57 protein-coding genes (1 of these 57 running past the window's edge) are annotated in these 56,060 nt (G+C 60.3%); 25 read left to right on the top strand and 32 right to left on the bottom strand.

Annotation, left to right across the window (positions count from 1 at the left end):
* Together BSP75_RS10855 and BSP75_RS10850 are read right to left on the bottom strand one after the other, a co-directional pair.
* Positions 1–1,064: the 5' portion of a putative transporter gene (locus BSP75_RS10855; RefSeq protein WP_042062119.1), read on the bottom strand. Its footprint begins 598 nt before the window's first position; 1,064 of the gene's 1,662 nt are visible here — the first part of the coding sequence; it begins with the start codon at positions 1,062–1,064; the stop codon falls past the left edge of the window.
* A 127-nt stretch (positions 1,065–1,191) separates the two neighbouring features.
* Positions 1,192–1,827, bottom strand: coding sequence for a hemolysin III family protein (locus BSP75_RS10850; protein ID WP_005335337.1), 636 nt, complete (start codon positions 1,825–1,827; stop codon positions 1,192–1,194).
* A 175-nt stretch (positions 1,828–2,002) separates the two neighbouring features.
* On the opposite strand from BSP75_RS10850, the gene BSP75_RS10845 reads away from it, so the two are divergent.
* The 3 genes from BSP75_RS10845 to BSP75_RS10835 all read left to right on the top strand — a co-directional run bounded on the left by BSP75_RS10845 (position 2,003) and on the right by BSP75_RS10835 (position 4,489).
* Positions 2,003–3,526 carry an aminotransferase class V-fold PLP-dependent enzyme gene (locus BSP75_RS10845; RefSeq protein WP_075113173.1) on the top strand — a complete coding sequence of 508 codons (1,524 nt, stop codon included), beginning with the start codon at positions 2,003–2,005 and terminating at the stop codon, positions 3,524–3,526.
* A gap of 90 nt (positions 3,527–3,616) precedes the next feature.
* Positions 3,617–4,168, top strand: coding sequence for a septation protein A (locus BSP75_RS10840; protein WP_042062113.1), 552 nt, complete (start codon positions 3,617–3,619; stop codon positions 4,166–4,168).
* Positions 4,169–4,192: 24 nt separating this feature from the next.
* Positions 4,193–4,489 carry a YciI family protein gene (locus BSP75_RS10835; protein ID WP_064341351.1) on the top strand — a complete coding sequence of 99 codons (297 nt, stop codon included), beginning with the start codon at positions 4,193–4,195 and terminating at the stop codon, positions 4,487–4,489.
* 96 nt (positions 4,490–4,585) lie between these two features.
* On the opposite strand, the gene cysQ is transcribed toward BSP75_RS10835, so the two are convergent.
* Positions 4,586–5,341 (bottom strand): 3'(2'),5'-bisphosphate nucleotidase CysQ, encoded by a 756-nt coding sequence (cysQ, locus tag BSP75_RS10830; protein WP_075113176.1) that lies wholly within the window; start codon positions 5,339–5,341, stop codon positions 4,586–4,588.
* Between the two features lie 116 nt (positions 5,342–5,457).
* Complete coding sequence (locus BSP75_RS10825) at positions 5,458–6,258, bottom strand: DeoR family transcriptional regulator (protein ID WP_058053253.1); 801 nt, start codon at positions 6,256–6,258, stop codon at positions 5,458–5,460.
* Between the two features lie 275 nt (positions 6,259–6,533).
* Between BSP75_RS10825 and kbaZ the strand changes: the two genes are divergently transcribed.
* The 8 genes from kbaZ to BSP75_RS10785 are packed head-to-tail and all read left to right on the top strand — an operon-like array spanning position 6,534 to position 13,693.
* Positions 6,534–7,847, top strand: a complete 1,314-nt coding sequence (kbaZ, locus tag BSP75_RS10820; protein ID WP_058053252.1) for a tagatose-bisphosphate aldolase subunit KbaZ — start codon at positions 6,534–6,536, stop codon at positions 7,845–7,847.
* A gap of 12 nt (positions 7,848–7,859) precedes the next feature.
* Positions 7,860–9,029 carry an SIS domain-containing protein gene (locus BSP75_RS10815; RefSeq protein WP_075113172.1) on the top strand — a complete coding sequence of 390 codons (1,170 nt, stop codon included), beginning with the start codon at positions 7,860–7,862 and terminating at the stop codon, positions 9,027–9,029.
* Positions 9,029–9,502, top strand: a complete 474-nt coding sequence (gene agaV / locus BSP75_RS10810) for a PTS N-acetylgalactosamine transporter subunit IIB (protein ID WP_075113171.1) — start codon at positions 9,029–9,031, stop codon at positions 9,500–9,502. Before BSP75_RS10815 ends, agaV begins: the two co-directional genes overlap by 1 nt.
* A 15-nt stretch (positions 9,503–9,517) precedes the next feature.
* A complete protein-coding gene (agaW, locus tag BSP75_RS10805) occupies positions 9,518–10,291 on the top strand; it encodes a PTS N-acetylgalactosamine transporter subunit IIC (protein WP_075113170.1) in 774 nt (257 codons plus the stop codon).
* Positions 10,281–11,159 carry a PTS N-acetylgalactosamine transporter subunit IID gene (gene agaE / locus BSP75_RS10800; protein WP_075113169.1) on the top strand — a complete coding sequence of 293 codons (879 nt, stop codon included), beginning with the start codon at positions 10,281–10,283 and terminating at the stop codon, positions 11,157–11,159. The genes agaW and agaE overlap by 11 nt, the downstream gene beginning before the upstream one ends.
* A 48-nt stretch (positions 11,160–11,207) precedes the next feature.
* The gene (gene agaF / locus BSP75_RS10795) at positions 11,208–11,648 is read left to right on the top strand and encodes a PTS galactosamine/N-acetylgalactosamine transporter subunit IIA (protein WP_075113168.1); all 441 of its coding nucleotides are present in this window, start codon (positions 11,208–11,210) and stop codon (positions 11,646–11,648) included.
* Positions 11,649–12,848: an N-acetylglucosamine-6-phosphate deacetylase gene (nagA, locus tag BSP75_RS10790; RefSeq protein WP_075113167.1), complete on the top strand. Its 1,200-nt coding sequence runs from the start codon at positions 11,649–11,651 to the stop codon at positions 12,846–12,848.
* On the top strand, positions 12,839–13,693 hold the full coding sequence (locus BSP75_RS10785) for a tagatose bisphosphate family class II aldolase (RefSeq protein WP_058053246.1): 855 nt from the start codon (positions 12,839–12,841) through the stop codon (positions 13,691–13,693). Before nagA ends, BSP75_RS10785 begins: the two co-directional genes overlap by 10 nt.
* Positions 13,694–13,812: 119 nt before the next feature.
* On the opposite strand, the gene pdxJ is transcribed toward BSP75_RS10785, so the two are convergent.
* The 10 genes from pdxJ to rpoE form a co-directional block, all read right to left on the bottom strand.
* On the bottom strand, positions 13,813–14,550 hold the full coding sequence (gene pdxJ / locus BSP75_RS10780; RefSeq protein ID WP_075113166.1) for a pyridoxine 5'-phosphate synthase: 738 nt from the start codon (positions 14,548–14,550) through the stop codon (positions 13,813–13,815).
* A 140-nt stretch (positions 14,551–14,690) separates the two neighbouring features.
* Positions 14,691–15,398, bottom strand: a complete 708-nt coding sequence (recO, locus tag BSP75_RS10775) for a DNA repair protein RecO (RefSeq protein WP_033136291.1) — start codon at positions 15,396–15,398, stop codon at positions 14,691–14,693.
* Positions 15,399–16,298 (bottom strand): GTPase Era, encoded by a 900-nt coding sequence (era, locus tag BSP75_RS10770; RefSeq protein WP_075113165.1) that lies wholly within the window; start codon positions 16,296–16,298, stop codon positions 15,399–15,401.
* Positions 16,295–16,966, bottom strand: coding sequence for a ribonuclease III (rnc, locus tag BSP75_RS10765; RefSeq protein WP_042062103.1), 672 nt, complete (start codon positions 16,964–16,966; stop codon positions 16,295–16,297). Before rnc ends, era begins: the two co-directional genes overlap by 4 nt.
* A complete protein-coding gene (gene lepB, locus BSP75_RS10760) occupies positions 16,967–17,890 on the bottom strand; it encodes a signal peptidase I (protein ID WP_042062102.1) in 924 nt (307 codons plus the stop codon).
* Positions 17,891–17,896: 6 nt separating this feature from the next.
* On the bottom strand, positions 17,897–19,690 hold the full coding sequence (lepA, locus tag BSP75_RS10755; RefSeq protein WP_042062101.1) for a translation elongation factor 4: 1,794 nt from the start codon (positions 19,688–19,690) through the stop codon (positions 17,897–17,899).
* A 116-nt stretch (positions 19,691–19,806) separates the two neighbouring features.
* Positions 19,807–20,268, bottom strand: coding sequence for a SoxR reducing system RseC family protein (locus BSP75_RS10750; protein ID WP_075113175.1), 462 nt, complete (start codon positions 20,266–20,268; stop codon positions 19,807–19,809).
* Positions 20,269–20,364: 96 nt separating this feature from the next.
* The gene (locus tag BSP75_RS10745) at positions 20,365–21,345 is read right to left on the bottom strand and encodes a MucB/RseB C-terminal domain-containing protein (protein WP_042657248.1); all 981 of its coding nucleotides are present in this window, start codon (positions 21,343–21,345) and stop codon (positions 20,365–20,367) included.
* A 21-nt stretch (positions 21,346–21,366) separates the two neighbouring features.
* On the bottom strand, positions 21,367–21,969 hold the full coding sequence (locus BSP75_RS10740; protein WP_042657249.1) for an RseA family anti-sigma factor: 603 nt from the start codon (positions 21,967–21,969) through the stop codon (positions 21,367–21,369).
* 22 nt (positions 21,970–21,991) lie between these two features.
* Positions 21,992–22,573 (bottom strand): RNA polymerase sigma factor RpoE, encoded by a 582-nt coding sequence (gene rpoE / locus BSP75_RS10735; protein WP_042062096.1) that lies wholly within the window; start codon positions 22,571–22,573, stop codon positions 21,992–21,994.
* Between the two features lie 182 nt (positions 22,574–22,755).
* Between rpoE and nadB the strand changes: the two genes are divergently transcribed.
* Positions 22,756–24,363: an L-aspartate oxidase gene (nadB, locus tag BSP75_RS10730; protein WP_042062095.1), complete on the top strand. Its 1,608-nt coding sequence runs from the start codon at positions 22,756–22,758 to the stop codon at positions 24,361–24,363.
* A 154-nt stretch (positions 24,364–24,517) separates the two neighbouring features.
* Here nadB and BSP75_RS10725 read toward each other — a convergent pair whose 3' ends face one another.
* The gene (locus BSP75_RS10725) at positions 24,518–24,910 is read right to left on the bottom strand and encodes a protein YgfX (RefSeq protein WP_075113174.1); all 393 of its coding nucleotides are present in this window, start codon (positions 24,908–24,910) and stop codon (positions 24,518–24,520) included.
* 19 nt (positions 24,911–24,929) lie between these two features.
* The gene (gene sdhE / locus BSP75_RS10720; RefSeq protein ID WP_075113164.1) at positions 24,930–25,199 is read right to left on the bottom strand and encodes an FAD assembly factor SdhE; all 270 of its coding nucleotides are present in this window, start codon (positions 25,197–25,199) and stop codon (positions 24,930–24,932) included.
* Positions 25,200–25,310: 111 nt separating this feature from the next.
* Between sdhE and ygfZ the strand changes: the two genes are divergently transcribed.
* Complete coding sequence (gene ygfZ, locus BSP75_RS10715) at positions 25,311–26,219, top strand: tRNA-modifying protein YgfZ (RefSeq protein ID WP_075113163.1); 909 nt, start codon at positions 25,311–25,313, stop codon at positions 26,217–26,219.
* Between the two features lie 6 nt (positions 26,220–26,225).
* Here the strand turns inward: ygfZ and BSP75_RS10710 are convergent, their stop codons facing one another.
* Positions 26,226–27,107: a LysR family transcriptional regulator gene (locus BSP75_RS10710; RefSeq protein ID WP_075113162.1), complete on the bottom strand. Its 882-nt coding sequence runs from the start codon at positions 27,105–27,107 to the stop codon at positions 26,226–26,228.
* Between the two features lie 128 nt (positions 27,108–27,235).
* Here BSP75_RS10710 and BSP75_RS10705 point away from each other — a divergent pair, with 128 nt between their 5' ends.
* Positions 27,236–27,682: a PACE efflux transporter gene (locus BSP75_RS10705; protein WP_075113161.1), complete on the top strand. Its 447-nt coding sequence runs from the start codon at positions 27,236–27,238 to the stop codon at positions 27,680–27,682.
* Positions 27,683–27,844: 162 nt separating this feature from the next.
* On the opposite strand, the gene BSP75_RS10700 is transcribed toward BSP75_RS10705, so the two are convergent.
* Complete coding sequence (locus BSP75_RS10700; RefSeq protein WP_075113160.1) at positions 27,845–28,201, bottom strand: hypothetical protein; 357 nt, start codon at positions 28,199–28,201, stop codon at positions 27,845–27,847.
* Positions 28,202–28,444: 243 nt separating this feature from the next.
* On the opposite strand from BSP75_RS10700, the gene cutA reads away from it, so the two are divergent.
* From cutA to BSP75_RS10685, 3 genes are all read left to right on the top strand, one after another.
* Positions 28,445–28,762, top strand: a complete 318-nt coding sequence (gene cutA / locus BSP75_RS10695) for a divalent-cation tolerance protein CutA (RefSeq protein ID WP_075113159.1) — start codon at positions 28,445–28,447, stop codon at positions 28,760–28,762.
* Complete coding sequence (locus BSP75_RS10690) at positions 28,759–30,549, top strand: protein-disulfide reductase DsbD (protein ID WP_075113158.1); 1,791 nt, start codon at positions 28,759–28,761, stop codon at positions 30,547–30,549. The genes cutA and BSP75_RS10690 overlap by 4 nt, the downstream gene beginning before the upstream one ends.
* A gap of 131 nt (positions 30,550–30,680) precedes the next feature.
* Positions 30,681–31,094 carry a hypothetical protein gene (locus tag BSP75_RS10685; RefSeq protein ID WP_040068021.1) on the top strand — a complete coding sequence of 138 codons (414 nt, stop codon included), beginning with the start codon at positions 30,681–30,683 and terminating at the stop codon, positions 31,092–31,094.
* Between the two features lie 54 nt (positions 31,095–31,148).
* Here BSP75_RS10685 and BSP75_RS10680 read toward each other — a convergent pair whose 3' ends face one another.
* The 11 genes from BSP75_RS10680 to BSP75_RS10630 all read right to left on the bottom strand — a co-directional run bounded on the left by BSP75_RS10680 (position 31,149) and on the right by BSP75_RS10630 (position 45,220).
* Positions 31,149–31,739, bottom strand: coding sequence for a hypothetical protein (locus tag BSP75_RS10680; RefSeq protein ID WP_075113157.1), 591 nt, complete (start codon positions 31,737–31,739; stop codon positions 31,149–31,151).
* Between the two features lie 240 nt (positions 31,740–31,979).
* The gene (locus BSP75_RS10675; protein WP_148140687.1) at positions 31,980–33,284 is read right to left on the bottom strand and encodes an FAD-binding oxidoreductase; all 1,305 of its coding nucleotides are present in this window, start codon (positions 33,282–33,284) and stop codon (positions 31,980–31,982) included.
* A 159-nt stretch (positions 33,285–33,443) separates the two neighbouring features.
* Positions 33,444–34,523, bottom strand: coding sequence for a class II fructose-bisphosphate aldolase (gene fbaA / locus BSP75_RS10670; protein WP_042062080.1), 1,080 nt, complete (start codon positions 34,521–34,523; stop codon positions 33,444–33,446).
* Positions 34,524–34,638: 115 nt separating this feature from the next.
* The gene (locus BSP75_RS10665; protein ID WP_075113155.1) at positions 34,639–35,802 is read right to left on the bottom strand and encodes a phosphoglycerate kinase; all 1,164 of its coding nucleotides are present in this window, start codon (positions 35,800–35,802) and stop codon (positions 34,639–34,641) included.
* A gap of 61 nt (positions 35,803–35,863) precedes the next feature.
* Positions 35,864–36,874: an erythrose-4-phosphate dehydrogenase gene (gene epd, locus BSP75_RS10660; protein ID WP_075113154.1), complete on the bottom strand. Its 1,011-nt coding sequence runs from the start codon at positions 36,872–36,874 to the stop codon at positions 35,864–35,866.
* A gap of 60 nt (positions 36,875–36,934) precedes the next feature.
* On the bottom strand, positions 36,935–37,864 hold the full coding sequence (locus tag BSP75_RS10655; RefSeq protein WP_075113153.1) for an ROK family protein: 930 nt from the start codon (positions 37,862–37,864) through the stop codon (positions 36,935–36,937).
* Positions 37,865–37,974: 110 nt separating this feature from the next.
* Positions 37,975–39,042, bottom strand: coding sequence for a uroporphyrinogen decarboxylase (gene hemE, locus BSP75_RS10650; RefSeq protein WP_075113152.1), 1,068 nt, complete (start codon positions 39,040–39,042; stop codon positions 37,975–37,977).
* Between the two features lie 182 nt (positions 39,043–39,224).
* A complete protein-coding gene (gene nudC / locus BSP75_RS10645) occupies positions 39,225–40,004 on the bottom strand; it encodes an NAD(+) diphosphatase (RefSeq protein ID WP_075113151.1) in 780 nt (259 codons plus the stop codon).
* 222 nt (positions 40,005–40,226) lie between these two features.
* The gene (putA, locus tag BSP75_RS10640; RefSeq protein ID WP_075113150.1) at positions 40,227–43,391 is read right to left on the bottom strand and encodes a bifunctional proline dehydrogenase/L-glutamate gamma-semialdehyde dehydrogenase PutA; all 3,165 of its coding nucleotides are present in this window, start codon (positions 43,389–43,391) and stop codon (positions 40,227–40,229) included.
* A gap of 324 nt (positions 43,392–43,715) precedes the next feature.
* A complete protein-coding gene (locus BSP75_RS10635) occupies positions 43,716–44,321 on the bottom strand; it encodes a TIGR04211 family SH3 domain-containing protein (protein ID WP_042657265.1) in 606 nt (201 codons plus the stop codon).
* Between the two features lie 146 nt (positions 44,322–44,467).
* Positions 44,468–45,220, bottom strand: a complete 753-nt coding sequence (locus BSP75_RS10630; RefSeq protein WP_042062067.1) for a potassium channel family protein — start codon at positions 45,218–45,220, stop codon at positions 44,468–44,470.
* Between the two features lie 100 nt (positions 45,221–45,320).
* Here BSP75_RS10630 and BSP75_RS10625 point away from each other — a divergent pair, with 100 nt between their 5' ends.
* Complete coding sequence (locus BSP75_RS10625) at positions 45,321–46,571, top strand: methyl-accepting chemotaxis protein (RefSeq protein ID WP_075113149.1); 1,251 nt, start codon at positions 45,321–45,323, stop codon at positions 46,569–46,571.
* Between the two features lie 98 nt (positions 46,572–46,669).
* Here the strand turns inward: BSP75_RS10625 and BSP75_RS10620 are convergent, their stop codons facing one another.
* Positions 46,670–47,281, bottom strand: a complete 612-nt coding sequence (locus tag BSP75_RS10620; protein ID WP_005349421.1) for a YitT family protein — start codon at positions 47,279–47,281, stop codon at positions 46,670–46,672.
* Positions 47,282–47,524: 243 nt separating this feature from the next.
* Between BSP75_RS10620 and BSP75_RS10615 the strand changes: the two genes are divergently transcribed.
* From BSP75_RS10615 to mtnN, 5 genes are all read left to right on the top strand, one after another.
* A complete protein-coding gene (locus BSP75_RS10615) occupies positions 47,525–48,904 on the top strand; it encodes a UDP-glucose/GDP-mannose dehydrogenase family protein (protein ID WP_075113148.1) in 1,380 nt (459 codons plus the stop codon).
* On the top strand, positions 48,901–49,914 hold the full coding sequence (locus BSP75_RS10610) for an NAD-dependent epimerase (protein ID WP_075113147.1): 1,014 nt from the start codon (positions 48,901–48,903) through the stop codon (positions 49,912–49,914). Before BSP75_RS10615 ends, BSP75_RS10610 begins: the two co-directional genes overlap by 4 nt.
* Positions 49,915–50,246: 332 nt before the next feature.
* Positions 50,247–50,435 (top strand): hypothetical protein, encoded by a 189-nt coding sequence (locus BSP75_RS10605; RefSeq protein WP_075113146.1) that lies wholly within the window; start codon positions 50,247–50,249, stop codon positions 50,433–50,435.
* Between the two features lie 155 nt (positions 50,436–50,590).
* Positions 50,591–51,448: a lytic transglycosylase domain-containing protein gene (locus BSP75_RS10600; protein WP_075113145.1), complete on the top strand. Its 858-nt coding sequence runs from the start codon at positions 50,591–50,593 to the stop codon at positions 51,446–51,448.
* A 120-nt stretch (positions 51,449–51,568) separates the two neighbouring features.
* On the top strand, positions 51,569–52,399 hold the full coding sequence (gene mtnN / locus BSP75_RS10595) for a 5'-methylthioadenosine/S-adenosylhomocysteine nucleosidase (protein WP_075113144.1): 831 nt from the start codon (positions 51,569–51,571) through the stop codon (positions 52,397–52,399).
* Positions 52,400–52,505: 106 nt separating this feature from the next.
* On the opposite strand, the gene BSP75_RS10590 is transcribed toward mtnN, so the two are convergent.
* Both BSP75_RS10590 and BSP75_RS10585 read right to left on the bottom strand, forming a co-directional pair.
* Positions 52,506–53,012 (bottom strand): YgjV family protein, encoded by a 507-nt coding sequence (locus tag BSP75_RS10590; protein WP_075113143.1) that lies wholly within the window; start codon positions 53,010–53,012, stop codon positions 52,506–52,508.
* 57 nt (positions 53,013–53,069) lie between these two features.
* Positions 53,070–53,645 carry a Crp/Fnr family transcriptional regulator gene (locus tag BSP75_RS10585; protein ID WP_075113142.1) on the bottom strand — a complete coding sequence of 192 codons (576 nt, stop codon included), beginning with the start codon at positions 53,643–53,645 and terminating at the stop codon, positions 53,070–53,072.
* Positions 53,646–53,887: 242 nt separating this feature from the next.
* Here BSP75_RS10585 and ettA point away from each other — a divergent pair, with 242 nt between their 5' ends.
* Positions 53,888–55,555 (top strand): energy-dependent translational throttle protein EttA, encoded by a 1,668-nt coding sequence (gene ettA / locus BSP75_RS10580; protein ID WP_042059996.1) that lies wholly within the window; start codon positions 53,888–53,890, stop codon positions 55,553–55,555.
* Positions 55,556–55,648: 93 nt separating this feature from the next.
* Entirely contained in the window at positions 55,649–55,978 is a 330-nt protein-coding gene (locus BSP75_RS10575) for a hypothetical protein (RefSeq protein WP_075113141.1), read from the top strand.
* Positions 55,979–56,060: the final 82 nt, after the last annotated feature.

Raw genomic sequence — 56,060 nt, 5'->3', positions numbered from 1 at the left:
ACCGCTTCGATGGCGTCGAGGCGCCCCACCAGGTTGAGGATGTCACCAAACTGCAGGCTGGTCTGACTGGTCGGCACCAGCTCGATACCGGCGCGGTTGAGACGGGAGATCACCACGTCATAGCGCTGTTTGATGTCAAGATCGCGGATCTTCTTGCCAAGAACCTGCTCGTTGGTTACCACCACCCGCTCTACTCGCAGATCGGTGCCCCGGGTCGAGAGCGAGGTCTCCACCTCCTCCCCCAGCACCAGCAACACCTTGTGCAGCGCGTGACGCTCACCGACCAGGTGCAGCAAGTCACCCAGTTCGATACGGGACTCCGGCCGCGGCACCATCAACTCGTCGCCACGCTTGAGACGGGAGCAGATCACATCCGACTCGTCGAGACTCGGGATCTCGCTCAGCATCAGGCCGTGCATATTGGGGTTGCGCACCGCGATGTTGATGGTCTGCAAGCTCTCCTTGGTTTTACCGGTCTGCAGCTCGAATTGGGCGGCTTCATCGTCGATCTTGATGCGAAAGAACACCCGAACCAGCCACATGGTGAGCAAAATGCCACAGATGCCGAATGGATAGGCAACTGCATAGCCCATCCCCATCAAACCGGTCGAACCGGGCGCAGCGCCCAGCTCGGCCAGGATCTGCTGGCCCGCACCGAGTGACGGTGTATTGGTAACCGCACCGGAAAATACGCCGAGGATCACCGGTAGCGGTACATCAAACAGTTGGTGCAGCGCAGCCGCCACCACGCAACCAAGGATGACCAGCAAGGCGGCAAACGCATTGAGCTTGAGACCCGAACTGCGCAGTGACGAGAAGAAACCCGGACCGACCTGGATGCCGATGGTATAGACAAACAGGATCAGGCCAAATTCTTGAATAAAGTGAAGAGTGTGCTCATCCAGAGCGAGATCCGACACCCCGGCAAAGTGACCCACTATGATGCCGCCGAACAGCACCCCCCCTATCCCTAACCCAACGCCATAGACTCGCCAGTTTCCCAGCCAGAGTCCTAGCACTGCCACCAGCGACAACATGCTGATGGAAAGCGCGATTTCACTCATTTCGTGCATCCTTTGCGAATTGAACTGGTCCTAGCTTGTCAGCAAACGCAGTTGCCAACTGTGTGATACCGCACGAATTTATCCTTTTACGCGCTAAAAATACCAATTAAGGGCTAGTTGCACGACGTTAGGCGACGTAGCCGTAAATAGCCATAAAGTGACAAACGCTGCCACCCAGCACAAAGAGATGCCAGATGGCATGGTTATAGGGGATCTGCTTGGCCACATAGAAGATGACCCCGAGGCTGTAGATAAGGCCGCCAAGCCCGAGCAGCAACAGCCCCTCACCGGCCAGATGGATGTAGAGCTGGTAGATGACCACCAGCGACAGCCAACCCAGCATCAGGTAGGTAAAGAGCGACAACTTCTTGAAGCGGTTGATAAATACCAGCTTGAACACCACGCCAGCCAGCGCCAGGGCCCAGATCACCACCATCAATCCCTTCGCCAGCGGCGTATCGAGCGCCACCAGCAGAAAGGGGGTATAGGTGCCGGCAATCAGCAGATAGATGGCGCAGTGATCAAACACCTTGCACCAGCGTCTGGCTCGCCCTTCCGCCATGCTGTGATAGAGGGTCGAGGCGAGATAGAGCAGCACCAGACTACCGCCATAGAGGCTGTAGCTCACCAGCGCCTGCGTGCCCTGTCCCCATCCCTTGATGAGCAACAGCACCAGCCCGACAATCCCCAGCAACAATCCCGCACCGTGACTCAGCCGGTTTGCCAGCTCCTCCCGGGGGGAGTAATCCATCACACCACTCATAACATCGACTCCACAATAACTGTGGCTCACTCTACCCAGCACCATTTCAGAGTACAAGTGTTCGCTTAAAAAATGGAGTGGCTGCCACCTGCCAACCTTTGGTGTATGCTCTGCCGCCGATGCCCGAGACAAGCGGCATAAACACCTACCCCGGTGACCTGGTCTGGAGAACCTGATGAAGTTGACTGAGCTGTTTACACAACCGGATGCAGCCTTTGGCGACGCAATGAGCGCCATGCTGGCACATTTTCACCACTCGGATGACAGTCAGGCCCCCTACCAGCGCGACCAGTTCACCCATCAGCTCGATCAATCCCGCATGCCTGCGGTCGGCCTCTCCATCGAGGAGTATCTGGCGCGGCTGGCCACTCTGGTGCCCGGCGCCTCTCACCTCACCTCGCCACGCTACATGGGCCACATGACGGCCCCACTGCCGGCCTATACCGCCGAGCTGTCGCGCCTGCTGGTGATGCTCAACCAGAATCCGATGAAGATGGAGTCCTCCCGTCTGCTCAGCTTTCTGGAGCGGGAGGTGCTGGCCAAGCTGCACCGCCTCATCTACGGCATGGACGATGCCTTCTACGGCGAACAGATGCATGCCAAGGATGCCGCCCTCGGCGTCATGACCAGCGGCGGCACCATCGCCAACGTCACCGCCCTCTGGCTGGCGCGCAACCGCGCCTGCGGCGACAACCTGTTCGCCCTCTATGAGCAGGGCTATCGCGGCGCCGTCATTCTCGGCTCCCGGCTGATGCACTACTCCTTCGACAAGGGCATGGATCTGCTGGGGCTGGGCGCCCGCAGCGTCTGGCGCCTCGAGACCGACGAGCAGAACCGGCTCAGTCTGGCTGCGCTGGAGCAGGCGCTGCTCCAGTGCAAAGAACAGAAATTGAAAGTGCTGGCGCTGGTCGGCGTGGCGGGCAGTACCGACTTTGGCTCCATCGACCCACTGCCGGAGCTGGCGGCCATCGCCGAGCGCGAGCAGATCCACTTCCACGTGGATGCGGCCTGGGGCGGCCCGACCCTCTTCTCCCCCCGTTATCAAAACCTGCTGACCGGCATTGAGCGGGCTGATACCGTCACCCTCGATGGCCACAAGCAACTGCTGGTGCCGCTTGGTACCGGCATGCTGCTCTGCCGCCAGCCGGACCTGATGATGGCGGTCAAGCGCGAAGCCCCCTACGCCATCCGAGCCACCTCGTTTGATCAGGGCCGCTTTACGCTGGAGGGCACCCGCCCGGCCAATGCCCTCTATCTGGATGCCGCCTTCCAGCTGTTCGGCCAGCAGGGCTATGCCGACCTTATCGAGGCCAACTACGACCGGGCCAGACTGATGGCTGAGCTTATCACCAGCAATCAGGCCTTCGAGCTGATGTCTGCTCCGGTGATGAACCTGCTCTCCTACCGCTGCATTCCGCCCCACCTGCAGGGCAAGCCGCTGGACGAGACGGCCAACGAGCAGATCAATGCCTTCAACGTGGCGCTACAAAAAGCCCAGCGCGCCGAAGGGCACAGCTTTGTCTCCCGCACCCAGCGGGCGGTAGTGCGCTACGGTGCCCAACAGCTCACTCTGCTGCGGGCCGTGCTGCTCAACCCCTTGATTGAAGAGCGCCATATCCGCGACCTGCTGGCCGATCAGCAGCGACTGGGGCTATCTATTGCTCGCCAACTGTTTGGCGACAGCGCGGAACCGGCTTAAAAATGAGCGGTCTTATTCATTTGCCGTTGTCCACCTTGCAGGTAGACTGGGCAAAATTTGCAGGCCATCTTTGAGGACTAGGCGCCAACAATGAAGCAATTTATTGAATTTATTCCACTTATCGTTTTCTTTGCGGTCTACAAGTTCTACGACATCTACATGGCCACTGGCGCACTGGTGGCCGTTACTGGTCTGCAGCTCGCCTATAGCTGGATCCGCTACCGCAAGGTCGAGAAAATGCAGCTCTTTACCTTCCTGCTGGTCGGCTTCTTCGGCGGCCTCACCGTCTTCTTCCACGATGACACCTTCATCAAGTGGAAAGTGACTGTCATCAACGTGCTGTTCGCACTGGGTCTGCTCATCAGCCGCTACGGCTTTGGCAAGAATCTGATCAAACAGATGCTGGCCAAGGAGCTGCAGGCACCCGATGCAGTCTGGGACAAGGTCAATCTCGGCTGGGTCGGCTTCTTTACCGTCTGTGGCCTGCTCAACCTCTACGTGGCGTTCAACATGCCGCAAGAGATGTGGGTCAACTTCAAGGTGTTCGGCCTGCTGGGAATGACACTGGTCTTTACCCTGCTGAGCGGCGTCTATCTCTACCGCCACATTCCGGCTGAACAAAAAGAACAGCTGAAAAAATAACCCTCATCAGAAAAGGATCCTCTCATGTGGTATCTCATCTACTCCGAAGATGTCCCCGATAGCCTGCCACTGCGCAAGCAGGTTCGCCCTGCCCATCTGGCCCGGCTGCAAGCGCTGCAGGATGAAGGTCGCCTGCTGACCGCTGGTCCCAACCCGGCTATCGATGCCGAGGATCCGGCCGATGCGGGCTTTACCGGCAGCACTGTCATCGCCGAGTTTGCCTCGCTGGCTGACGCCAAAGCCTGGGCCGATGCCGACCCTTATGTAACCGCCGGTGTCTACGCCAAGGTCACCATCAAGCCGTTCAAGAAAGTCTTTTAAAACTGCGCCAGATGCAAAGAGGCCGGAACGGGTATGCAACCCGCTCCGGCCTCTTTTTATTGCGCGATATGCGCGATGCTCAGCGCACCAACAGGGTCACGCTCTGGCGACAAACCAGGGGTTGAGGATGTCGGGCTTGTTGTAGGCAAGGGGTGAGCCATCGAGTTGGGTGACGCGGCCACCCGCCCCCTCCAGCACCGCCTGCGCCGCGCCGGTATCCCACTCGCAGGTCGGTGCGAGGCGTGGATAGAGCTCGGCGCCCCCTTCGGCAATGATGCAGAACTTGAGGGAGCTGCCCATGGAGACCAGCTCGATTTCACCAAAAGGAGCCAGAAAATCGAGGGTCTCCTGCGACAGGTGGTTGCGACTCCCCACCACGCGCCACGCCTCGCCTTCGCGATGAGGCCGGGTCTGGATGGACTCGCGTTTGCCATCGGCGATGCGCCAGGCGCCAAACCCCTTGCCGCCATACCAGAGCGTATCCAAGACCGGCGCATAGACCAGCCCCCAACGCGGCGCCCCCGCTTCAATCAGCGCGATATTGACGGTGAACTCACCGTTGCGGGAGACAAACTCCTTGGTGCCGTCGAGAGGATCCACCAGCCAGTATCGTGACCAGCCGTGGCGCGCGGCCATCACCTCGGGCCCTGACTCCTCCGACAGCACAGGGATATCGGGGGTCAGCCGCGCCAACGCCTGCACAATCACCTCATGCGCTCCCTTGTCGGCAGCCGTGAGCGGACTCTCGTCGCTCTTGTACTCCACCGCAAAAGGCTCGCGGTAGATCGCCATGATGGCCGCCCCCGCCGCACGGGCGACAGGTTCCAGGTCGGTGATATCGGGGTGGTACAGGGGGTGCTCCATAACAATCTCGTCCAGCTCACAGGGTCAACCAGTGTAACCCTTTTGGCATCAACTGCTTATAGCCGATTGTGCTGGGTTATATCTCGCGCTCAGGCTCTCCATATTCAGCCTGAGGGTACCAGCATCACCTCAATTCCTGCATGGCGTAATCCTGCAAGCATATCGGCAGGCACGGCATCATCGGTGATCAGGGTATGAATACGCGGGGTATCGATAATCTTGTGCAAGCTGCGTCGGCCAAATTTGCTGGAGTCGGTGACCACGATGATCCGCTCTGCGACCTGACACATGCAGCGGTTGAGGCGCGCCTCATCCTCATGATGGGTACTGACGCCGCGCTCCAGATCGATGCCATCCACCCCGAGAAACAGCATGTCAAAGTGGTAGTTTTGCAGGGACTGTTCCGCTTGTGCACCGTAGAACGAGAGCGACTTGCGGCGCAGATGACCGCCGGTCATTAGCAGCTCGACCCCCTCCGCCTCCAGCAGTGCATTGGCCACGTTCATGCCGTTAGTCATCACCAGGATCTCCTGATGCTCGCGCAGATGACGAGCCACCTCCAGGGTGGTTGTGCCCGAATCGAGGATAAGACGACACCCTGGTGGCACCAGTGTGGCCGCCAGCGCGCCGATCCGTTGTTTGACCGGCGTGTTGAGCACGCTTTTGTCGGCAATGGTTCGCTCGGGCACCGCCTGATTGGGTTCACACAGCAGAGCGCCACCATAGGCGCGTACCGCGACCCCCTGTTTTTCGAGGAAAGCCAGATCGTTGCGAATGGTGACGGTCGACACCTGATAATGGGTCGCCAGTTCGTTGACCTGAACGCTGCCATTGCTGCGCAGCTGCTGAATGATCCGCTCTCGCCGCTCACTGGTACCGAGCACGCTCTTTTCTGTTGTCTGCATAGTCTCTTCTGCCGGAGTGCTGTGGTGAAAAACTGCTTTCACTTCGTTACGGTTTCATATTAACGCGCAGTACCAGAGCCAAATCAAGCCTTCATTAAGCTTTAAGACAGTAATATTTGCTTTTACCCTCGCCAACAGAGATTTCGATTCCTTTCTTTTTGTGATCATCATCAAGAACCGATGACTCTTTTGTTTCGCTTTCCTTTGCTTGTGGCTACCGTAAAGAAAAGAAAGCGAAAGCAAATTTCCATCTATAGCAACGAAGGAAGATCAAAATGAAATCCATGCTGGCACTGGTCGAAAGACATAAACAGGGAGAACCGATCGGGATCTATGCAGTCTGCTCCGCTCACCCGCTGGTGCTGGAGGGCGCCTTACGCTTGGCCGCCGAAGGGGATGAGCTGCTGCTGGTCGAGGCCACCTCCAATCAGGTGGATCAGTTTGGCGGCTATACCGGCATGACCCCAGCCGACTTTCGCGATCGTCTCTACGAGCTGGCAGCACAGTGTCACTTTCCAGCGCACCGACTCATTCTTGGGGGTGATCACCTGGGCCCCAACCGCTGGCAAGGTGAGCCTGCCGAGCAGGCCATGGCCCATGCCGAGGATCTCATCGCCAGCTATGTCGCTGCCGGGTTCAAGAAGATCCATCTCGACTGCAGCATGTCTTGTCAGGGTGATCCGGTGCCGCTGACCGATGAGCTGGTCGCAGAGCGGGCCGCACGTCTGGCGCAGATCGCCGAGCAAACCTGTCTGGCCACCTTTGGCCTGTGCGATCTGGTCTATGTGATTGGCACCGAGGTGCCGGTGCCGGGCGGTGCCCATGAAGATCTGGCCGAACTGGCCGTCACCACACCGGAAGCCGCTCGCCATACCCTGGAGGCCCATCAGCAAGCCTTCGCTCAGGTTGGCCTGGCCCATATCTGGCCACGAGTCATTGGTCTCGTTGTCCAGCCAGGGGTCGAGTTTGACCACACCCACATCATCGATTATCAACCCGCGAAAGCGGCACCACTGAGCCGGATGATCGAAGCCTACCCTCATCTGGTGTTCGAGGCTCACTCCACCGATTACCAGACCCCCGAGGCCTACCGCCAGCTGGTTCGCGACCACTTTGCCATTCTCAAGGTCGGCCCGGCCCTCACCTTCGCCCTGCGTGAAGCGCTGTTTGCCCTTGCTGCTATCGAAGAGGAGCTGGTTGTCGCCAAGGCGTGCTCGGGCCTGCGCCAGGTGATGGAAGAGACCATGCTGGATCGCCCCGACTTCTGGCGCAGCCACTATCAGGGCAGTGCCAACGAATGCCGACTCGCGCGTGGTTACAGCTACTCAGACCGCATTCGCTACTACTGGCCCGATGCGCGCGTTGATGAGTGCTATGCCAGATTGCTCACCAACCTGGCCGCAGAGCCCATCCCCTTGCCACTGCTCAGCCAGCACCTACCCCTGCAGTACCGCAAGGTACGTCAGGGCACCCTGTCGGCCAATCCCCATGAGCTCATTCTCGATCAGGTGCAGGAAGTGTTGCGCAGCTATGCCAACGCCTGCGGCACAGCCAGCCCCTGTCCTTCCCAGCTCGACCCTGTTGTTTAAGGAGTTGTAGACATGATTCTTGGTTATTCAGAAGAGATGCTGCGCACGGCCAACGGCCTGGCGACAGCCCGCGAAATTCAGCAACAACCGGCAACCTGGCGAGAGACCCTTGCCATGGTGGAGGAGTGCCGTCATACACTGGACCGCTTTCTCGCCCCCCTGCTCGCCCATGGCAATCTGCGGGTGATCCTGACTGGTGCCGGTACCTCCGCTTTTGCCGGACGAGCACTGGCGCCCTACCTTTCAGCCCACTTGAAAGCCAGGTTCGAGGCGATTGCCTCCACTGATATCGTCACCGATCCGGCCGAATATCTGGCCGAGGATTGCCCGACCCTGCTCATTTCCTTTGCCCGCTCCGGCAATAGCCCAGAGAGCGTGGCGGCGGTCGAACTGGCCAGCCAGTTGCTCGGCAACTGCCATCATCTGGTGCTCACCTGCAACGGTGAAGGGGCTCTCTATCGCCGCTGCCAACAAGATGCCCGCTCTCTGGCCCTGCTGATGCCGCCCCAGACCAATGATCGCAGCTTTGCCATGACCAGCAGCCTGACCAGCATGATGCTGAGCTGTCTTGCCGTCTTCCTGCCGACACAGTTCAACCGGCAGGCTTGCACGCCGCTGACTAGCGTCAGTGAAGCGATCCTTGAGCAGGTTGTTCAGCTGGTGCCGGCATGGAATGAGCCGTTGCCACAAAGGGTCATCTATCTTGGCAGCGGCAGCCTGCAAGGCGTTGCCCAGGAGTCAGCGCTCAAGCTGCTGGAGCTGACCAGTGGCCGACTGGTCGCCATGTTTGACTCTCCCACCGGTTTTCGCCATGGCCCGAAATCCGTCGTCAATGCACAGACTCTGATCGTCCAGCTCATATCCAACGACCCCTATACCCGTCAATACGATCTGGACCTGCTGCGCGAACTGCGGGCTGACGGCCAGGCCGCCCGGGTGGTCGCCATTGCTGATCAGCATGACCGTCGTATCGAGGAGGGTGAGCACATCTATCTACCCCACCCCCTGCAAGGTGATGACGCACAGCTGGCCTTCTGTTACCTGCTCTATGCCCAGTTCTACGCCTTCCATACCTCGCTGGGACTGGGTATCAGCCCGGACAATCCCTGCCCGACAGGACAAGTCAACCGGGTCGTACAAGGGGTCAATATCTATCCGTTCCACCAAGAAGGAGTGCTGTGATGCCCAATATCGTATTGAGCCGGATCGATGAGCGCCTTATCCACGGCCAAGTCGGTGTCCAGTGGGTCGGCTTTGCCGGCGCCAATCTGGTGCTGGTTGCCAACGACGAAGTGGCAGAAGACCCCATCCAGCAGAACCTGATGGAGATGGTGCTGGCTGAAGGGATTGCGGTGCGGTTCTGGCCGCTCCAGAAGGTGATCGACAACATCCACAAGGCGGCGGATCGTCAGAAGATCCTGCTGGTCTGCAAAAATCCTAGCGACTTCAACACCCTAGTTCAGGGAGGTGTCCCCATCTCCCGGATCAACGTCGGCAACATGCACTACGCCGACGGCAAGCGTCAAATCCACAAGACCGTCTCCGTGGACGAACAGGACATCACCGCATTTCGCGCCCTGCGTGACGCACGTGTCGAGTGCTATGTCCAGGGCGTGCCGACCGAACCGGCACAGGACATATTCAATTTGCTCTGATTAAGGACAATTGTGATGGAAATCAGTTTATTACAAGGACTTCTACTGGGGGTTTTGGCATTTTTTGCCGGACTAGACCTGTTCAATGGTCTGACCCACTTCCACCGGCCCGTCGTACTGGGGCCGCTGGTTGGCCTGATCCTCGGCGACCTGCCCACCGGTATTCTGGTGGGCGGTACTCTGGAGCTGGTCTGGATGGGGCTGGCGCCGCTGGCGGGCGCGCAGCCACCCAACGTCATCATCGGCACCATAGTCGGTGCCACCTTCGCCATCACCACCGGGGTCAAACCGGATGTGGCGGTCGGGGTTGCCGTTCCCTTCGCCGTTGCCGTCCAGATGGGGATCACCTTCCTCTTCTCGGTCATGTCCGGGGTCATGTCTCGCTGTGATCGCATGGCTGAAGCGGGTGATACCAAAGGGATAGAGCGGGTCAACTATCTGGCGCTGCTGACACTGGGCACCTTCTACTTCCTCTGTGCCTTCCTCCCCACCTACTTCGGGGCAGAGCATGCCAAGGCGGCCATCGACGTGCTGCCTGCCCGCCTCATCGACGGTCTCGGCGTCGCTGGCGGCATCATGCCCGCCATCGGCTTTGCCGTACTGCTCAAAATCATGATGAAGAACGTCTACATCCCCTACTTCATTCTCGGCTTCGTTGCTGCTGCCTGGCTCCAGCTACCGGTACTGGCTATCGCTGCCGCCGCACTGGCCATGGCCCTGATCGACTTCATGCGCACCACCACCCCGCAAGCTCGTCCTGTCCAGGAGGAAACTGAAGATGGCATCTAACAACACCGCAGCCCGGGTCATCTCGGCAGTCGAACCACAACTGTCTCATGCGCCTTCTGACGACACCTATGAAGATCAGCAACTTGGCGCCGAACTGACCAAGCAGGATATCAACCGCTTTGCCTGGCGCTCCCTGCTACTGCAGGCCTCCTTCAACTATGAGCGGATGCAGGCCTCGGGCTGGCTCTATGGATTGCTGCCAGCACTGCAGAAGATCCACACCAATCCGCGGGATCTCTCCCGGGCCATGAAAGGACACATGGGCTTCTTCAACACCCACCCCTTCCTGGTCACCTTCGTGATGGGGATCGTGCTGGCGATGGAGCGCTCCAAGCAGAACGTCAACAGCATCCAGAGCACCAAGATTGCCGTCGGCGCACCGCTCGGCGGGATTGGTGATGCCATGTTCTGGCTCACCTTGCTCCCCATCTGTGGCGGCATCGGGGCAGATCTGGCGCTGCAAGGCTCCATCATGGGTGCCGTGGTCTTCTTCCTGCTGTTCAACGTGGTGCACTTCGGCCTGCGCTTTGGTCTGGCTCACTACGCCTACCGCATGGGGGTGGCGGCCATTCCGGTCATCAAGGCCAATACCCGCAAGGTGGGGCATGCCGCCTCCATTGTCGGTATGACGGTCATTGGCGCTCTGGTTGCCACCTATGTGCGCCTTGGCACCACGCTGGAGATCACCGCCGGTGATGCAGTCGTCAAACTGCAGGCTGATGTGCTCGACAAGCTGATGCCCGCGTTCCTGCCGCTGCTCTACACCCTGGCGATGTACGCCCTGATCCGCAAAGGCTGGAGCCCGCTGCGCCTCATCGTCATCACGGTAGTACTCGGTATCGTCGGCAAGTTCGCCGGTTTCCTCTAATCCGGAGCCGGTAGCAAGCCGGCCCCCTTTGCAGTAAAGGAACAGACTATGTTGGGCATCATCATTTGTGGTCACGGCGGTTTCGCCAGCGGTCTGGAGCGCGCCATGCTGCAGATCCTCGGCGAGCAGGAAGCGGTTATCGCCATCGACTTTCCCGAGAGCTCCACCACCGCCCTGCTGCAGGCGCAGTGCGAAGCGGCGCTGGCAGAGATCGACAAGGGGGATGGCGTGGTCTTCCTGACCGACCTGCTCGGTGGCACCCCGTTTCGGGTCGCCTCGACTCTGGCATTACGCCAAACCAATCGGGAAGTCGTTACCGGTACCAACCTGCAGTTACTGCTGGAAATGGTACTGGAGCGCGATGGCCTCAACGCCCATGAATTCCGCCGGCAAGCACTTGATTGCGGCCATCGGGGTCTCACCTCGCTGGCGGATGAGATGAGCAAAGAGCGCCATGCTGATACCGCTCTCGTCGAGGAGGGCATTTAAATGGCCTCACGGATCCGTGCCCGTCGCCTGCTGACCGAACAGGGTTGGCTGGAACATCAGGAGCTGACCCATGAAGGGGGCATCATCACCGCCATCGCACCCATCATTGATGGCGATCCGGTGCGGGATGTCGATCTGCTGGTACCAGCCCTGATCGATGGTCATGTCCACGGCGGAGCTGGCGTCGATGTCATGGATAGCGATGGTAACGCATTGGCAACCTTGTCGATGGCCAAGGCAGCAGAAGGGGTCGGCGCATTTCTCGCCACCACGGTCACCGCACCGCTCCCCGAGATAGAACAAGCCCTTGCTCGCATTGCCGATGGCGTTGCCCGCGGCATGCCGGGCGCCGAGCTGCTCGGCTGCTATCTGGAAGGACCCTACTTCACTCCGGACAACAAGGGCGCCCACGATCAAGCGCTGTTTCGGGAGCTGGATGTGTCCGAGTTGAACCATCTGCAACAGCTGGCTCGAGGCACCCTGAAAGTGGTCGCGCTGGCACCAGAAAAGCCCAATGCCATCACGGCTATTCGCCATCTCGCCGCAAACGGCGTGCGGGTGATGCTGGGCCACTCGGCGGCGGATCACGACACTACTATGGCTGCGCTGGCAGCGGGCGCTTCCGGGCTGGTGCACTGCTTCAACGGCATGCGAGGTCTGCACCACCGCGAGCCCGGCATGGTGGGTGCGGGTCTGGTCCATCCCGATGCCTGGTTGGAGCTGATCGCCGATGGTCATCATGTCCACCCGAGCGTGCTCAAACTCTGCCACTGCTGCGCCGGTGAGCGCCTACTCCTTATTACGGATGCGATGCGTGCCGCCGGTATGCCAGATGGTCACTATCTGCTCGGCAACTATCGGGTCGAAATGAAAGAGGGGGTGGTTCGCACCGAGGCCGGTGGCCTGGCCGGTAGCACCCTTACGTTGCTAGATGCCGTGCGCAACATGGTCAATTTGGCAGGTATCCCTCTTGCCGATGCCATCCGGATGGCCTCACTGGCCCCGGCAAAGATACTCGGCATTGCCGATCGCCTCGGCTCGCTGGCAGTTGGCAAACAGGCCAACCTGCTCGCCCTCACGACTGAACTCAATCAACAACACATCTGGATGGCAGGCCGGGAGATAAACCCGACCCAGCTCTCCTCCCTTTTCTCAGGATCTCGCGTCAATCAGGACGCTCAGGAGTCACTATGTATCTGATCTCTTCCCATGAAATGCTCAAAGATGCTCAGCGCCGCGGCTACGCTGTACCGGCTTTCAACATCCACAACCTGGAAACCGTCCAGGTGGTAGCCCGCACCGCCGCTCGCATGCGCTCTCCGGTGATTTTGGCTGGCACTCCGGGTACCTATCGCCATGCCGGGGTCGAATATCTGGTCTCCATCTGTCAGGCCGCCGCCCATGAGTACCGCATCCCGCTGGTGCTGCATCTGGATCACCACGAAGACGAGCAGGACATCCACAGCAAGGTCGAAGCGGGTATTCGCTCGGCCATGATCGATGCCTCGCACTTTCCGTTTGAAGAGAACATTGAAAAGGTGCACAGCGTGGTCACTTTCTGCCATCGCATGGGCGCCAGCGTTGAAGCCGAACTGGGCCAGCTGGGCGGCCAGGAAGATGACCTCATTGTCGATGCCGCAAATGCCAAATTTACCGATCCGCTCAAGGCGGCCGAGTTTGTCCGCCGCACCGGTATCGACTCGCTGGCCGTTGCCATCGGTACCGCCCACGGCCTCTATAAGGAGGAGCCCCGCCTCGACTTCGCCCGCCTCGCTGCGATCCGCGAGCAGGTGGATATTCCGCTGGTTCTGCACGGTGCCTCCGGTGTGCCGGAAGCCGATGTGCGCCGCTGCATCGAACTCGGGATCTGCAAAGTCAACGTTGCGACCGAACTGAAGATCGCCTTCGCCGATGCGATGAAAGCCTTCCTTGGTAGTCACCCCGATGCCAGCGACCCACGCCAGTATCTGGTGCCCGCCATGGCCGCCATGGAAGAGGTGGTCGAAGCGAAAATCCGCATGTGTATGAGCGATGGAAAGCTGTGATCACGAGAGTCGACTCGCCATGCTGTGATTGACTTGGTTCAGCTAAAAACAACAAAGGACGCCGTGGCGTCCCTTGTTGTTTTGGCGACCTTTATCAGGCCCCTGACCTATCCAGCGGATCAGATCCCCTGACGGGCTTCCTGCATCAACAGGCGCATGTCGCTCACGGCCTTGGCCAGACCGTCGAAAGCGGCACGGCCGATGATGGCGTGGCCGATGTTGAGCTCATAGAGCTCGGGGATGGCGGCGATGGCCTTGACGTTGTGATAATGCAGGCCGTGGCCGGCATTGACCTTCAAACCCTTGCCAGCGGCATAGGAAGCGCCAGCGGCGATGCGCTTGAACTCGGCGTTGCGCTCGGCATCCGTGGTGGCATCGGCGTAACGGCCGGTGTGGATCTCGATAAAGGGAGCGCCACTCTCGGCAGCCGCATCAATCTGGATGGGATCGGCATCGATAAAGAGCGAAACCTGGGCACCCACAGCAGAAAGGCGGGTCACGGCGTCGGTCACCTTGGCCAGCTGACCGGCCACGTCCAGACCGCCCTCGGTGGTCACTTCGGTGCGCTTCTCCGGCACCAGACAGACGAAGTGGGGCTTGATGCGGCAGGCGATGCCGATCATCTCTTCAGTCACCGCCATCTCCAGGTTCATTCTGGTCTGGATGGTCTGGCGCAGGATCTCCACATCGCGGTCGGTGATGTGGCGGCGATCTTCACGCAGATGCACGGTGATGCCATCGGCCCCGGCCTGCTCGGCAACAAAAGCGGCCTGCACCGGATCGGGATACTGGGTGCCCCGAGCGTTGCGCAGGGTGGCGATATGGTCGATGTTCACACCCAGATAGATTTCACTCATTGAGAACTCCTTGAAACTCTTCATCTGTTGACTGCGCGGCTACCACGCGGATATCCATATATCAGCTCGTAGGTTCGATTAGCGCAGCGTAATCGGACGTAGGTAACATTCTTACCGTGCCGGGTAACGCCGCAGGACGGTTAACCCAAGCTATTGCGGCGTTTTAAAAACAGCTCCCGGCTCTTTAACTGGCGCTTGCCCAGATAGGGTTGCAGCGCCAGTCGGCTGAAACGTTTGGCTGCCTGCAGCAAGGGAGGGGTATCGAAACGTCCCTCGGCAAAGGCGAGCAGGTGGGCACCGAGAAACAGGGTACGGGGATCCGGCGCCCGCTCGCAAGCGACAAAGCCCAATTCACGCTCGAAGCCATAGAGCAGGGTCGGCTCGATGGGCGACTCGTCGTCCGCCGTGTATTCGAAATCCACCGCATAGCCGAGCGCCTGCAACAGCAGGAACTCGAAGCGGCGCAGCGGCAGCTCCGGCGTCTCGCCATCGGCCAGCGCCATGATGGCGCGGGCATAGGCGTCGAACACTTCGGGGAACGGGGTGTGGGCTTCCAGCAGGTAGTAGACCAGCTCGTTGAGATAGAGGCCGTAGAAGAGGCGATCGCCGCCTAGGCGCAGGGAGTGATCCGGGCATTCGACCTGGGTGAGGTTCTTGAGATCCCCCTTGCCGCGCCAGGCGATGGTGAGCAGGGTAAAGGGTTGCAACAGCCCCTTGAGAGGGGAGCGTGGCCCGCGAGAACCGCGAGCCACCAGAGTAAATCGGCCACTATCCTGGGTGAAGACCTCGACCAGCTGGCTGGTCTCCCGATAGGGCCGACTGTGGATGACGAAAGCCGGGCTCAGCAATCAGTCATCACCATACCCGAGGCTGCGCAGGGCGCGCTCGTCATCAGCCCAGCCGGACTTGACCTTGACCCACAGCTCGAGGTGTACCTTGTTCTGGAACAGACGTTCCATGTCGAGGCGCGCTTCGGTACCGATGGTCTTGATCTTCTCGCCCTTGTTGCCGATAACCATTTTCTTCTGGCCATCGCGCTCGACCAGGATCAGGCCGTGGATGTGGTAGAGGCCGTTCTCTTCCACCTTGAAGCGTTCGATCTCCACCGTCACCGAGTAGGGCAGCTCCTCACCGGTGAAGCGCATCAGCTTCTCACGGATGATTTCGGAGGCCATGAAACGGGACGAACGGTCGGTCACGTAATCTTCCGGGAAGAAGAAGTTGTTCTCTGGCAGCAGATCCTTGGCCCACTCGCGGATCTTCTCCACATTGGTGCCCTTCTCGGCACTGATGGGCAGGATATGGGCAAAGTTCATCTGCTGGCCCAGCCACTCGAGGTGGGGCAGCAGATCTTCTTTCTCTTTGACGTTGTCGATCTTGTTGACCGCCAGCACCACCGGACACTTGAGATGGCGCAGCTTGCCGAGCACCATCTCGTCATCTTTGGTCCAGTGGGTACCATCGACCATGAACACCACCATGGCCACATCACCCAGCGAACTGGTGGCGGCACGGTTCATCAGGCGGTTGATGGCCCGTTTCTCTTCGATGTGCAGACCCGGGGTATCCACATAGATGGTCTGATGGTTCTCCTCGGTGTCGATCCCCAAAATCCGGTGACGGGTGGTCTGGGGTTTCTTCGAGGTGATGCTGACCTTCTGGCCAAGCAGCTTGTTGAGCAGGGTGGACTTGCCGACGTTGGGGCGGCCCACGATGGCGACAAAGCCGCAGTAGGTGGTATCTGTCATGACAGTTTTTCCAATGCTTGCTGCGCTGCGGCCTGTTCGGCCTTGCGGCGGCTGGTGCCGACCCCTTTGATCGGACCATCCAGACCTTCCACGTCACACTGGACGGTGAACTCCTGGTTGTGGGCCTCACCCTTGACGTTGGTCACGGTGTAGGTCGGCAGGGATTTGCGGCTTCCCTGCAAAATTTCTTGCAGACGGGTCTTGGGATCTTTCTGCTCGATGCCTGGCTTGATTTCGTCCAGGCGGCTGGCGTACCAGCTCAGCAGCAGCGTCCGCACCGTCTCAAGATTGGTATCCAGATAGACGGCACCGATCACCGCCTCGACCGTGTCGGCCAGAATGGATTCGCGGCGAAAACCGCCGCTCTTGAGTTCGCCGGGACCGAGGATCAGGTGATCCCCGAGGTCAAACTCCCGGCCCAGTTCGGCCAGGGTCTTCTCGCGCACCAGAGTGGCGCGCATCCGGCTGAGATCCCCTTCCGCCGCTTGCGGGAAGCGGTGGAACAGATCATCGGCAATCACCAGACTCAAAATGGAGTCACCCAGAAATTCCAGTCGCTCATTGTGACGGGAACCGGCGCTGCGGTGAGTCAGCGCCCGGGTCAGCAGTTCCTGATCCTGAAAGACATGCCCGAGACGGGACTGCAGTCTGTTCATCTTGATATTCATTTACTTGATTCCGCCAATGCGGTTGAAGCGCACACCTGTCGGTACCCAACTTGGCAGCAGGGAGCCTTCTTCGCGCTCGAATTCAAAACTTATCCAGATAGCGACCGCCTTGCCGACCAGATTCTGCTCGGGCACAAAGCCCCAGAAACGGCTGTCGGTGCTGTTGTCGCGGTTATCGCCCATCACGAAATACTGGCCTTCCGGTACGACCCACTCGTCGGGGTAGGTGCCGGGCTGGCGATAGTAACGGCCAACCATGTCGGGCATCAGCGGATTGCGCAGGGTCTCGTGGGAGACATCACCCAACTGCTCGGTATAGCGGTCAAGGGGGATCCCCATCTGGGTAAATTCGCCTCTTTGTTCAAACTTGACGTCGAGCTTCTTGAAGCCCGGGCACGTTTTCCCTTCCTGCTCTTCGCACTTGGGCCGGATCATCAGCTCCTTGTTGCGATAGATGACCCGATCACCCGGCATGCCGACCACCCGCTTGATGTAGTCAACGCGCGGTTCAAGAGGATACTTGAACACCACCACGTCGCCACGCTGGGGCTCGCCGGTCTCGAGGAACTTGGTGTTGGTCACCGGGTCCCGCAGACCGTAGGCAAATTTTTCCACCAGGATGAAGTCGCCCACCAGCAGGGTGGGCATCATGGAACCTGACGGGATCTGGAACGGTTCAAAGATGAACGAACGCAGGATCAGCACAAAGGTGATGACCGGGAAGACCCCGGCGGTCTGTTCAATCCAGACCGGCACGGGAGCAACCTTGGCCAGGGTCTTCTCATCCAGGTGGGCACCGCCATGGGCACGAGCCACGGCAATCTTGGCAGCGCGCTGCTTGGACCAAATCATCTTGTCCAGACACCAGATAATACCGGTGATCGCGCAGACCACCACCAGGATCAGGGAAAACGTGCTTGCCATCTATTATTAGTCCTTTCCGACGTGGAGAATCGCGAGGAAGGCTTCCTGCGGCACGTCTACACGGCCGACAGACTTCATCCGCTTCTTACCTTCTTTCTGCTTGTTCAGCAGCTTTTTCTTCCGGCTCACGTCACCACCGTAGCACTTGGCGGTCACGTCTTTACGCAGCGCCTTGACGGTACTGCGGGCGATGATCTGGTTGCCGATGGAGGCCTGAATAGCGATGTCGAACATCTGGCGCGGGATCAGCTCGCGCATCTTCTCTACCACCTGGCGACCGCGATACTGGGCGTTCTCCTTGTGGGTGATGATGGCCAGCGCATCGACGCGCTCACCGTTGATCATGATGTCCAGACGGACCATGTCAGAGGTTTCGAAGCGCTTGAAGCCGTAATCCAGCGAGGCGTAACCGCGACTGGTGGATTTCAGGCGGTCGAAGAAGTCGAGCACCACTTCTGCCATCGGGATTTCATAGGTCAGTGCCACCTGCTTGCCGTGATAGACCATGTTGGTCTGCACGCCACGCTTCTCGATACAGAGGGTGATCACGTTGCCCATATACTCCTGCGGCAGCAGGATATGGCACTCGGCGATCGGCTCACGCATCTCTTTGATATTGTTGACCGCAGGCATTGCCGCCGGGCTATCGATGTGGATGGTCTCGCCGTTGTTCAGCTCGATTTCATAGACCACGGTCGGCGCCGTGGTGATCAGGTCCAGATCGTATTCCCGCTCCAGACGCTCCTGAATGATCTCCATGTGCAGCATGCCGAGGAAGCCGCAACGGAAGCCGAAGCCCAGCGCAGTGGAGCTCTCCGGTTCGAAGAACAGGGAGGCATCGTTGAGCGACAGCTTGTCGAGGGCGTCACGGAACGACTCGTAGTCATCGCTGGAGATGGGGAACAGACCGGCATAGACCTGCGGCTTCACCTTCTTGAAACCGGCCAGCGCCTTGTCGGCACCGTTCTTGGCCTGGGTCAGGGTATCGCCCACCGGCGCGCCGTGGATGTCCTTGATACCGCAGACAACCCAACCTACCTCGCCGCAACCCAGACCCTGGGTATCCACCTGCTTGGGCGTGAAGATACCGATACGATCGACACCCCATACCTGGCCGGTGCTCATCACCTTGATCTTGTCGTTCTTCTTCAGGGAACCGTTCTTGACCCGCACCAGCGAGACGACGCCCAGATAGGAGTCGAACCAGGAGTCGATGATCAACGCCTGCAGCGGAGCATCCGGATCACCTTCCGGTGCCGGGATGCGGGCCACGATCTCTTCCAGCACCAGATCGACACCGAGGCCGGTCTTGGCGGAGCAGCGTACCGCGTCCATCGCATCGATGCCGACGATGTCTTCGATCTCCTCGGCAACCCGCTCCGGTTCTGCCGCAGGCAGGTCAATCTTGTTCAGCACCGGCACCACTTCCAGCTCCATTTCCATGGCGGTGTAGCAGTTGGCCAGAGTCTGTGCCTCAACCCCCTGGCCGGCATCCACCACCAGCAGCGCCCCTTCACAGGCCGCCAAAGAGCGGGAGACCTCGTAGGAGAAATCCACATGGCCCGGGGTGTCGATAAAGTTCAGCTGGTAGGTGTTACCGTCTTGTGCCTGGTAGTTCAGGGTCACACTCTGTGCTTTGATGGTAATGCCGCGCTCGCGCTCCAGATCCATGGAGTCAAGCACCTGAGCCTGCATCTCGCGGTCGGACAAGCCACCGCAAGTCTGGATCAGACGGTCCGACAGGGTCGATTTACCGTGGTCGATGTGCGCAATAATCGAAAAGTTACGAATGTGTTTCATCGAGCAAGAGTCACTCAAAATTGGTTAAGGTCAGTTATGGAGGCGCGATTTTACTGGATAACCCGGCTGACGGCCATTCTTTAGTCGCCAGCGCCAGTGAAATAGCGCCTGTTCGGTCAGGGGAGGATGCGGACAGGAACCACCACGCCAAGCATCTGCGGGCCGTAGCGCCCCTGATCCAGGCGGTTGGAAAAGTAACGAACCAGTAAAAAGCCCAGCACGCCCCCCAGCAGACAGCAGAGAATGGTGATCCCCTCTCCGCCCGAGAGCAGCGGCGCCAGCCAGAGCTGCCCCAACAGGGCCCCCACCAGCAGGCAGAACAGCGGCAGCACATAGACCAGCGCCGCCCCGCGCAACAGACTCGCCTGCGGGATGCCGAGCCTCACTTGCTGGCCGACGCTCACCTCGGCGGTCAACCTGACCCGCAAGCGGGGAGCTTTCAGGGGAAATGCCTTGGCCACGGTGCCGGTACCGCAACTGGATTGCTGCTGGCAGCCACTGCAGGCGGAACGCCGTTCACACTCCACCCAGGCATGGTCACCCTCAATGGCCACCACGGTCGCCAGCTCTTCACTCATCTCGTTCACGACAACACCTCGTGCTCATACATTGGCAGGATCTGAACACGACTTGCAGTCTGCGGCAAGCTGGGCACCACTGTCAGCCCAGAGCATTCACTGCACGGCCTCGTTGCGGGCCAGCGGCTGGACCGACTCGGCGATGCGCTTGGCGGTTTCGGCAGGCACCTCGCCCACCACAGTGATCTCGACGCCAACCTCGTTGACATAGCTCACCAGCGAGGTCGCGCCCTGGCGGATCAGCTGCTGGCGCACCGCCTGCTTGGGATCCACCCGGGAGACATAGACAGAGAGATCCACCAGCCCGTCGGAGAGCATCATGTAATCCACCGGCATACTGGTGGTCACCAGCTGGTGCCGGTCTTGCGACAGCACCTTGAAGCCATCGGGCAGCCAGGTGATCTGCCAGTTCAGCGCCTGCTGCGGCGCCGGATAGGCATCCTCCAGCGCCAACGCAGGAGGCTGCTTGCTGTTGGCCAGCTTCACCAGCCAGGGGGCCGGTTTGCTCTGCAGATCCAGCTCGACGCCGAGCACCTGCTCCACCAGATTGCCTTCCCGCTCGACCATGTCGATCCGCAGCAGCAGGTGGCTCTGCTCGTCAATCCAGAGCACGAAACCATATTTGTCGGCCTCTTTAGGCACCAGCCTAACCACCTGCGCCACCACACCGGCGACCCGGCTGCGACCGGCCAGCACCGGATCATAGCTCTCCAGCACCTGCGCCAGCGGCATCTTCACCAGGGTCGACCAGATGCCGGGGAAGCGGGCATCCTTCAGGGTGTAGGGATCGTGGCTGTTTTCAAAGAAGGTGTATTCGTTCTGGCGCTGGAGATACTCGATCGCCTTGCCATCGAGGTAACTGAGGTGGGCCACTTCCTTGCCGTTGATCACGGCATGGCTGATCCGGATCGGTTCAAGACGCCCCTGACGGGCCTTGACCATGGATAACTCGAAATTCTGTTGCTGCACGGCACTCTGCATCTGCTGCAACAAGGCCTCGGCCGACTTATCGTCGGCCGAGGCCTTGGCACTGATCAGCAGGAGAGAGGCCAGCAAAATACGGCTGGACTGGCGCACGTTTGTATCCCTGACAATTCGTTATTGTTGGATCTGTCTGTCTTGCAACAGGCGCTGCTGCAACTGGTGGTCACGCAGGAAGGCGTTGATCCGCTCCCGCTGCTCCTGCATCTGCTGTTCGGTCAGCCCTTGCTGACGGGCACGGGCGCCATCCTGTTGCGGATAGTGAACACTCACCGGCGCCGCACTGCCACCGATAGGAATGGTATTGAGCACCGGATTGGCCGGTACGCCATCCTGTCCCTGATACTGCTGCACCCCGAAGATGACGGCAGCAGCAACGGAAGCGGCGATCGCATATTGACCCAGTTGCTGACCGACCCGGCGGAACAACGGAACCACATTGGAATCTGTCTTGACCGGTGCAACGACAGGTTGCAGTACGGGCGGAACCTCAACCGGCTTGGGTGCCAGTATGGTGGGCTCATCCTCCAGCGCAGCCATGATGCTGTCACTGAGATCCAGTTGCAGATTGACCGGCAGGTCACCCCGCATGGCATCGCCGATCAGGTGGTAACGACCCCAGGTATCTTGCAAGTCGGAGTCCATCTCCAGCTCGTTCAGTACCTCTGCGTCAATCAGGTCACCATCCATCAGGGCAGAGATTTGCTCTTTATTTGCCATAAGTTAACCCGTCTTTCCCCAGTTAATTCTCGATCAGAGGTTGCAGCTTTTTATCGATTGCTTCCCTCGCCCGGAAGATACGGGATCTGACCGTACCCACTGGGCAATCCATGATTTCGGCAATCTCTTCGTAGCTCAGCCCTTCCAGTTCGCGAAGGGTGATAGCTGTCCTCAGGTCTTCCGGCAATGCCTCTATGGCTGAAAACACCGTGCGCTTGATCTCGTCGGTCAACGCCAGGTTTTCGGGGGTTGAGACCTCTTGCAAGGCTTCACCACCACCATAAGACTCCGCTTCGTCAGCCTCCACATCACTGCTGGGCGGCCTGCGCCCCTGGGAGGTCAGATAATTCTTCGCCGTGTTCACGGCAATTCGGTACAACCAGGTATAAAAAGCACTTTCGCCACGGAATGTCGGCAATGCACGGTAGGCTTTTATGAAGGCCTCTTGCGCCACATCGGGCACATCACCGGGATTGTTGACATACCTGGCAACCAGGTTGACCACCTTTTGCTGGTATTTTTTTACCAACAGGTTGAAAGCTGCTTTATCGCCGCGCTGGACCCGTTCAACCAGCTGTTCGTCCAGTAGATTCTGGTCGCTCATCAGAGCCGTAAAACCCCCATCAGGTTATCGTTCTTCTTTTCCGGCCCTTCCTAAGCGCACAAGTTCAGACAGGGAGAATCAGAGAAAGTTCGCTTCAATTGAAAAAAATGTGATGCAGGCTGCATCCTCGCCCTCGCTTGGGCTACCATGGTGCCAGTTCTTAATCCAGGCCAATGATACTTATGAAAGCAAGTGTTGAATACCTTTGCGATGTACTGATCATTGGCAGCGGTGCCGCTGGTCTGTCCCTCGCGTTGCGATTGGCAGACCACGCCAAAGTCCTGGTTCTGAGCAAGGGGCCCATCAGTGAAGGGGCCACTTTCTATGCGCAAGGAGGCATCGCTGCCGTTTTCGACGAAACCGACAGCATCGAATCCCACGTGAGCGACACGCTCAACGCGGGCGCCGGGTTGTGTGACCCGGCAGTGGTGGAGTTCACCGCTCGCCACGCCCGCGAATCGATCCAGTGGCTCATTCAGCAAGGGGTCCCCTTCGATCAGGAGGAGAACGCCGACGGTGAATCCCACTATCACCTGACCCGCGAAGGGGGCCACAGCCATCGCCGCATCTTCCACGCGGCCGACGCCACCGGCAAGGCGGTGCAGCTCACCCTGATCGATCAGGTCCGTGCCCACCCCAATATCCAGCTGATGGAGCGCTTCAACGCGGTCGACCTCATCACCACCCGCAAGCTCAACCTGCCAGGCAACAAGGTGTTGGGCGCCTACGTCTGGAACCGCAACGCCGAGCAGGTCGAGGTGATCCGTGCCCGTTTCGTGGCACTGGCCACCGGTGGCGCCTCCAAGGTCTACCAGTACACCTCCAACCCGGATGTGAGCTCTGGCGATGGTATCGCCATGGCATGGCGGGCTGGCTGCCGGGTGGCGAACCTGGAGTTCAACCAGTTCCACCCCACCAGCCTGTTCCACCCGGATGATCCCAACTTCCTGCTGACCGAAGCGCTGCGTGGCGAGGGGGCCTATCTGCGCCGCCCCGACGGCAGCCGCTTTATGCCGGAGTTTGACGAGCGGGCCGAGCTGGCACCGCGCGATATCGTCGCCCGCGCCATCGACCACGAGATGAAGCGGCTCGGGGCGGATTGCATGTATCTGGATATCAGCCACAAACCGGCCGATTTCATCATCAAGCACTTCCCGACCATCTACGAGCGTTGCCTCGCGGTCGGTATCGACATCACCAAAGAGCCGATGCCCATCGTCCCTGCCGCTCACTACACCTGCGGCGGCGTGATGATCGATAACAACGGCCAGACCGATATCCCCGGCCTCTACGCCATCGGCGAAGTGACCTATACCGGTCTGCATGGTGCCAACCGGATGGCCTCCAACTCCCTGCTGGAATGCGTGGTCTATGCCCATCAGGCGGGGGCTGACATTCTGGCCAAGCTGCCGATGAGCGTGGAGCCGCCGCACCTGCCGGTATGGGACGAGAGCAAGGTGGAAGATTCTGACGAACTGGTGGTGATCCAGCACAACTGGCACGAGCTGCGGTTGATGATGTGGGACTATGTGGGAATCGTGCGTACCAACAAACGCCTGGCCCGCGCCAAGCGCCGCATCGACCTGCTCAAGCAGGAGGTGCAGGAGTACTACGCCAACTTCCGCGTCTCCAACAACCTGCTGGAGCTGCGCAACCTGCTGCAGGTGGCCGAGCTTATCGTCAACTGCGCCCTGCAGCGCAAGGAGTCCCGCGGCCTGCACTACAACCTGGATCATCCGGATATGTTGCCGGACTCCAAACCGACCGTGCTGACCCCGGAGCGGGATTAACCCCCTTCCCGCCAAGCATTGCAGCTATCAGTGACCCCGCCCCGGCGGGGTCACTTGTTTTCAACCGCTTTTCAGCAACAAAAAGAGTGTAGCCAGCCACATGGCAGCGGCTTATCACGATAAATCAGCGCATGGTCATCACGGGAAGCAGGCGTCAGCGCCGGGACGGCAGAAAGTGGATGGCTCGCGCCAGCAGGCGGTAATGTTCAGGGGGAAGGGCATCGGAGAAGAGCCACAGTTGCCGTGGCGACACTGATTCACTCTCTTGCGGCTCGGGGCAAAGCGCCAGCCTGAGCACGCCGGGCAGAATACGGCTTTTCTTGCCGAGCTGATAGCGGCGACCTTGCCACTGCAGCCACTGGCCATCCCAGATAAGCTCGAACGGGGGCTCGGCGAGGGAGCGCCAGCTCAGCCAGAGCGCCGCCAACCAGACGGGTAGCAACAGCGCCCACTGCCAACCGGCAATCAGGCCCGCCACCGGCCAGAGCAGCAACAGAAAGAGGGCCACCAGCAAACATTGCTGATGGCGGGAGGGGTGAACCGTCATGATCACCCGCTCCACGGTATTACTCCTGGCTGTCGTGGCGCGCCTGATTGCGCTCTAGGATCATCGGGATCATGGCGGCAAATGCGGGATCGGCAGGGACACCATGACCCATGCACCATTTGAACAGATCCGGATCGTCGCTCGCCAGCAGGCGGATAAAGGTCTGCTGATCGGCGTCACTCAGGGAGTCGAACTCGTGTTCGAAAAAGGGCATAAAGATCACATCCAGCTCGAGCATGCCGCGACGGCAGGCCCACTTCAGGCGGGATTTTTCAACTGGGCTCAACATGGCACTCTCCTTACAAAGACCGGGGGATGGTACCAGCTGGATTTTCCGGCTGACAAACATTAGTTACGTCTTTACCATGCAGCTCACATACTTTCTCTCTGGAATACCATCGTGAGCCTGCAACCACCTGTTTTTCCTGCCGAGCCGACCCGCTTCCCCCTGACCAAGCTGGCCATCACCCGTATCAGCGGCCAGGATCGCGTCAAATATCTGCAAGGTCAGGTCACCTGTGATGTCAACGCCCTGCAACCGGGGCAACAGACCCCGGGTGGCCACTGTGATCCCAAGGGCAAGCTGTGGAGCAATTTCCGCCTGCTCTGCCTCGAGGACAGCCTGCTGCTGCTGACCAGCCCGTCGGTGCTGGAGCGCCAGCTGCCGGAGCTGAAGAAATTTGCCGTCTTCTCCAAGGTCGAGATCGCCGCCGATGAACGCCACGCCACCGGAATTGCCGGTACGGGCAGCGATGCGTGGATCGCCGCGCAGTTTGGCCTTGAGCAGAGCGGCCTTATCGACGGCGGCATGGCGGTGAAAATCGAACAGGATCGCTGGCTGCTGGTGAGCAACCAACAAGCCGATTCCCTGCCACAGGGTGACGAGTCACTCTGGTGGGGGCTCGAGATCAAGGCGGGTCTGCCGCACATGGAAGCAGTGCATCAGGGGGAGTTCATCCCGCAGATGCTTAACCTGCAGGCGCTGGATGGCATCTGCTTCAACAAGGGTTGCTACATGGGGCAGGAGACGGTGGCCCGCGCCAAGTATCGCGGCGCCAACAATCGCGCCCTGTTCTTGCTGGCGGGCACCACCGGCGAGCCGGTCGCCAGCGGCGATACCCTTGAGCTGAAATTGGGTGACAACTGGCGCCGCAGCGGCATGGTGCTCAACGCCTGGCAACAGGCTGGGCAGGTGTGGCTCACCGCCGTGCTGCCGAAAGATACCGAGGCTGACGCCCAATTCCGCCTCAAGCAGGACGAAGGCTCCCGCCTCACCCTGCAACCCCTGCCTTATGCCTTGACCGAGTAAGGTCGGCTAGCGAGGCACACGCGCCAGCAGTGCCTCCTTCAGCCAGCGCCCCGCCTGCCCCAGCGGGCGGGCGCGATGCCACTGCAGCTCCAGCGCCAGCGCGTGGCTGGCGATAAAGTCCGGCTCCAGAACCACCACTTCGCCCCGCTTCAGCGGCTGATGCAGCAGAAATGCCGGAATGGCGGACCAGCCGAGGCCCCGCTTGACCAGCTCCAGCACCCCGAGATCCCCCTCGACCCACCACACCTGAGCCGAGATGCGAAAACGCTGACGCTCGCTCCCTTCCCGTCGGCCGGTCACCATCAGCTGGCGTGCCCCCTGCAGGTCGACCTCCCGCAGCGGCTGCTTGCGGGCCAGCGGATGATCCGGTGATACCACCAGCGGCATGGTCACCTCCCCCAGCGAACGGGCGACGATCTCCCGCTGGGGGTGCACCTTCTGGTAGCTGATACCGAGCTGGGCCCGGCCGGTCACCAGCATCTCGGTCACATCCTCCATCAACGGGAAGAGCAGCTCCAGCTCTACGCTCGGGTAGCGGGTGGCAAACTCCTCCAGCAGGGTGCCAAGCCAGGGAAGGTGGGAGTCATCATCGATGGCCAGGGTGAGGCGCGTCTCCACACCTGCCGCCAGCTCTCCGGCAATGGATTGCAACCGTTCACTCTGCGCCAGCAGGATCCCCGCCTCCTGCACCATGCGAGCGCCCGCCTCCGTCAGCTGCGGATAGCGGCCGCTGCGGTCAAACAGGGTGAGCGCCAAGTCGATCTCCAGATTGGCGATGGCGCTGCTCACCACCGACTGCGCCTTGCCCAGTTTGCGGGCGGCGGCGGAAAAAGAGCCGGTTTCGGCAGAGGCCAGCAAGATCCTCAGTTGTTCCAGTGATGGCGTCATCCTATGGCCCTCCAACAAGCCCCCTTGTCATCTATCTATTTTAGCGATGGATACCAACATGAATCTATCGCGAAAGTTCTATAGATTAACCTGCAATTCGTGAATGAACCTGATTGAGAGAGTGACTTATGCGTACCCGTAACGATCGACTGCGCCATGCTATCGGCTTTGAATTGATCGGCCTGTTCATCGCCGCCCCACTGGCCAGCTGGGCGACCGGCATTCATCTCAGCCACATGGGACCGCTGGCGATCTTTTTCTCGCTCCTTGCCACGGTCTGGAACTACATCTACAACGTCGGCGTCGACAAGCTGCTGCTGAAGTTGCAGGGCCATACCCACAAGAGCATGTGGCAACGGGTGATCCATGCGATTGGTTTCGAGGGGGGGTTATTGCTGGCCGCCATGCCAATCATGTCTTTGTGGCTTGGCATTACACTGCTGGAGGCTTTCTTCCTGGATCTCGGCTTTGCGATCTTCTATCTGATTTATGCCTTCGTCTACAACCTGAGCTACGACAAGATCTTCCCCATTCCCCGCGAAGTGCCGCACGGCATGCCGCAAGGTGCCCGCTAAGGCGCGAATCGGGTGGGCCGGAACCGGAAAGTGAAAGCCAACAAGGGCAGGCAACAGAAGAAACGACACGGCCCCATCATGGCAGACATGATGGGGCCGAGAGAGGGATTAGCGGGGGCAGGCCGGCTGATTCAGAAGTAAGGATTCAGACCTGCCCGTCACTCATGCCTGGGCCTTGAACTCTTCGCCGCTCTCGTCGGCAACGGCAGCCTCTTCAGGCTGCGCCTGGGCGGCCTGCAGCGCTTCCAGTTCGCTCTGATAATCGCTCAGGATCTGCTGGGCAACCGCCATATCGCCCTTGTGTTTACGCTCGAACAGATGGTGCTGCACCACGCCGTTGAGATACTCCACCGTGATAGGCTGCTCCAAGGTGGCCATCAGCTCCTCTTTCTCCAGCTCGGCATTGATTTCATCGGCGGTCGTGCGCAGCAGCCCGGCCAATTGAACCAACATGCGGCGCTCACCTTCGCGCAGCAGGCTCAACATGCGGTTTCTCTGCTGCTCATTCTGTTGGGTCATACATTTCCTTACGTCAATTGGGAACAAGCCCGCTCATTCTGCCCTGTCCCCATGACAGCGTCTATCTCATGCCCCCCACTAATTTTTGGCGCTGGCTCACAAATGGCTACAGATGCTATTTGAAGCGGCTCTGGGGTATAGTAGCCGCTGATTTTCGGGCGCTTTTTCACCTTCATCCGCAAGACAGGGATGACACGGCAAGGGCGCCTCCCGGTTTACCCCAACGAGGTGAAGATCCGCTTTATGACCGACGCCATTGTGGTGCTCTGCACCTGCCCAGATCAAACCAGTGCCGACCTTCTCTGCGAACAGCTGCTGAACCAGCGGTTGGCCGCCTGCATCAATCAGCTGCCGGGCGTCACCTCCGTCTATCGCTGGCAAGGCAAGGTGGAGCGCGCCACCGAAATTCAGCTCATCATCAAATCCCGCCAGTCGCGCTTTACCGAGCTGCAGGCATGCATTCAAGCCCATCACCCCTATGAGGTGCCCGAGCTGCTGGCCCTGCCGGTGAGTGCCGGACTGCCCGCCTATCTCGACTGGCTGAATGGGGAGACCGCATGACATTCGCCCGCTTGCTCTCTCCCCTGTTGCTGCTCTGTGCCCTGCTGATGACAGCGGCAGGCAGCCCCTCGGCCTACGCCAGCGGCGCCGACCTGCTCAGCTCGCTGGGCATTGAGGCCAATGCCAAACCCAAATTTTTGCAGGTCGATGAGGCCTTTCAGATCGAGAGCGAACAGCGCGGGGATCAGCTGCTGCTGACCCTCCACATCGCCGACGATTACTATCTCTATCGCCACAGCCTGCGCTTCAAGGGGAACAACCTCACCTTCAGCGAGCCGACCCTGCCGGAAGGCACCGAGCACGAGGATGACTTCTTCGGCAAGACCCGGGTCTACTACCAGCAGGTAAGCATCGCGGTACCGCTAAAAGAAGTGGGCGACGGCGCCACCCTGCGGGTGCGCTATCAGGGCTGCACCGACGGCCTCTGCTACCCGCCGACCGACAAGCTGATCGATGTGACCCCGCTGGTCACGGCAACCACAGCCTCCACTACCGAAACGGCACAAAGCGTCGCACCTGTGAGTCAGCAGGATCAGCTGGCGGCAGCCCTTGGCCATCAGGGGTTCTGGCTCAGCATCGTCGCCTTCTTCGCGCTGGGGCTGGGGCTCGCATTTACCCCCTGCGTCTTCCCCATGTACCCGATCCTGACCGGCATCATCGCCGGCGCCGGTCATCACCTCTCCACCGGCCGCGCCTTTCTGCTCTCCCTGGTCTATGTGCAGGGGATGGCGGTCACCTACACCTTGCTGGGGTTGGTAGTGGCCTCGGCGGGCTTGAAATTCCAGGCGGCGCTACAACACCCCTATGTGCTGATCGGCCTATCGGTGATGTTCGTGCTGCTGGCCCTCTCCATGTTCGGGCTCTACACCCTGCAACTGCCGAGCAGTTTGCAAACCCGCCTCTCCGGTCTATCCAACCGCCAGCAGGGCGGCTCGGTAGCAGGGGTCGCCATCATGGGGATGATCTCCGGGCTGGTCTGCTCCCCCTGCACCACGGCGCCGCTCTCGGGGGCGCTGATCTACGTGGCCCAGAGCGGCGATCTCTGGCTCGGCGGCGCGGCGCTCTATGCGCTGTCGCTCGGCATGGGGCTGCCGCTGCTGCTGCTCGGCACCTCGGGGGGCAAGCTGCTGCCCAAGGCAGGCGCCTGGATGGACGTGATCAAGCAGTTGTTTGGCTTTGCCCTGCTGGCGGTGCCCATCCTGCTGCTGTCACGGCTCTGGAGCGATCAGATTGCTACTCTCGCCTGGCTCGGCTGGGGGCTGCTGCTGTGCGGCTACCTCTATCACCACAACCAGCACCAGCCCCACTCGGTAGCCAAAAGTGTGCGCGGTTTCGTGCTGTTGCTGGCGATGATCAGTGCCGTGGTGGTGGGCAAGGATCTGCTGCAACCGGCCGCCCCTGCTGCCGTCACGGCGGATGCCAGTCAAACGGCGCCGCAGTTTGTCCGCATCAAGACCCTGGATGATCTCAAGGTGCAGCTGGCCGCCGCCCGCGGCAAGCCGGTGCTGCTCGACCTCTACGCCGACTGGTGCGTCGCCTGCAAGGAGTTCGAACACAAGACCTTCAGCGACCCCGCGGTGCGGGAGCGCTTCAGCCAGATGGTGCTACTGCAGGCAGATGTCACCGCCAATGACGATGCCGATATCGAACTGCTCAACAGCCTCAACGTGCTGGGGTTACCGACCCTCATCTTCTTCGACCGCGAGGGCAAGGAGCTGACAGGCCAGCGGGTCACCGGTTTTATGGGGCCGACCGAGTTTCTAGGCAAGCTTGATCAGCTACGCTGACCAGTGGCGCCCTTGTCAGCAGACAGGGGCCACCTTATGCGTTACGTGCTGATTTTTCTGGCAATCCCTTGTATATGACCGGCAGCATGGCAAAATTTGCCCTTCGATTGTCTCGCCCGTCCGGAGTTTTGATGAAAAAGTGGTTCATCCCCCTGCTAGCCCTCTGGCTTTATGGCTGCAGTGCAGGGCCCGGTGAAGAGGATATCCGGAGCCAAGTTACCGCCAGGTTGCTGGCCGAGACAGATGCCAACCTGTTCGAAATCAGCGACTTCACCATCCTCGGCAAGGAGGAGCGGATGGAGGGGGTCTATCTGGTCAAGGTGAGTTACCAGCTTCACTTCAAGCAGGGGCTCGATCAGTTGCAGGTGTTGCACGACGAGGATCTGGTATACGACCGGGTTGGCCCCTTCCAGCAGGAGATGGGACTGATGGAGCTCGAGCGCAAATATGGCGAGTTCGAGGCAGGTCAGGTGCTGCCGCAAGAGGCAGAGGTGTGGATGATGAAGGACGAACAGGGCTGGCGGCTGGCGGAACCGGCCCAATAAAGCGCTTCCCGCCCCTTATGCTCTGCAACGACTCTCCTGCCGTTGCCAACCAGCTCAGACCTGGGTATCGACCCGATACCCTTTTCGCTCGGCGGGTTCACTCGGCAGCTTGCTGGCCAACCCCGACAACACCTCCTTGAGGGTGACCCCGCGCTCTGCCGCACCGCTGCTCTCCAGCAGCTTGGTCAGCTGGCTCTGCAAGGGGTTCACCGCTTCGATCTCGGCTCCTTGCTCGCTCTCTTTTCCCTGTCCGCCCTGTTGATCCAGCGTCTCCAGCAGGCGATCCAGATCCCGCTTGAGCGGGTTCTCGCTACTGTCATCGATGGCGAGTTTGCGCTGTTCCTGCTCTTGCCGCTGTTGTTGCTGCAATGCCAGCTGTTGCTCTTGCTGCTGTTGCAAGGAGCCCATCATGGTGTTGATGAACGCTTCCAGCGAATCCCTGATTGAAGCACTGCTCCCGCCGCCATCCGCCCCTTTCGGCGACAGCCCCAGCTCGTCCAGCACAGCACCAAGGTCGCGCACCATCCGGCTGTCGCTGCCTGTCGATGACGACGGCGTGGCCCTCTCCGGTGCCTGCGCAGCGAGAGATCCCTGCCGTTGCGCCAGCGGGCTGAGCCCGCCTGACGCGACCACATTCATCTCCATCTCGGCCCTCCTATCTCTCCGTCCTCGGCCCTTTTTCGGCAAGTATTCCGACAAGCAGACACACCCTCGTCCCCTTGGCAGATAACCGCTCTCACACCTAAAAGATAGCGCCAACCGGCAGGGATTGGCGCGAATGCATCTTTTGGTCTATCAGGCGGGATGATAGAGCCTACCCGCTATAAACAAGGGGCTGGCAAGGGGGCCGCGTTCAGCCATCACTGCGCAGGCTGACAATCGGCATCAGAAGATATCCTTCATCCGGTGCCACAACATTCCCAGTGCCAACAGCGGGGAGCGCAGTGCCGGGCCACCGGGGAAGGTGATATGGGGCACGCTGGCAAAGAGATCGAAACCCCGGCTCTCACCACGGATCGCCTCGGCCACCAGCTTGCCCGCCATGTGAGTCGCATTGAGGCCATGACCGGAGTAGGCCTGGGCGTAGAGCACGTTGGGGTGTTCCTTCAAGCGGCCAATCTGCGGCAGCCGATTGGCGCCGATCCCGATCATCCCGCCCCACTGGAACTCGATGGCAGTCTCGGCCAGCTCGGGGAAGACCCGCAGCAGCTTGGGCAACATAAAGGCCTTGATATCCTTCGGGTCTCGCCCCGAATAGTTGCAGGCGCCGCCAAACAGCAGGCGGCCATCGGCGGAGAGGCGGTAGTAGTCGAGCGCCACGTTCTGGTCGCACACTGCCATGTTTTGCGGCAGCAGTCGCTGGCGCAAGCGGCGATCGAGCACCTCGGTGGCGAGGATGTAAGAACCGGCGGGCAGCACCCGTCCTCCCAGCTCCGGATTAAGATCATTGAGATAAGCGTTGCAGCCAATCACCAGATAATCGGCAGTGACCCGGCCGTGGGCGGTGGTCACCTCGACCTGCTTGCCGTAGTCGATATGAGTCACTCTGGAGTGTTCAAACAGGGAAACCCCGAGGCTGGCGGCGGCGCGCGCCTCGCCCAGCGCCAGATTGAGGGGATGCAGATGGCCGGAGCCCATGTCGATGAGGCCGCCGATATAGCGATCCGATCCCACCACGCTATGGATATCTTCGCGCGGGACCAGTCTCAGCTCGTGTTCATAGCCGAGGCTCGCCAGATGCGCGAGATCCTCCTCGAAGCTGGCCAGATGACGCTGACGAGTCGCGAGGTCGCAGTAGCCCCAGGTGAGATCGCAGTCGATATTGAAGCGCTCGACCCGCTCGCGCACCAGTTGCACCGCCTCCAGCCCCATCAGATCCAGCTCGCGCACTCCTTGCTCGCCAATCCAGCGGGCAAACTGGCTGGTGTCGTGGCCGATACCGCGAATAAGCTGGCCGCCGTTGCGCCCGGAAGCGCCCCAGCCGATGCGATTGGCCTCCAGCAAGGCGACCTTGTAACCGGCATCCGCCAGATTGATGGCGGTATTGAGACCGGTAAAGCCGCCACCGATGATGCAGACGTCAGCCTTGTACTCCCCCTCCAGCTCGGGCCACTGTTGCGAGTCGTTGCGGGTGGCCGCGTAGTAGGAGGCGACGTGCTCCTGATATCCGTTGTGCTTTCCTGCCTGCATACTCAGCATCCTGCTTTGGTGGCAAATTGTTTAATAAAATAAGCAAAGTTGTTTCGATAATACCCACCTCTTCACCCACTCGCCAACCTGCGCGGATCACAGAAATGCAAAAGGCGCCCCGAAGGGCGCCTTTTCATGCAATCAAGGTACGGTAACGAATTACAGTACGTCGATGGCGTTCAGGTCGGAGAATGCTTTCTCCAGACGAGCGATCATAGAAGTCTGACCTTCACGCAGCCATACGCGCGGATCGTAGAACTTCTTGTTCGGCTTGTCGGCGCCTTCCGGGTTGCCCAGCTGGCCTTGCAGGTAAGCTTCGTTCTTCTTGTAGAAGTTCAGCAGACCTTCCCAAGTTGCCCACTGGGTGTCGGTGTCGATGTTCATCTTCACTACGCCGTAGGAGATGGACTCGCGGATCTCTTCCAGAGTGGAACCTGAACCACCGTGGAATACGAAGTCCAGAGACTTGGCAGGGATGCCAAACTTCTCGGAAACGTACTTCTGGGAAGCGTCCAGGATGGACGGGGTCAGCTTGACGTTACCCGGCTTGTAGACACCGTGTACGTTGCCGAAGGAGGCAGCGATGGTGAAACGCGGACTGATCTTGGACAGACGCTCGTAAGCGTAAGCCACATCTTCCGGCTGGGTGTACAGAGCAGATTGATCCATGTGGCTGTTGTCGACGCCGTCTTCTTCGCCACCGGTGCAACCCAGTTCCAGCTCCAGAGTCATGTTCATCTTGGCCATGCGGGTCAGGTACTCGCAGCAGATGTCGATGTTCTCTTCCAGAGACTCTTCGGACAGGTCCAGCATGTGGGAGGAGAACAGCGGCTTGCCGGTTTCAGCAAAGTGCTTCTCGCCCGCGTCCAGCAGACCGTCGATCCACGGCAGCAGCTTCTTGGCAGCATGGTCGGTGTGCAGGATAACCGGAACACCGTAGGCTTCGGCAACGGCGTGAACGTGCTTGGCACCGGAGATAGCACCCAGGATGGCGGCTTTCTGGCCTTCCAGCTTCAGGCCCTTACCGGCGGTGAACACGGCACCACCGTTGGAGAACTGAACGATAACCGGCGCTTTAACCTTGGCGGCAGCTTCCAGTACGGCGTTAACGGAGTCGGTACCAACGCAGTTTACGGCCGGCAGAGCAAAGCCGTTCTCTTTAGCGATGGCGAACACTTTCTGAACGTCATCACCAGTGATCACGCCGGGTTTTACGAAGTCGAAAATTTTCTTAGACATGTTTAATCGTCCTGTCTCGTATGCCGTTAATAAAAAATGGGGGGTTCATCATGAACCGGCACAGCGGGCACATGATAAACGAAACGGGAGGCTTTTGCCCCCCGTCTCGGGTCAATTAGGCTTTGGCGCGCTGTTCCAGAATCTCAACAGCCGGCAGAACCTTGCCTTCTACGAACTCCAGGAAGGCGCCGCCGCCAGTGGAGATGTAGGAGACTTTGTCAGCGATGCCGAACTTGTCGATGGCAGCCAGGGTGTCACCACCGCCAGCGATGGAGAAGGCCGGAGAAGCAGCGATGGCTTCGGCGATGATCTTGGTGCCTTCAGCGAACTGGTCGAACTCGAATACACCGACCGGGCCGTTCCACAGGATGGTCTTGGCGTTCATGATGATGTCAGCCAGGGCCTTGGCAGAGTCAGGGCCGATGTCGAAGATCATGTCGCCGTCGGTCACATCAGCAACAGACTTGATGGTAGCCGGAGTGGACTCGGAGAACTCGGCACCGACAACCACGTCGGTGGTCACCGGAATGTTAGTCTCGGCAGCCAGTTTCTTGGCGGTGTCGATCAGGTCGTGCTCGCACAGGGACTTGCCGACGTTGTGACCGGCAGCAGCGATGAAGGTGTTGGCGATGCCACCACCGACAACCAGCTGGTCAGCGATCTTGGAGAGGGATTCCAGAACGGTCAGCTTGGTGGAGACCTTGGAGCCGCCAACGATGGCAACCATCGGGCGCTCGGGCTTCAGCATGGCTTTGCCCAGGGCTTCCAGTTCACCCGCCAACAGCGGACCGGCACAAGCAACCGGCGCGAACTGGGCCACACCGTAGGTGGAACCTTCGGCGCGGTGAGCTGTACCGAACGCATCCATTACAAAGACGTCACACAGGGCGGCGTATTTTTTGGCCAGCTCTTCGGTGTTCTTCTTCTCGCCTTTGTTGAAACGGCAGTTTTCCAGCACAACCAGCTCACCGGCGGCGACTTCTACGCCATCCAGGTAATCCTTGGCCAGGCGAACCGGGCAGGACAGAGCGTCTTTCAGATAGTTGACAACCGGAGCCAGGGAGAATTCTTCGTTGTATTCACCCTCGGTCGGACGACCCAGGTGGGAGGTGATCATCAGCTTGGCGCCTTTTTCCAGAGCCAGCTTGATGGTCGGCAGAGTCGCAACGATACGTGCATCGGAGGTGACCTTGCCGTCTTTTACCGGTACGTTCAGGTCAGCACGGATCAGAACGCGTTTACCCGCCAGATCCAGGTCAGTCATCTTGATAACAGACATATTCAGTCCTCTATATTTTCAGGTAATGTTAAAAACAGTAACCTATTCGCCCGGGGCAGGCTCAGCCTGCGGCCATCATGGCCCGGGTGGTATCCAGCATCCGGTTTGCGAAGCCCCATTCGTTATCGCACCACATCAACATCTTGACGAGGTTGGCATCGCTCACCCGGGTCTGGGTACCATCAATGATGCAGGAGTGTGCATCATGATTGAAGTCTACGGAGACCAAAGGCTCTTCCGTGTAATCCAGAATACCGTGTAATGTACCTCTGGATGCCCGTTGCAGGGCTTGATTTACGTCAGTAACTGTCACTTTTTTACGAACAGTAATACTGAGATCCATCGCTGTTACATTGATGGTCGGCACCCGTACCGCAATCGCCTCGAACTTGCCGGCGAAGTGGGGCAGGATACGCTCCAGCCCCTTTGCCAGCTTGGTATCCACCGGAATGATGGACTGACTGGCAGCGCGGGTTCGGCGCAAGTCACTGTGGTAGGCATCGATGACTTGCTGATCATGCATGGCCGAATGAATTGTCGTAATAGTACCACAATTTATCTCAAATTCTCGATGCAATGTTTCAATCACCGGCACCACGCAGTTGGTGGTACAGGAGGCGTTGGAGACGATCCGCTCACGCCCCGTCAGCACCTGATGGTTGACCCCGTAGACCACGGTGGCATCCACATCCGCATCGGCCGGATGGGAGAAGAGCACCTTGCCCGCCCCCGCCGCCAGATGCAGCTCGGCATCGGCCCGCGAGCCGAACACCCCGGTGCAATCGAGCACCACATCCACCCCCAGCGCCCGCCACGGCAGCTTTGACGGATCCCGCTCGGCAAACAGGGAGATGAGATCCTCCCCCACCAGCATGCTGCTGCCCGCCAGTTGCACCGGATGGTGGAAGCGACCGTGACTGGTATCGTAACGGGTCAGGTGCACCATGGCCTCGGGGGCCGCCAGCTCGTTGATGGCGACGATCTTGATGGTCTCGTCGCGCCCGCTTTCATAGAGGGCTCGCAACACGTTGCGACCGATCCGCCCGTAACCATTGATGGCAATCTTGATCATCGAGAATCCGTTTCCTTGAACCAGCAACAGGGCGACGCACCGGCCGCCCGGGAGCCCCGGCTACGACAGCAGGGCCTCCTTGAATTCACCGCGGGCCAGCAGTGCGGCCCCGAATACCCCGGCACTGTCGCCAAGGGCAGGAGCAATAATGGGGGTTGCGAAGCGGGGATTAAAGAGGAAGGGCAAAATAGTCTGCCGTCCGGCGCTGTAAAGGCTCTGCACATTGCCCACCCCGCCGCCGATGACGATCACATCCGGGTCGAGAATGTTGACCACGTTGGCCAGCGCCTGACCAAACAACAGGTGCAGCCGGTCGATGGTGAGCTTGGCCACATGATCGTAAGCGGTGGCCGCCGCGATTTGGGCCAGCGAAAGATGACGCTTGGCCTTGGCTTCGTACCAGGCCTCCAGCGCCGGGCCGCTGATCAGGGTCTCGACGCAGCCACGCTTGCCGCAGTAGCACTCGGGACCATCGGGGGAGAGCACGTTGTGGCCCCACTCACCGGCGATGCCGTGGTGGCCGTTGAGGATCTGGCCGTTGATGACGATGCCGGAGCCAACTCCGGTGCCCATGATGATGCCGAATACCACTTTCGCATCGGGATGGTGCTGGCGCACTGCACCCAGATGGGTTTCTGCCAGCGCGAAGCAGTTGGCGTCGTTGGCAATCAGCACCGGCACGCCCAGCTTGCGCTCCAGATCCTCCTTGAACGGCTTGCCGTTGAGCTCGGTGGTATTGCAGTTCTTCATCAGACCGGTCTGCGGATCCCGCGCCCCCGGCGTGCCCATGCCGATGACGGTCGGGCGCTGGCCAATCTTCTCGGCGCACTGCGCTACCAGCTTGGCGATCTGGCCGATCATGTGCTCATAACCACCAGCCCGCTCGGTGGGGATGCGGTGGCGCAGCAGCACCTCGTCGCCATCCAGCACCACACATTCACACTTGGTACCGCCAAGATCGATACCCCAATCCAGTGACTTGCTGCTCATCTTGCCTCCTGCACAGGCGCCATGCTCTCGTCGTCGCGGCGCCTTTTTAAATGTAAAACGGGGCCTTGCGGCCCCGGATATCAATCAGTTTCTCTTCGCTCGCCCCGGCCTTAGCGGCCGTGGTACTGGGCGGAGAGCTCATGTACCGCGTTGACGAACACGCCGGCGTGCTCCGGGTTCACATCCTGATGGATGCCGTGACCCAGGTTGAAGACGTGGCCGTTGCCCTGACCGAAACCGGCCAGAATGGAGGCGACCTCTTCACGGATACGAGCGGGAGTGGCGTAGAGCATGGAGGGATCCATGTTGCCCTGCAGCGCCACCTTGTCACCGACCCGACGCTTGGCGTCGGCAATGTCGGTGGTCCAGTCCAGACCCAGCGCATCGCAACCGGTGGCGGCGATCTGCTCCAGCCACTGACCGCCGTTCTTGGTAAACAGGGTGACCGGCACGCGGCGACCATCGTGCTCGCGGATCAGGCCATCGACGATCTTGTGCATGTACTGCAGGGAGAAGTCGCGGTAATCGCGCGGGGTGAGCACGCCGCCCCAGGTGTCGAACACCATGACCGCCTGGGCACCCGCCTTGATCTGGGCGTTGAGATAGGCGATCACGCTGTCCGCCAGCTTGTCCAGCAGCAGGTGCAGGGTCTGCGGCTCTGCATACATCATCTGTTTGATCTTGGTGAACGCCTTGGAGCTGCCCCCCTCCACCATGTAGGTGGCCAGGGTCCAGGGGCTGCCGGAGAAGCCGATCAGCGGCACTTCACCCTTCAGCTCGCGGCGAATGGTGCGCACCGCGTTCATCACGTAGCCGAGCTCGTCTTCCGGATCCGGGATGGGTAGCGCCTGCACGTCCGCCATGGACTTGATGGGGCGCTCGAAGCGCGGGCCTTCGCCCTGCTCGAAGCAGAGACCCAGCCCCATGGCATCGGGCACGGTGAGGATGTCGGAGAAGAGGATGGCGGCATCGAGCGGGTAGCGGCGCAGCGGCTGCAGGGTGACTTCACAGGCCAGCTCGGCATTGCGGCACAGGGACATGAAATCCCCCGCCTGGGCGCGAGTCGCCTTGTATTCCGGCAGATAACGGCCAGCCTGGCGCATCATCCATACCGGGGTCATGTCCACGTCCTGACGCAGCAAAGCGCGCAGGTATCGATCGTTCTTCAGCTCTTTCATCCCAGTTCCTGAGTTCGTATCACGCATAAAATGGCGGCCATAATACCACTTTGCCCACCGGAGCGGACTGCCCAAAACGTGGCAAATGGGCGTGCGGTTGCAAAGATGTGAAGGGGCGCAAACCAGCGCGTCCCGCTTGTAACAATAAGTGCAAAAATGTTGGCGAAAATATAAGCGCCTCGTTATCCCTCGCCCGCCAGCGAACGCTCAATCAAGCGTCGAGCGATGGTGCCGTGGGGCGGCAAACGCGGCAGCCGCTCTGCGGCAAAGAAATCGGCGGCCACCAGTTCGTCATCCTGCACCCTGATCTCGCCGCTCTCATAATCGGCGGTGAAGCCCATCATCAGGCTGTGGGGGAAGGGCCAGGGCTGGCTCGCCACATAACGCACATTGCGTACCCGGATGCCGCTCTCCTCGAACACCTCCCGCGCCACGCACTGCTCGAGGTTCTCCCCCGCCTCGACAAAGCCGGCCAGCACGGTATACATGGGATCGTCCGCCTGATAGTGACGGCGATGGGCCGCCAAGAGGATCTCCGGCCCCTTGCGCACCGCCACGATAATGCAGGGGGAGATGCGCGGATAGGCCGTGTGACCGTGGTGGCACACCTGCGCCCACTCCCCCGCCTTCGGGGTCATGGGGGCGCCGCACTCGCCGCAGAAACGGTGGGTGCGACGGAAGGTGACCAGCTGCCAGGCGCGGCCAGCGAGGCGAAAGCCCTCCTCGTCCCCCGCCACCATCAGCTGGCGCAGCGGGCTCATGGCGTTCGTGTCGGCATCATCACCCAGATCCAGCAGATAGCAGGGCAATCCCTGCCACTCGTCGAAACGCTCGAAAGGGGCGTCAGCCAGCGCAGCAGGCAGACACGCTTTACTGCCCTGTGGCACCTGACCCTGATGATCGAGCAGTACCAGATGATCGCCCCCCAGCACGAACCAGCGGGCTTGTTCGGTTAATGACATCAGATGAACACTCTCGTTTAAACAAAACCCTGGCTACGGCGGGCCCCAGCAGAGGCCAAAAGCCGTGCGAATGATTCCCATCTTACGACCAGCACAGGTCGCTGACGACCCCGCCGTGGCCGATTGTCCCATTCGTAAAAAACGGATGGCGCAAATAAAGAGGCCGCCCGAAGGCGGCCCGCTGTTATCCGGCATCCAGTATCCGGCCTCTAGCGACGCGGATCAGGCATCGCCCATCGCCAGCAGGGAGGCGTTGCCACCCACCGCCGTGGTGTTGATGGTGCGGGTCTTCTCGGTAACAAACCGCCCGAGATAGTGGGGGCCACCCGCCTTCGGGCCGGTGCCGGAGAGCCCCTGCCCGCCGAACGGCTGCACCCCGACCATGGCGCCGATCTGGTTGCGGTTGATATAGACGTTGCCGACATTGATGCGGCTTGCCAGCTCCTCGGCGTGGGATTCGTTGCGGCTGTGGATCCCGAGCGTCAGGCCGTAACCGGTGCCATTGATGTCGCCGATCACCTTGTCCAGATCCCGGGTGGCGTAGCGCACCACGTGCAGGATGGGGCCGAATTGCTCTTTAGCCAGCTCGCGGATGGAGCCGATCTCCAGCGCGGTCGGCTGGACGAAGTGCCCTTCCATGGTCGTGGCGGGCATCGGAGCCTGGGCGATCAGGCGAGCACGCGGCATCATGTAGGCGAGGTGAGCATCGAGACCGGCCTTGGCCTCGGCATCGATGACCGGGCCGACGTCGGTATTGTGCTCGGCCGGATTGCCCACTTTCAGCTCCTGCATGGCGCCAGTGAGTATCTCCAGTACCCGCTCGGAGATCTCCTCCTGCAGGTAGAGCACCCGCAGGGCCGAGCAGCGCTGACCGGCGCTCTGGAAGGCGGCACTCACCACATCGCGCACCACCTGCTCCGGCAGGGCGGTGGAGTCGACGATCATGGCGTTCTGACCACCGGTCTCTGCGATGAGCGGCAAAATGGCGCCATCGCGCTTAGCCAGGGTCATGTTGATGAGCTTGGCTGTCTCGGTGGATCCGGTGAAACAGACGCCGCCGATGCGCGGATCAGCTGTCAACTTGGCGCCGACGGTGGCACCGTCACCGGGCAGCAGCTGTAGCACGTCGCCCGGAATACCGGCCTGATGGGCCAGAGTCACCGCCAGATGGGCGATAAGGCCGGTCTGCTCCGCCGGTTTGGCGATGACGGTGTTGCCGGTGGCCAGCGCAGCAGCGACTTGTCCCAGGAAAATCGCCAGCGGGAAGTTCCACGGGCTGATGCAGACGAACACCCCGCGCCCCTGCAGGAACAGCTCGTTCTGCTCGCCGGTGTACCCGGGTAGCAGGGTCGCCTGCCCCATCAAGCTGCGGGCCTGCACCGCGTAGTAGCGACAGAAATCGACCGCTTCGCGCACCTCGTCGATGCCATCTTGCAGCAGCTTGCCCGCCTCGCGGGTACAGAGGGAGACGAACTGCTCGCGGTTCGCTTCCAGCAGATCCGCCAGCTTCTCCAGCGCGGCGGCCCGCTCGCTCACCGGGGTTTCACGCCAGCGCGGGAAGGCAGCGTGAGCAGATGCCAAGGCCTGCTCCACCGCCTGCTCGTCGGCCCAGTGGATCTTGCCGACGGTGAGGCTCACATCCTGCGGGCTCAGCACGGTACGAGCCTCGCTGCGCTTGAGGGTCTCGCCATCGACGATAGGCCCTGCCAGCCACTGCTTGCTCTCCAGCTCTTTCAAGCGGGCGAAGAAGGGGCGCTGGATGGAGAGGATGTTCATATTGACGCCGCTGGAGTTCTTGCGGTCGGTGAAGAGGTTCACCGGCTGCGGAATGCGGTCGTTGGCAAAGCCGGAGTAGCGCTTGAGGGTACGCAGCGGGTGCTCGGCCAGCGAGTCCACCGGGGTGTTGGGATCCACCAGCTTGTGGACGAAGGAGGTATTGGCCCCGTTCTCCAGCAGGCGGCGCACCAGATAGGGCAGCAGATCCTTGTGGGCGCCGACCGGCGCATAGATGCGGCAGTGCAGGCCGGGATTGTCGTTCAGCACGGCGTTGTGCAGCTCCTCCCCCATGCCGTGCAGACGCTGGAATTCGAACTGGCGATCGCCCGCCATCTCCAGAATGCTGACCACGGTATTGGCGTTGTGGGTGGCGAACTGGGGGGCGATAAAGCCGCGAGTCGGCTCGCTCAGCAGGTAGCGGGCGCAGGCGAGGTAGGAGATATCGGTGCCCGCCTTGCGGGTAAACAGCGGATAGCCGGGCAGGCCCGCCTGCTGGGCATATTTCAGTTCGCTGTCCCAGTAGGCCCCTTTCACCAGTCGCACCGGAATGAGATCACCCTGCTCGCGGGCCAGCGCGGTGAGCCAGCAGAGCACCGGCAACGCGCGCTTGGAGTAGGCCTGCACCACCATGCCGAGCTTGCCCCAGCCACGGTTGGCGTCGGAGCGGTAGAGCTGCTCGAACAGATCGAGGGATAGCTCGAGTCTGTCCATCTCCTCGGCGTCGATGCTGATGGCCACATCCTTGTCACGGGCCAGCCGCACCAGCCCCACCAGTCGCTCGCACATCTCGCCGAGCACCCGCTCACGGTTGGCTACGTCATAGCGTGGATGGAGCGCCGAGAGCTTGATGGAGATGGAGGGGGCCGGGCCGCCGTCGCTGATCCGCTCGTTACCGACCGCCTCGATGGCATTGCGGTAATCGGTCAGATACTTGTCGGCATCCTGCAAGGTCAGCGCCGACTCACCCAGCATGTCGTAGGTGTGGGTGTAGCCCAGCTCGCGGGATTTGCGGCTCGCCTTGAGCGCCTCCTTCATGTCGCGACCCAGCACGAACTGCTTGCCCATGATCTTCATGGCGGCGTACATGGCGGAGCGCACCACCGGCTCCCCCAGCTTGTTGACCATGCGCCCCAGCAAGTTGGCCGGGTTGCCGTCGAGCTTCTTGTCCAGCTTGATGATCTTGCCGGTCAGCATCAGCCCCCAGGTGGAGGCGTTGACCAGAGTAGAGTCACTCTTGCGAAAATGGGATGACCAGTTGGCGCCGGAGAGCTTGTCCTTGATCAGGGCATCGGCGGTCTCGGCATCGGGAATACGCAGCAGCGCCTCGGCCAGACACATCAGGATGATCCCCTCCTGGGTATCGAGGCTGTACTCCTGCAGGAAGGCATCGATACCGTCACCGGAGCCGCTCTCCTTGCGCACCTTGGTCACCAGGGTGCGGGCGCGCTGGGTCACCTGCTCCAGCGCGGCGCCATCCCCCGGCAGCATGGCCGACAGTTCGGCCAGATGGGCATTTTCATCCACCACGTAGTTCTGGGTGATGGCTTCGCGCAGGGCGGCCAGATCGGAGGGGATATAGTCAGCAGCAAGCACTTGAGTAGCTTTGAACATAGGGGGTCTTCCTGTACGCCCGAAGGCTGATATCGACAAAGGCGGACGCGCCGCCGAAACGCCGATAATGTATACAATGTTGCACCCTATATGAAATGAATTTGTTGCCACTCTTTAACAAAGATCGCTAATTCTGCGCCACTCCCCCTCTGCGAGCCGCCTTGCTGAGTATGATGAGGGTCATCTGACATCATTTTGTATACAATCCTGCCACCATGCATCCCGCCTCCCGACCCACCGCCAGCGGCAACCGGCGCGGCCGCAAACCGGGATAAAAAAGAAGGGCCGCCACAGCGACCCTTCGATTCGTTGAGACAACTATTGTCAGTTCATCCAGCGATCGCCGCGGCTGCGACGACGGGGCAGCATCGGCAGCAGGATGCCGAGCAGGATCCCCGCCCCCACCATGGCGCCACCACGAATAAACCAGTCCATCTGCATGTCATGTTCCTGGTTGTCGTAGCTCTGGGTCAGGGCATCATTCTGCTCTTTGAGATTGCTCATCTCCTCGCCCTGGCTGGCCAGCTGGGCCTTGAGGGCGGCGATCTCCTTGCTCTGGGCCGCGATCTGGCCATCCTTCTCGGTGAAGCGTTGCTCGTTATCACCGTTGAGGTTCTGCAGCCGGGCTTTGAGCTCGTCCCGCTCCTTTTCCACCTGGGGCAGGCGCTCGCGCAGGCTGATCTCGCCCTGCAGCTCGCTGTTCTTGATCCACCCCTCGCGGCCACGACCGTCCACCACCTGGGTGAAACCGGCCTCGCTGTTTACCGCCTTTACCTCCAGCGGTTCACCAGCCTTGACGCTACCAAGGATCCGGTACTGGGTGCCCGGGCCATTGTGGATAAAGGTAAAGATGTTGTCGGAGACATAACGGGTATCGGCCAGTGCCTGGTTGGCACACAAGCAGATCAAAATCCCGAGAAGGGCGCGCATGGTCGATCGGTTCTCTTTTTCAGGTTTGGACAAGAGGTTGAATGTTAAGCCGCCTGCAGGTTAAAGGACAAGCAAAGAAAAAGCACCTCCCCCCGGATAAAGAGCGCAGAGTTGCGAGTCACCTCGCAACTTGCCCGCCCGCGGCCTCACTTGTTCTTCAGCTCCCGCACCTCGTTGCGCAGGGCGCGAACCTCCCTCAGCAACTCCTCCTGCTGATTGTTGTAGTGATGGCGCCACTTGTCGGTTTCGCCATCCCCTTTATGAGGTTGCAAAAACAGACTGGCCATAAAACCACTCAGGGCACTGAACAGACCGACCCCGAACAGGATCAGCAAGCTGGCGACGAAACGCCCCTCCTCGGTTTGCGGCACTATGTCCCCATAGCCGATGGTGGACAGGGTCACCAGAGTCCACCAGAAGGCATCATAGGCATTGTGGATCTGACTGCCGGGCTTATCTCCCTCTATCCAGTAGATGAGGGCTGTCCCCACCCCGATCTGCAGAAAGAAGAGCAGCAGGATGCCTGCCAACCGGGTCTCATTTCGTTCCTTGTTTACGATCGCCAGCAAGCTGGGATTGCTGCGCAGCAACTGGATCACCCGATAAAGCTGGATCAGCCGGGCCCAGCGCAACTGCTCCACCATGGGTAGACTGCCCGGCAAATAGAACCAGTTCGCCTTGAAGAAAGCGCGCTTGTCACTGGCACAGAACCAGCCATAGAAGAAGTGGGAGAGGAAGATGTAGCAGATCAGACTGTCCAGGTCATAAAACAGGGCGAGTGTCTCGGTCGAAAAGTGACCATCCCCCAACCAACGGAATCCCACCAGAGTCACCGAGACGATTGAGAGCAAAGCCATAAGCAGATCCATGGATCTCAGGCCAGAAGAGTGATTTCGCATACATTTTCCAACTTTAAGCACAGTACAAATTAATAAAAGAGAAGATAATGCCGATAGTCCTGAGGACAAAGGAAAAGCCGCAATTAAAAGGAGAGCAACAATGCAGTTGAACCTGCTGGAGAAACGGATGAGCAACATCCGCCTGGTACCCAAAGTGGTGCTGCTGATGGTGTTCAGTACCCTCCTGCTACTGACCAAACTCTGGTTTGACGCCAACAATCTGGAAGCGACCCTGCTCAGCGAAGGACTCGATCCAGCCAAGGCGGATGCCATCTCCAATCGCCTGCTCTGGACCGGTCTGATGGAGACCGCCATCATGGGGCTGCTGTTCGTGATCCTGCTGCTCACTGGCTCCCGCCTGATGGTCAAACAGGTTCACTATCTGGTTGGCCTGCTGGATCGTTTCGCCAAGCGGGATCTCAGCCACAAGGTGCTGCTCAAGTCCCGCGACGAATTCGGTGATATCGCCAAGGCTGTCTCCCACTCCCAGGACAACCTCAAAGAGGTGTTCGGCAACCAGCGCGCCGCCTGCAAGGAGCTCAACGACATCGCCTCCCAGGTGACCCTCTGCATGGAGGAGGCCAACGAAGCGATCAGCGAAGAGTTTGCCCAGATCGAACAACTGGCCAGCGCCATGAGCCAGATGGTCGGCGCCATTCGCGAAGTGGCCACCCATGCGGATCAGGCCTCCCACGCCACCGCAGAAACCAGCCGGTTGGCGGAAGAGGGAAGCCGCTGCGTCGCCGACACCGTCAGCACCATCGACACCCTCTCCGGTAACATCCAGCAATCTGCCACCGTGGTCAATCAGGTGGAGCAAGGGGTCGAGCGCATCGGTTCGGTAGTCGACACCATTCGCGGCATCTCGGAGCAGACCAACCTGCTGGCACTGAACGCCGCCATCGAAGCGGCTCGCGCCGGTGAAGCGGGTCGCGGCTTTGCCGTGGTCGCCTCCGAAGTGCGCGAGCTGGCCAACCGGGCCCAAGCTGCCACCGTCGAGATCCAGAAGATGATCGAGCAGTTGCAGGGCAATGCCGCTCAGGCCGCCGAACTGATGGCCCAGAGCGTGCGTCAGGCCGACAAGGGAGTGGAACAGGTTACCCAGGCTGGTACCCAGCTCGCCACCATAGTGCAGCGGGTACAGGGTGTAGCCGACATGAACCGCCACATCGCCGCCGCCTCCGAGCAGCAGAGCTCGGTCGCCGAAGAGATGCGCGGCAACCTGGAACAGGTCAAGCAGATCGCCGAAGGATCGGTCGTGGTGCTACGCGAACTGCAAGAGGCCTCCGAGCTGGTCGAACAGCACAGCAAGGATCTCGACAGCCAGATCCACTCCTTCAAGCTCGCCTGACTGTTTTCGCGTCCCAATCCGGTTAGACTGGAAGGCCCCTTGTGGCTGTCTCGTGCTATCGGGTCACTCTTGTCTTATCGCGTCACGGCTGCCGCTCGTCAGGCAATCTGGTAGCGGCCCGGCTTGTGGTTAAGTGTCAACACCAGATTACAGATAACCGCCGCCACGATGGAGAGCGCCAAAATCCAGGGCTGCACCACGAAAAACGAGGCGACGACAATGGCGCAATCGAGCCCCATCTGTAGCTTGCCCGCCCGGATGCCAAAGCGATCCTGAATAAAGAGCGCCAGAATGTTGAAGCCACCCAGACTCGACTTGTGGCGAAACATGATGAGCAGACCCATGCCGATCAGGGTGCCGCCGATCAGCGCCGCATAGAGGGGCTCTATCTTGCCGATCTGCAATACACCGTTGAGGTGATCGGTCATGTAGGAGACCGCCGCCACCGAGACAAAGGTGTTGAAGGTAAAACGTGGCCCCATCCGCAGCCATGCCAGCGCATAGAAGGGCAGGTTGATGCCGAAAAACAGCAGGCCGAAGCTGATACCGGTCACCTTTTGCAGCAACAGCGCCAGCCCGGCAGTCCCGCCGGTGAGCAGGCCAACCTGATGAAACAGAAAGATGCCGAGGGAAACAAAGCCGGCCGCCGTCAGCAGGGCCAGCACATCCTCATAAATGGGATGGGCAGTGCGAATCGAGGTGTTGTCCATAACCTGTATCCAAGCGAAGTAAAGAGAGTGTGTCTGTCGCCTGCCGTTGCGGGCGGGCTGCGAGCCCTGTCCACAGGGCTTCGTTATGGGGTCCAGTCTATTTTTTGTGAAAAGGATCACAACAGGCAGGCTGAACGCCCCATTCTGGTGCCTGTCATCTGGCATTGACACTCGCTGCACCAAGATGCAGCATGCCGCGGTTTAACCGCGCCATTCCCCCATTCACAGCACGAGGCACTTTTCATGAAGGTCACCATTTTTGGCACAGGCTATGTCGGGCTGGTGCAGGCCGCCGTTCTGGCCGAGGTGGGCCATCAGGTCTGCTGCGTGGATGTGGATGATGAGCGGATCGCCGCCCTCAGGCTGGGGCAGATCCCCTTCTACGAACCGGGGCTGGCACCGCTGGTCGAGAGCCATCTGGCCAGCGGCCGCCTGAGCTTTACGGTCGATCCCGCCATTGGCGTGGCACACGCCGATCTGCTGCTGATCGCCGTGGGCACCCCGGCTGACGAGGATGGCTCGGCCGATCTGCAACATGTGCTGGCGGTGGCCGACACCATAGGCAGGCTGATGAGCAGCCCCAAGCTGGTGGTGACCAAGAGCACTGTGCCGGTCGGCACGACGCAGCAAGTACGAGAACACATTGAGCAGCAGTTGGCCGCCCGTGAACTGCCCCTCGCCTGCGAGGTGGCGGCCAACCCCGAGTTTCTCAAGGAGGGGGCAGCGGTCAACGACTGCATGCGGCCGGATCGCATCATCATCGGTTGTGACAGCGAGCGGGCGCTTGAGCAGTTACGCTCCCTCTATGCCCCCTTCAACCGCAATCACGACCGGATCGTGGTGATGGATCTGCGCAGCGCCGAGCTCACCAAATACGCCGCCAACGCCATGCTGGCCACCAAGATCTCCTTTATGAACGAGATGGCAGCCCTCGCCGAGCAGCTGGGTGCCGATATTGAGGCGGTGCGGCAAGGGATGGGGGCCGATCCCCGTATCGGTTACCACTTTATCTACCCGGGCTGCGGCTACGGCGGCTCCTGCTTCCCCAAGGATATCAAGTCGTTGCGTCATACCGCGGCGAGTATCGGCTGCGACGCCCCGCTGCTGGCGGCGGTCGAGCAGGTCAACCAGCGCCAGCAACAGAAGATGGCGCAAACCCTGCTGACCCGCTTCGGGCCGGATCTGCGCGGCCGCACCTTCGCCCTGTGGGGGCTGGCGTTCAAACCCGGTACCGACGACATGCGCGATGCGCCGAGTCGCCCGCTGCTGGCCGCCATCTGGGCTGCCGGTGGCCGGGTGCAGGCCTTTGATCCCAAGGCGATGGAGCGTGCCCACCAGCTCTACGACCAGCGGCCGGATCTGCTGCTCTGCCCGACTCAGGAATCTGCACTGGAAGGGGCCGATGCCCTGCTGATCTGCACCGAGTGGCAGGCGTTTCGCGCCCCCGATTTCCAGCAGCTGAAGGCCCTGCTAAACCAGCCCGTCATCATCGATGGCCGCAACCTCTATGACCCGCGCCAGCTCAGCGAGCTCGGCTTTGACTATCACGCCATCGGGCGGCCACATCTTCCCGCCAAAAAGCAACCTGCCAACACCAGCAGCAACCCGGAGACTCAACCATGATCTATCTGGTCACCGGCGTCGCCGGTTTTATCGGTTTTCACGTGGCTAACCAGCTGTGCGCCGCAGGTCATCAGGTGGTGGGGATCGACAACCTCAACGACTACTACGAGGTGAGTCTGAAAGAGACGCGGCTGGCCCAACTGGCCAGTTTCACCAATTTTCACTTCGAGCGGCTGGATTTGGCGGATCGCGAGGCGATGGCGACCCTGTTTGCCAGCCACCGTTTCGAGCAGGTGGTCCATCTGGGAGCGCAGGCGGGGGTACGTTACTCCATCGACAATCCGTTCGCCTATGCCGACAGCAACCTCACCGGCATGCTGACGGTGCTGGAGGGGTGTCGCCACCACGGGATTCAGCACCTCATCTACGCCTCCTCCAGCTCGGTCTATGGTATGGGGGATCAGATGCCCTACTCCACCGCGCAGCAGGTGGATCACCCCGTCTCCCTCTACGCCGCCACCAAGAAGAGCGGCGAGCTGATGGCCCACGCCTACTCAGCGCTCTATGGCCTGGCCACCACCGGGCTGCGCTTTTTCACCGTCTACGGCCCCTGGGGTCGGCCCGACATGGCCATCATCAAGTTCACCCGCGCCATTCTGGCGGGGGAGCCCATCGATGTGTACAACCACGGCGATCTCAGCCGCGACTTCACCTACATAGACGATATCGTCGCGGGGATCCTCGCCGTGGCCGATCAGCCTCCCCGACCCAATCCTGACTGGCATGCCAGCGAGCAGAACCCTGCCGAGAGCGCCGCCCCTTACCGTATCCTCAATATCGGCAACGGCCAGCCGGTGCGGCTGCTCGATTTTATCGAGGCACTGGAAGAGGCCATCGGCAAACCCGCCATCAAGCGGATGCTGCCAATGCAGGCGGGCGACATGCACGCCACCTGGGCCGACAGCGAGCCGCTGCACACCCTCACTGGTCTAAGTCCCGCCACGCCCCTCAGGCAGGGGGTCGCCGAGTTTGTCCGCTGGTATCTCGACTACTACCGGCCCGCTCCCTGACAATGCTAGGCAGCCCCTCGGTCATTGATGAGTTAATCCGGTATCACTGGTTTGCCATGGGTTTTAGGATGGCTGAACGCACTGGCGGCATGGGCTTGTGGGGCGAACGAATGTTATGAGGGGCGTCGAAAGGCGGCACCGGATGTTCAATTGCCAGCGGCAACAGCCTGCCCAGAGGTCGGAGATAACGATGAAAAGTGTGATAACACCACGGATTGGCAGCGGCGCAGCGCGATATACTCAGCGCGCTCTGTGCCACCCGGGAACAACTCCCGACCCCAGGCGCTCTGTCCGTGGCCACGCAACACCCCCATGACGACAAGGAGCCACCCATGATCCGAACCCTGCTTTTGAGCGGCGCCGCCATCGCGGCCTATGCCCTGCAACAGAGCCACGCTCTGCTTCCCCTGCTCAGCCTGCTGGCCCTGCTTTCGCTCTGGGTTGCCAGCGAAATTGGCAGCTTCTATCGCGCGCTTCCTCCCGCCGTACTGGATGAGCAGGAGTATCACCACGACTTCTAAGCGACCGAAAAGCCTCGATAAACGGCTCGCTCGCCATTGGTTCCATACCGTTTTGATCTCTGAAATCTCTGGGCTATAACAACAGGATCCACTGGATTCGTGGCGATAGCAGCCATGTTCCTCTATATCTTCTGTACTCAAACAGGAGATAACCCATGAGGAACATCAGCGAAAACGGACTGTTTTTGCTGCTTTTTTTGTCGTTGTTACTGGCAGGAATGCCGTGGGCGATGGCACAGGGCAGGGATTTCAGGCAGGCCCCCAGGGCGCTGACGGCGATCAAACAGGGCCAGGCAGCCCAGCAAAACGGTCATCTGCAAAAGGCGATCGCCCTCTACTGTGTCGCGGCCAGCACTGGCAACCCGGAAGGATACTTCCGGATCGGCCGCCTGCTCGCCACCGGGCCCACCTCGGTGCGCAGCGCCAAGCTGGCCAACAGCTATCTCGCCATGGCGATGCGCCTTGGTAACCAGCAGGCCGCCCGTTACTACAACGCCCGCATCGGCAATGCCCCTATGGGGGATCAGTGCGGCATCGGGATCCGTGGCGGTCAGGGCGGCTATCTGGCGCAGCTCCCCTCCACCCCCTTCAATGTCGACTCCTGGGTTGCGCGCCAGCCACCCGCCAAGCAAAAACTGGTCACCATGCTGCGCCACGCCGCCAAACACCATAAGGTGGATGCCCGGCTGGTGCTGGCGATTGCCATCGCCGAATCCAATCTCAACAGCCACGCCGTTTCACCCAAGAATGCCCAGGGGTTAATGCAGTTGATCCCCGAGACCCAACTGCGGTTCGGGGTGACCCGTCCATTCGATCCGGCCCAGAACATCAAGGGCGGCGTCACCTATCTCAAGTGGCTGGATCGCCGCTTCGATGGCGACTGGGTGTTGATCTCGGCGGCCTACAACGCCGGGGAAAAAGCGGTGGAACGCTATGGCGGGATCCCCCCCTATGACGAGACGCAGGAGTATGTAAAACGGGTGCTCTACTTCGCAGGGCACAAACAACCTTGATCCCTATCACCAGAGCGGGCTCCAGACAAACCGATCTATTTACAAAACAATTAATAAATTGCGCAATCGTTTGCTCGCAAGTAGAATCCGGCGTTTTCCCGCAGTCCTGACAGGTAAAACATGAATTTCTTTAAACGATTGATGTGTCTGATCGCACTGTTTTGCGCCCCCTTCACCCACGCTTCCAACCCCGCATCCGCCCCCATCCTGATCCAGGGGGCGATGGACGTTGAGGTCGATACCATGGTCGCCGCCCTGCAAGAGAAGCAGGCGCTGACTATCGGCGCATGGACATTCTGGCAGGGCACGCTGGCTGGCTATCCGGTGGTTATCTCCCGTACCGAGGTGGGTCTGGCCAATGCAGCAGCCGCCACCACCCTGGCCATCGAGCGCTTCAAGCCGCGTCTCATCATCAACCAGGGCACCTCGGGCGGCCATGATCCGGCGCTTCATCGCGGTGATATCGTGATCGCCACCAAGAGCTTCAACATGGGCGCTTATCGCAGTGACTTTACTCCGGCAGATCAGGGCATTGATCTGCGCAAATGGCACAACTTCGAGGTGACCATGCGTCTGCGGGAAAACGGCAAGCTGGTGGAACACTCTTCGTTTGCCGGTGACCCCGAGCTGGTTGGTCGCGCCCTTGGCATGGCCGACCGTTATCAGCACGGTCGCGTGGTGGCAGGCATCATCGGCACTGCCGATGAGTGGAACCGTCAGGTCGCCCGCATCAACTGGCTGCACCAGACTTACAACACGGCGGCCGAAGAGATGGAAACCTCCTCCGCCGCCCTGGTGGCCGAAGCCTACAAGGTGCCCTTTGTCGGGGTGCGAGTACTCTCCAACACCGATCTCCATGGCGAGGAGTTTGATCCGCAAACCGCGATCCACTGCCAGCAATTCGTCATCGACTACACCAAAGCCCTGATCAACAGCTTTAACAAGGCTTGATAGTGTCAGAGAGGCCGCCGCAATGGCGGCCTCTCTGTCTTGTCACCCTCCAGCCCCAACCAGACCGCCCCCTCCATCTGCCTCTCAAGTCAGTCAGCAACAATCATCAGTAGACAGCCACCTTGCGCCCGTAGTGACGGTAATACCCCACCAGATTGCTGACCAGAAACAGTCCCTCCATCAACGCCGCCACCGGTGAGCCCACCAGCAGGTTGTTGCCCAGCCAGCAGAGGGTGCCGATCAGCATCCAGCGCCGCAGCTGGCGATCGTCGGGGCAAAACGCAGCCCGGGTTTGCAACAGGCTCGCCAGCAGCCCGATCCATGAGAGCAGGCCCTGATAGGTCGCCAGCGCCGCTGCACAGGCCAACCCCATGAAAAACCACATCAAGATGCGGTGAACCAGCCAGATACTGACCAGAAAGCGCACGCTGGCCAGCAGCAACAGGCTGGCGGCAGACCACAGCCCGAGCAGGGCAAAGTGACCGGCATTGAGCGCGCAGGAGAGGGCCAGACAGGCCAGGATCCTGCGGCGCTCCCGCAACTGAAACGACAGCAGATCGAGCAGCAAGGCCAGGCTCACCACCAGTTGCGACCACAGAAACAGCGACATCATCCACACCTCGTCCGTCATTTGGATGGCGCAGCATGAAGTGGCAACCAGCAGGTGGCATTAACCTGTGTTAATGCGGCGGCGGATCCGCGACAGGGTGACCGGGCTGATACCGATGTAGTTGGCGAGCTGCACCTGAGTGAGCCGCGCAGGCCAGTGGGGGAAGGTGTGGCAAAGCTCCCGATAACGCTCCTCGGGGGAGTGCAGCAGCAAAAACGCCTCCTTGCGCTCCTTGTAACCCAGCTGCTGGCGCAACAGGGCCATGCAGACCGGCTGCCAGGCGGGATCATCCAGCAGGGCGAGCGACTCCCGCACCACCTGCAGTTCCGTCAGCGCCTCCAGCTGGTAGCGGGCGGGAGACCCCGTGAGCCAGCTGTCATAGAGCAGGCAGAGCTCCCCTTCGAAGTAAAACTCCTTGCAGCGCTCCTGGCCATCCCGGGTGTAGTGACAGGCACGAGCGATGCCCGTTTCGATATAGAAGGCCGCCTCCTGCTCGGCCCCTTGCGCCAGCAGCGCCTGACCGGCGCGCAGCGTCTGCCGTGGCAAGCGCTGGCAGAGGGCTTCGCTCAGCGCGGCATCCAATCCCATGGAGCAGAGAAAAGCGGCCAGTGAGGGAACTTGAAGAGATGGGATCATTAGGGCTCCGGCACAAAACAGCAGCCCACATCATGCCCAAATTGCACGGCTGATGCAGCAAGACGTGACCGCATCGGCAAAGGGGGGCGCCAACCGGGCGCCGCCTTTGCCCACCCCTGTCCATTGGTTTACAATCGACGGGTTTTTTGGAACCCGGTTGACCTGTGTCGACCTGGCCCCACCACGACATCAGTCTGTTAGTGCCAAGACATTAACCTGCTGAAAAGGAAGAGAATTAGCCAATGGCTCAATTTATTTACACCATGAACCGGGTCGGCAAGGTCGTGCCGCCCAAGCGTCATATCCTCAAGAACATCTCCTTGAGCTTCTTCCCGGGCGCCAAGATCGGCGTGCTGGGTCTCAACGGCGCCGGTAAATCCACCCTGCTGCGCATCATGGCGGGCATCGATACCGATATTGAAGGGGAAGCCCGCCCGCAACCCGGCATCAAGATCGGCTACCTGCCCCAGGAGCCGAAGCTGGATCCGGAGCAAACCGTACGCGAAGCGGTCGAAGAGGCCGTTGGCGAGGTGAAGCGCGCCATGGCCCGTCTCGACGAGGTCTATGCGGCCTACGCCGATCCGGATGCCGACTTTGACAAGCTGGCCCGCGAACAGGGCGAGCTGGAAGCCATCATCCAGGCTCAGGGTGGCCACAACATGGAAAACCAGCTGGAGCGTGCGGCCGATGCCCTGCGCCTGCCAGCCTGGGATGCCCAGATCAAGCACCTCTCCGGTGGTGAGCGCCGCCGTGTGGCATTGTGCCGTCTGCTGCTGGAAAAGCCGGACATGCTGCTGCTGGACGAACCGACCAACCACCTGGATGCGGAATCCGTAGCCTGGCTGGAGCGCTTCCTGCACGACTACGAAGGCACTGTCGTAGCAATCACCCACGACCGTTACTTCCTCGACAACGTGGCGGGCTGGATCCTGGAGCTGGACCGCGGCGAAGGTATCCCGTGGGAAGGCAACTACTCCTCCTGGCTGGAGCAGAAGGACGCCCGTCTGGCGCAGGAAGCAAGTTCCGAAGCGGCCCGTCGCAAGTCCATCGAGAAAGAGCTGGAGTGGGTTCGTCAGAACCCGAAAGGGCGTCAGGCCAAGTCCAAGGCCCGTATGGCTCGCTTCGAAGAGCTCAACACCAACGACTACCAGAAGCGCAACGAGACCAACGAGCTGTTCATTCCGCCCGGACCGCGCCTCGGCGACAAGGTGGTGGAAGTGGCCAACCTGCGCAAATCCTACGGTGATCGGGTGCTGATCGACGATCTGTCGTTTGCCATTCCGAAAGGGGCCATCGTCGGCATCATCGGCCCGAACGGTGCCGGTAAGTCGACCCTGTTCCGCATGATGTCGGGTCAGGAGCAGCCGGACTCCGGCGCCATCACCCTGGGTGACACAGTAGTGCTGGCCTCAGTCGATCAGTTCCGCGACAGCATGGATGACAAGAAGACGGTCTTCGAAGAGGTCGCTGACGGTCAGGATATCCTGCGCATCGGCAACTACGAGTTCCCGAGCCGCGCCTATATCGGCCGCTTCAACTTCAAGGGTTCCGACCAGCAGAAGCGGGTTGGCGAACTCTCAGGTGGTGAACGTGGTCGTCTGCACCTGGCCAAGCTGCTGCAGACCGGCGGCAACGTGCTGCTCCTAGATGAACCGACCAACGATCTGGATATCGAAACCCTGCGCGCCCTCGAGAACGCCCTGCTGGAGTTCCCGGGTTGTGCCATGGTCATCTCCCACGACCGCTGGTTCCTCGACCGTATCGCCACCCACATCCTGGATTATCAGGACGAGGGCAAGATCGAGTTCTTCGAAGGTAACTTTACCGAATACGAAGAGTGGAAGAAGAAAACCTACGGCGCCGAGGCAATCCAGCCCCATCGCGCCAAGTACAAGCGCATCACCAAATAAGGCTGACTGCGTGTTGAGGGGAGCTTCGGCTCCCCTTTCTATTTCCTTTTAGCTTACAATCCAAGACGGATGCCTTTGCATGGATGTAGCACGATGACGACCCCCATAGAGAAAAAACTCACCATCCAGATCCGGGTTGAACCGGGTTGCCTCGGACCGGATGGCAAGGCGCACATAGAGACCTTCTGTGCCGCTGCCGCCAAAATTTTTGCCGCCGTGGAGCCCGAGCTGGTGAGCTGGGTACTGATCCCCCGCTACGACAAACAGCTGCCGGAGCAGGAGTTCTTTATCGAGGGGCGCAAGCTGACCGAAGAGCAAGCCAGTCTCTTTCTGCGCCGCTTCGGCCGTGAGCTGGGTGAGGTTCAAAACCGGCTCGACTCCGTGCTGGCCCAACTGGTCGAGCGCTACTTCAAGACCCTTTAAACCCTAATGCCAGTCAGTTAAGCCTGACTGGCATTGTTTTTATTGGCTTTTTTCACACTATACCTCTGTGGCCTTGGCTTCA

The sequence above is a fragment of the Aeromonas sp. YN13HZO-058 genome, from assembly GCF_001921245.1.
Classification (GTDB): domain Bacteria; phylum Pseudomonadota; class Gammaproteobacteria; order Enterobacterales; family Aeromonadaceae; genus Aeromonas; species Aeromonas allosaccharophila.
This window is presented reverse-complemented; position numbering and strand designations above follow the sequence as displayed.

Coding starts and splice junctions, on each gene's coding strand:
- BSP75_RS10700 (WP_075113160.1), bottom strand. CDS start 28,201: ATGACCCAACAGAATGAGCAGCAGAGAAACCGCATGTTGAGCCTGCTG.
- BSP75_RS10605 (WP_075113146.1), top strand. CDS start 50,247: ATGATCCGAACCCTGCTTTTGAGCGGCGCCGCCATCGCGGCCTATGCC.
- BSP75_RS10685 (WP_040068021.1), top strand. CDS start 30,681: ATGAAAAAGTGGTTCATCCCCCTGCTAGCCCTCTGGCTTTATGGCTGC.
- sdhE (WP_075113164.1), bottom strand. CDS start 25,199: ATGTTGAGCCCAGTTGAAAAATCCCGCCTGAAGTGGGCCTGCCGTCGC.
- BSP75_RS10680 (WP_075113157.1), bottom strand. CDS start 31,739: ATGGAGATGAATGTGGTCGCGTCAGGCGGGCTCAGCCCGCTGGCGCAA.
- BSP75_RS10620 (WP_005349421.1), bottom strand. CDS start 47,281: ATGGACAACACCTCGATTCGCACTGCCCATCCCATTTATGAGGATGTG.
- nadB (WP_042062095.1), top strand. CDS start 22,756: ATGAAAGCAAGTGTTGAATACCTTTGCGATGTACTGATCATTGGCAGC.
- kbaZ (WP_058053252.1), top strand. CDS start 6,534: ATGAAATCCATGCTGGCACTGGTCGAAAGACATAAACAGGGAGAACCG.
- era (WP_075113165.1), bottom strand. CDS start 16,298: ATGACAGATACCACCTACTGCGGCTTTGTCGCCATCGTGGGCCGCCCC.
- rnc (WP_042062103.1), bottom strand. CDS start 16,966: ATGAATATCAAGATGAACAGACTGCAGTCCCGTCTCGGGCATGTCTTT.
- BSP75_RS10575 (WP_075113141.1), top strand. CDS start 55,649: ATGACGACCCCCATAGAGAAAAAACTCACCATCCAGATCCGGGTTGAA.
- fbaA (WP_042062080.1), bottom strand. CDS start 34,523: ATGTCTAAGAAAATTTTCGACTTCGTAAAACCCGGCGTGATCACTGGT.
- BSP75_RS10635 (WP_042657265.1), bottom strand. CDS start 44,321: ATGCGCGCCCTTCTCGGGATTTTGATCTGCTTGTGTGCCAACCAGGCA.
- BSP75_RS10750 (WP_075113175.1), bottom strand. CDS start 20,268: ATGAGTGAAGAGCTGGCGACCGTGGTGGCCATTGAGGGTGACCATGCC.
- BSP75_RS10615 (WP_075113148.1), top strand. CDS start 47,525: ATGAAGGTCACCATTTTTGGCACAGGCTATGTCGGGCTGGTGCAGGCC.
- BSP75_RS10845 (WP_075113173.1), top strand. CDS start 2,003: ATGAAGTTGACTGAGCTGTTTACACAACCGGATGCAGCCTTTGGCGAC.
- BSP75_RS10585 (WP_075113142.1), bottom strand. CDS start 53,645: ATGATCCCATCTCTTCAAGTTCCCTCACTGGCCGCTTTTCTCTGCTCC.
- putA (WP_075113150.1), bottom strand. CDS start 43,391: ATGTTCAAAGCTACTCAAGTGCTTGCTGCTGACTATATCCCCTCCGAT.
- BSP75_RS10710 (WP_075113162.1), bottom strand. CDS start 27,107: ATGACGCCATCACTGGAACAACTGAGGATCTTGCTGGCCTCTGCCGAA.
- BSP75_RS10690 (WP_075113158.1), top strand. CDS start 28,759: ATGACATTCGCCCGCTTGCTCTCTCCCCTGTTGCTGCTCTGTGCCCTG.
- BSP75_RS10815 (WP_075113172.1), top strand. CDS start 7,860: ATGATTCTTGGTTATTCAGAAGAGATGCTGCGCACGGCCAACGGCCTG.
- BSP75_RS10675 (WP_148140687.1), bottom strand. CDS start 33,284: ATGCAGGCAGGAAAGCACAACGGATATCAGGAGCACGTCGCCTCCTAC.
- BSP75_RS10835 (WP_064341351.1), top strand. CDS start 4,193: ATGTGGTATCTCATCTACTCCGAAGATGTCCCCGATAGCCTGCCACTG.
- ettA (WP_042059996.1), top strand. CDS start 53,888: ATGGCTCAATTTATTTACACCATGAACCGGGTCGGCAAGGTCGTGCCG.
- BSP75_RS10725 (WP_075113174.1), bottom strand. CDS start 24,910: ATGACGGTTCACCCCTCCCGCCATCAGCAATGTTTGCTGGTGGCCCTC.
- nudC (WP_075113151.1), bottom strand. CDS start 40,004: ATGTCATTAACCGAACAAGCCCGCTGGTTCGTGCTGGGGGGCGATCAT.
- pdxJ (WP_075113166.1), bottom strand. CDS start 14,550: ATGAGTGAAATCTATCTGGGTGTGAACATCGACCATATCGCCACCCTG.
- agaV (WP_075113171.1), top strand. CDS start 9,029: ATGCCCAATATCGTATTGAGCCGGATCGATGAGCGCCTTATCCACGGC.
- BSP75_RS10785 (WP_058053246.1), top strand. CDS start 12,839: ATGTATCTGATCTCTTCCCATGAAATGCTCAAAGATGCTCAGCGCCGC.
- BSP75_RS10840 (WP_042062113.1), top strand. CDS start 3,617: ATGAAGCAATTTATTGAATTTATTCCACTTATCGTTTTCTTTGCGGTC.
- nagA (WP_075113167.1), top strand. CDS start 11,649: ATGGCCTCACGGATCCGTGCCCGTCGCCTGCTGACCGAACAGGGTTGG.
- cutA (WP_075113159.1), top strand. CDS start 28,445: ATGACCGACGCCATTGTGGTGCTCTGCACCTGCCCAGATCAAACCAGT.
- BSP75_RS10630 (WP_042062067.1), bottom strand. CDS start 45,220: ATGCGAAATCACTCTTCTGGCCTGAGATCCATGGATCTGCTTATGGCT.
- BSP75_RS10705 (WP_075113161.1), top strand. CDS start 27,236: ATGCGTACCCGTAACGATCGACTGCGCCATGCTATCGGCTTTGAATTG.
- BSP75_RS10825 (WP_058053253.1), bottom strand. CDS start 6,258: ATGCAGACAACAGAAAAGAGCGTGCTCGGTACCAGTGAGCGGCGAGAG.
- BSP75_RS10625 (WP_075113149.1), top strand. CDS start 45,321: ATGCAGTTGAACCTGCTGGAGAAACGGATGAGCAACATCCGCCTGGTA.
- BSP75_RS10740 (WP_042657249.1), bottom strand. CDS start 21,969: ATGGCAAATAAAGAGCAAATCTCTGCCCTGATGGATGGTGACCTGATT.
- epd (WP_075113154.1), bottom strand. CDS start 36,874: ATGATCAAGATTGCCATCAATGGTTACGGGCGGATCGGTCGCAACGTG.
- agaF (WP_075113168.1), top strand. CDS start 11,208: ATGTTGGGCATCATCATTTGTGGTCACGGCGGTTTCGCCAGCGGTCTG.
- agaE (WP_075113169.1), top strand. CDS start 10,281: ATGGCATCTAACAACACCGCAGCCCGGGTCATCTCGGCAGTCGAACCA.
- BSP75_RS10610 (WP_075113147.1), top strand. CDS start 48,901: ATGATCTATCTGGTCACCGGCGTCGCCGGTTTTATCGGTTTTCACGTG.
- agaW (WP_075113170.1), top strand. CDS start 9,518: ATGGAAATCAGTTTATTACAAGGACTTCTACTGGGGGTTTTGGCATTT.
- lepA (WP_042062101.1), bottom strand. CDS start 19,690: ATGAAACACATTCGTAACTTTTCGATTATTGCGCACATCGACCACGGT.
- BSP75_RS10600 (WP_075113145.1), top strand. CDS start 50,591: ATGAGGAACATCAGCGAAAACGGACTGTTTTTGCTGCTTTTTTTGTCG.
- BSP75_RS10665 (WP_075113155.1), bottom strand. CDS start 35,802: ATGTCTGTTATCAAGATGACTGACCTGGATCTGGCGGGTAAACGCGTT.
- BSP75_RS10850 (WP_005335337.1), bottom strand. CDS start 1,827: ATGAGTGGTGTGATGGATTACTCCCCCCGGGAGGAGCTGGCAAACCGG.
- BSP75_RS10590 (WP_075113143.1), bottom strand. CDS start 53,012: ATGATGTCGCTGTTTCTGTGGTCGCAACTGGTGGTGAGCCTGGCCTTG.
- mtnN (WP_075113144.1), top strand. CDS start 51,569: ATGAATTTCTTTAAACGATTGATGTGTCTGATCGCACTGTTTTGCGCC.
- rpoE (WP_042062096.1), bottom strand. CDS start 22,573: ATGAGCGACCAGAATCTACTGGACGAACAGCTGGTTGAACGGGTCCAG.
- BSP75_RS10655 (WP_075113153.1), bottom strand. CDS start 37,864: ATGAGCAGCAAGTCACTGGATTGGGGTATCGATCTTGGCGGTACCAAG.
- lepB (WP_042062102.1), bottom strand. CDS start 17,890: ATGGCAAGCACGTTTTCCCTGATCCTGGTGGTGGTCTGCGCGATCACC.
- hemE (WP_075113152.1), bottom strand. CDS start 39,042: ATGAAAGAGCTGAAGAACGATCGATACCTGCGCGCTTTGCTGCGTCAG.